This window comes from Kitasatospora sp. NPDC057738, assembly GCF_042798815.1.
Taxonomy (GTDB): Bacteria; Actinomycetota; Actinomycetes; order Streptomycetales; family Streptomycetaceae; genus Kitasatospora; species Kitasatospora lactacystinica.
In genome coordinates, this window is sequence record NZ_JBHVJT010000006.1 from 68,749 (window position 1) to 124,537 (window position 55,789).

Annotated in this window: 50 protein-coding genes, 1 pseudogene and 1 riboswitch; of the genes and pseudogenes, 25 read left to right on the top strand and 26 right to left on the bottom strand. The window is 73.8% G+C overall.

Annotated elements, in window-relative coordinates; all coding sequences use genetic code 11:
- Positions 1-282 precede the first annotated feature (282 nt).
- The 3 genes from tgmC to tgmA are packed head-to-tail and all read right to left on the bottom strand — an operon-like array spanning position 283 to position 2,644.
- Complete coding sequence (gene tgmC / locus ACFVGO_RS05015; protein ID WP_380553564.1) at positions 283-1,419, bottom strand: ATP-grasp peptide maturase system methyltransferase; 1,137 nt, start codon at positions 1,417-1,419, stop codon at positions 283-285.
- Complete coding sequence (gene tgmB, locus ACFVGO_RS05020; RefSeq protein WP_380630886.1) at positions 1,416-2,369, bottom strand: ATP-grasp ribosomal peptide maturase; 954 nt, start codon at positions 2,367-2,369, stop codon at positions 1,416-1,418. The genes tgmC and tgmB overlap by 4 nt, the downstream gene beginning before the upstream one ends.
- Positions 2,370-2,380: 11 nt before the next feature.
- The gene (gene tgmA / locus ACFVGO_RS05025; RefSeq protein WP_359898754.1) at positions 2,381-2,644 is read right to left on the bottom strand and encodes a putative ATP-grasp-modified RiPP; all 264 of its coding nucleotides are present in this window, start codon (positions 2,642-2,644) and stop codon (positions 2,381-2,383) included.
- 119 nt (positions 2,645-2,763) lie between these two features.
- Between tgmA and ACFVGO_RS05030 the strand changes: the two genes are divergently transcribed.
- Together ACFVGO_RS05030 and ACFVGO_RS05035 are read left to right on the top strand one after the other, a co-directional pair.
- Positions 2,764-3,888 (top strand): helix-turn-helix domain-containing protein, encoded by a 1,125-nt coding sequence (locus ACFVGO_RS05030; RefSeq protein WP_359898861.1) that lies wholly within the window; start codon positions 2,764-2,766, stop codon positions 3,886-3,888.
- 13 nt (positions 3,889-3,901) lie between these two features.
- Positions 3,902-4,483 (top strand): HD domain-containing protein, encoded by a 582-nt coding sequence (locus tag ACFVGO_RS05035; RefSeq protein ID WP_359898752.1) that lies wholly within the window; start codon positions 3,902-3,904, stop codon positions 4,481-4,483.
- Between the two features lie 436 nt (positions 4,484-4,919).
- Here the strand turns inward: ACFVGO_RS05035 and meaB are convergent, their stop codons facing one another.
- Genes meaB through mutA form a run of 3 tightly spaced genes read right to left on the bottom strand, consistent with a single transcriptional unit; the run spans position 4,920 to position 10,027 of the window.
- Complete coding sequence (gene meaB / locus ACFVGO_RS05040; protein ID WP_359898750.1) at positions 4,920-5,906, bottom strand: methylmalonyl Co-A mutase-associated GTPase MeaB; 987 nt, start codon at positions 5,904-5,906, stop codon at positions 4,920-4,922.
- A 12-nt stretch (positions 5,907-5,918) separates the two neighbouring features.
- Positions 5,919-8,132 (bottom strand): methylmalonyl-CoA mutase, encoded by a 2,214-nt coding sequence (gene scpA, locus ACFVGO_RS05045; protein WP_380630887.1) that lies wholly within the window; start codon positions 8,130-8,132, stop codon positions 5,919-5,921.
- Positions 8,129-10,027, bottom strand: a complete 1,899-nt coding sequence (gene mutA, locus ACFVGO_RS05050; RefSeq protein WP_380630888.1) for a methylmalonyl-CoA mutase small subunit — start codon at positions 10,025-10,027, stop codon at positions 8,129-8,131. The genes scpA and mutA overlap by 4 nt, the downstream gene beginning before the upstream one ends.
- Before the next feature lie 501 nt (positions 10,028-10,528).
- On the opposite strand from mutA, the gene ACFVGO_RS05055 reads away from it, so the two are divergent.
- Positions 10,529-11,614: an NlpC/P60 family protein gene (locus ACFVGO_RS05055; RefSeq protein WP_359898744.1), complete on the top strand. Its 1,086-nt coding sequence runs from the start codon at positions 10,529-10,531 to the stop codon at positions 11,612-11,614.
- A 155-nt stretch (positions 11,615-11,769) separates the two neighbouring features.
- Here the strand turns inward: ACFVGO_RS05055 and ACFVGO_RS05060 are convergent, their stop codons facing one another.
- Entirely contained in the window at positions 11,770-12,300 is a 531-nt protein-coding gene (locus ACFVGO_RS05060) for a MarR family winged helix-turn-helix transcriptional regulator (RefSeq protein ID WP_359898742.1), read from the bottom strand.
- A 55-nt stretch (positions 12,301-12,355) separates the two neighbouring features.
- On the opposite strand from ACFVGO_RS05060, the gene ACFVGO_RS05065 reads away from it, so the two are divergent.
- The 3 genes from ACFVGO_RS05065 (at position 12,356) to ACFVGO_RS05075 (ending at position 16,034) form a co-directional block, all read left to right on the top strand.
- Positions 12,356-13,432 carry an ABC transporter substrate-binding protein gene (locus ACFVGO_RS05065; protein ID WP_380630889.1) on the top strand — a complete coding sequence of 359 codons (1,077 nt, stop codon included), beginning with the start codon at positions 12,356-12,358 and terminating at the stop codon, positions 13,430-13,432.
- 116 nt (positions 13,433-13,548) lie between these two features.
- Complete coding sequence (locus tag ACFVGO_RS05070; protein ID WP_380630890.1) at positions 13,549-15,018, top strand: APC family permease; 1,470 nt, start codon at positions 13,549-13,551, stop codon at positions 15,016-15,018.
- Positions 15,015-16,034 carry an acetamidase/formamidase family protein gene (locus ACFVGO_RS05075; RefSeq protein WP_380630891.1) on the top strand — a complete coding sequence of 340 codons (1,020 nt, stop codon included), beginning with the start codon at positions 15,015-15,017 and terminating at the stop codon, positions 16,032-16,034. Before ACFVGO_RS05070 ends, ACFVGO_RS05075 begins: the two co-directional genes overlap by 4 nt.
- Before the next feature lie 250 nt (positions 16,035-16,284).
- On the opposite strand, the gene ACFVGO_RS05080 is transcribed toward ACFVGO_RS05075, so the two are convergent.
- The 4 genes from ACFVGO_RS05080 to ACFVGO_RS05095 all read right to left on the bottom strand — a co-directional run bounded on the left by ACFVGO_RS05080 (position 16,285) and on the right by ACFVGO_RS05095 (position 21,500).
- Positions 16,285-17,232, bottom strand: a complete 948-nt coding sequence (locus tag ACFVGO_RS05080) for a M56 family metallopeptidase (RefSeq protein WP_380630892.1) — start codon at positions 17,230-17,232, stop codon at positions 16,285-16,287.
- The gene (locus ACFVGO_RS05085; protein WP_359898734.1) at positions 17,229-17,600 is read right to left on the bottom strand and encodes a BlaI/MecI/CopY family transcriptional regulator; all 372 of its coding nucleotides are present in this window, start codon (positions 17,598-17,600) and stop codon (positions 17,229-17,231) included. Before ACFVGO_RS05085 ends, ACFVGO_RS05080 begins: the two co-directional genes overlap by 4 nt.
- Positions 17,601-17,961: 361 nt before the next feature.
- Positions 17,962-20,703: an FtsX-like permease family protein gene (locus tag ACFVGO_RS05090; RefSeq protein ID WP_380630893.1), complete on the bottom strand. Its 2,742-nt coding sequence runs from the start codon at positions 20,701-20,703 to the stop codon at positions 17,962-17,964.
- Positions 20,700-21,500 (bottom strand): ABC transporter ATP-binding protein, encoded by an 801-nt coding sequence (locus tag ACFVGO_RS05095; RefSeq protein ID WP_380349624.1) that lies wholly within the window; start codon positions 21,498-21,500, stop codon positions 20,700-20,702. Before ACFVGO_RS05095 ends, ACFVGO_RS05090 begins: the two co-directional genes overlap by 4 nt.
- 463 nt (positions 21,501-21,963) lie before the next feature.
- On the opposite strand from ACFVGO_RS05095, the gene ACFVGO_RS05100 reads away from it, so the two are divergent.
- The 3 genes from ACFVGO_RS05100 (at position 21,964) to ACFVGO_RS05110 (ending at position 24,025) form a co-directional block, all read left to right on the top strand.
- Positions 21,964-22,698 (top strand): MgtC/SapB family protein, encoded by a 735-nt coding sequence (locus ACFVGO_RS05100; RefSeq protein ID WP_359898728.1) that lies wholly within the window; start codon positions 21,964-21,966, stop codon positions 22,696-22,698.
- Between the two features lie 116 nt (positions 22,699-22,814).
- Positions 22,815-23,492: a YoaK family protein gene (locus ACFVGO_RS05105; RefSeq protein ID WP_359898726.1), complete on the top strand. Its 678-nt coding sequence runs from the start codon at positions 22,815-22,817 to the stop codon at positions 23,490-23,492.
- A gap of 98 nt (positions 23,493-23,590) precedes the next feature.
- Positions 23,591-24,025, top strand: a complete 435-nt coding sequence (locus ACFVGO_RS05110) for a hypothetical protein (protein ID WP_359898724.1) — start codon at positions 23,591-23,593, stop codon at positions 24,023-24,025.
- Positions 24,026-24,046: 21 nt separating this feature from the next.
- Here ACFVGO_RS05110 and ACFVGO_RS05115 read toward each other — a convergent pair whose 3' ends face one another.
- On the bottom strand, positions 24,047-24,703 hold the full coding sequence (locus ACFVGO_RS05115) for a DUF3592 domain-containing protein (RefSeq protein ID WP_359898722.1): 657 nt from the start codon (positions 24,701-24,703) through the stop codon (positions 24,047-24,049).
- Positions 24,704-25,110: 407 nt separating this feature from the next.
- Here ACFVGO_RS05115 and ACFVGO_RS05120 point away from each other — a divergent pair, with 407 nt between their 5' ends.
- Genes ACFVGO_RS05120 through ACFVGO_RS05130 form a run of 3 tightly spaced genes read left to right on the top strand, consistent with a single transcriptional unit; the run spans position 25,111 to position 28,555 of the window.
- Positions 25,111-25,635, top strand: a complete 525-nt coding sequence (locus ACFVGO_RS05120; protein WP_359898720.1) for a PadR family transcriptional regulator — start codon at positions 25,111-25,113, stop codon at positions 25,633-25,635.
- Complete coding sequence (locus ACFVGO_RS05125) at positions 25,632-26,324, top strand: ABC transporter ATP-binding protein (protein WP_380630894.1); 693 nt, start codon at positions 25,632-25,634, stop codon at positions 26,322-26,324. Before ACFVGO_RS05120 ends, ACFVGO_RS05125 begins: the two co-directional genes overlap by 4 nt.
- Entirely contained in the window at positions 26,321-28,555 is a 2,235-nt protein-coding gene (locus tag ACFVGO_RS05130; RefSeq protein ID WP_380349633.1) for an FtsX-like permease family protein, read from the top strand. Before ACFVGO_RS05125 ends, ACFVGO_RS05130 begins: the two co-directional genes overlap by 4 nt.
- A 35-nt stretch (positions 28,556-28,590) precedes the next feature.
- Here the strand turns inward: ACFVGO_RS05130 and ACFVGO_RS05135 are convergent, their stop codons facing one another.
- Both ACFVGO_RS05135 and ACFVGO_RS05140 read right to left on the bottom strand, forming a co-directional pair.
- Positions 28,591-29,052, bottom strand: a complete 462-nt coding sequence (locus ACFVGO_RS05135; protein WP_380349635.1) for an NUDIX hydrolase — start codon at positions 29,050-29,052, stop codon at positions 28,591-28,593.
- A 21-nt stretch (positions 29,053-29,073) separates the two neighbouring features.
- Positions 29,074-30,543 (bottom strand): SDR family NAD(P)-dependent oxidoreductase, encoded by a 1,470-nt coding sequence (locus tag ACFVGO_RS05140; RefSeq protein ID WP_359898860.1) that lies wholly within the window; start codon positions 30,541-30,543, stop codon positions 29,074-29,076.
- Between the two features lie 376 nt (positions 30,544-30,919).
- On the opposite strand from ACFVGO_RS05140, the gene ACFVGO_RS05145 reads away from it, so the two are divergent.
- Positions 30,920-32,359 (top strand): GuaB1 family IMP dehydrogenase-related protein, encoded by a 1,440-nt coding sequence (locus tag ACFVGO_RS05145; RefSeq protein WP_380349638.1) that lies wholly within the window; start codon positions 30,920-30,922, stop codon positions 32,357-32,359.
- A gap of 179 nt (positions 32,360-32,538) precedes the next feature.
- On the opposite strand, the pseudogene ACFVGO_RS05150 reads toward ACFVGO_RS05145, so the two are convergent.
- A pseudogene (locus tag ACFVGO_RS05150) lies at positions 32,539-33,252 on the bottom strand (DUF5995 family protein); the annotation flags it as partial.
- Between the two features lie 197 nt (positions 33,253-33,449).
- Between ACFVGO_RS05150 and ACFVGO_RS05155 the strand changes: the two are divergent.
- Positions 33,450-34,280, top strand: coding sequence for a poly-gamma-glutamate hydrolase family protein (locus tag ACFVGO_RS05155; protein ID WP_380349766.1), 831 nt, complete (start codon positions 33,450-33,452; stop codon positions 34,278-34,280).
- 98 nt (positions 34,281-34,378) lie between these two features.
- Here ACFVGO_RS05155 and ACFVGO_RS05160 read toward each other — a convergent pair whose 3' ends face one another.
- Both ACFVGO_RS05160 and ACFVGO_RS05165 read right to left on the bottom strand, forming a co-directional pair.
- Entirely contained in the window at positions 34,379-34,768 is a 390-nt protein-coding gene (locus tag ACFVGO_RS05160; RefSeq protein ID WP_380349641.1) for a DUF3224 domain-containing protein, read from the bottom strand.
- 144 nt (positions 34,769-34,912) lie between these two features.
- A complete protein-coding gene (locus ACFVGO_RS05165; protein ID WP_359898707.1) occupies positions 34,913-36,004 on the bottom strand; it encodes a PP2C family protein-serine/threonine phosphatase in 1,092 nt (363 codons plus the stop codon).
- Positions 36,005-36,267: 263 nt separating this feature from the next.
- Between ACFVGO_RS05165 and ACFVGO_RS05170 the strand changes: the two genes are divergently transcribed.
- On the top strand, positions 36,268-37,245 hold the full coding sequence (locus tag ACFVGO_RS05170; RefSeq protein ID WP_380630895.1) for a pseudouridine synthase: 978 nt from the start codon (positions 36,268-36,270) through the stop codon (positions 37,243-37,245).
- Positions 37,246-37,273: 28 nt separating this feature from the next.
- Here ACFVGO_RS05170 and ACFVGO_RS05175 read toward each other — a convergent pair whose 3' ends face one another.
- The 3 genes from ACFVGO_RS05175 to ACFVGO_RS05185 all read right to left on the bottom strand — a co-directional run bounded on the left by ACFVGO_RS05175 (position 37,274) and on the right by ACFVGO_RS05185 (position 43,272).
- Positions 37,274-37,678, bottom strand: a complete 405-nt coding sequence (locus tag ACFVGO_RS05175; RefSeq protein WP_359898703.1) for a nuclear transport factor 2 family protein — start codon at positions 37,676-37,678, stop codon at positions 37,274-37,276.
- A gap of 176 nt (positions 37,679-37,854) precedes the next feature.
- Complete coding sequence (locus tag ACFVGO_RS05180) at positions 37,855-41,538, bottom strand: SpoIIE family protein phosphatase (protein WP_359898701.1); 3,684 nt, start codon at positions 41,536-41,538, stop codon at positions 37,855-37,857.
- 249 nt (positions 41,539-41,787) lie between these two features.
- On the bottom strand, positions 41,788-43,272 hold the full coding sequence (locus ACFVGO_RS05185; protein ID WP_380349653.1) for an MFS transporter: 1,485 nt from the start codon (positions 43,270-43,272) through the stop codon (positions 41,788-41,790).
- Between the two features lie 121 nt (positions 43,273-43,393).
- Here ACFVGO_RS05185 and ACFVGO_RS05190 point away from each other — a divergent pair, with 121 nt between their 5' ends.
- Positions 43,394-43,939: a winged helix-turn-helix transcriptional regulator gene (locus ACFVGO_RS05190; RefSeq protein ID WP_380630896.1), complete on the top strand. Its 546-nt coding sequence runs from the start codon at positions 43,394-43,396 to the stop codon at positions 43,937-43,939.
- Positions 43,940-44,083: 144 nt separating this feature from the next.
- On the opposite strand, the gene ACFVGO_RS05195 is transcribed toward ACFVGO_RS05190, so the two are convergent.
- The 4 genes from ACFVGO_RS05195 to ACFVGO_RS05210 form a co-directional block, all read right to left on the bottom strand.
- A complete protein-coding gene (locus ACFVGO_RS05195) occupies positions 44,084-45,265 on the bottom strand; it encodes an alpha/beta hydrolase (RefSeq protein ID WP_359898696.1) in 1,182 nt (393 codons plus the stop codon).
- A gap of 160 nt (positions 45,266-45,425) precedes the next feature.
- On the bottom strand, positions 45,426-46,058 hold the full coding sequence (locus ACFVGO_RS05200) for a hypothetical protein (RefSeq protein ID WP_380349662.1): 633 nt from the start codon (positions 46,056-46,058) through the stop codon (positions 45,426-45,428).
- A 370-nt stretch (positions 46,059-46,428) separates the two neighbouring features.
- Positions 46,429-47,493 carry a serine hydrolase domain-containing protein gene (locus ACFVGO_RS05205; protein ID WP_380630897.1) on the bottom strand — a complete coding sequence of 355 codons (1,065 nt, stop codon included), beginning with the start codon at positions 47,491-47,493 and terminating at the stop codon, positions 46,429-46,431.
- A gap of 159 nt (positions 47,494-47,652) precedes the next feature.
- A complete protein-coding gene (locus tag ACFVGO_RS05210) occupies positions 47,653-48,066 on the bottom strand; it encodes an HIT family protein (protein ID WP_359898690.1) in 414 nt (137 codons plus the stop codon).
- Positions 48,067-48,247: 181 nt separating this feature from the next.
- On the opposite strand from ACFVGO_RS05210, the gene ACFVGO_RS05215 reads away from it, so the two are divergent.
- Complete coding sequence (locus ACFVGO_RS05215; RefSeq protein WP_359898688.1) at positions 48,248-48,436, top strand: DUF1508 domain-containing protein; 189 nt, start codon at positions 48,248-48,250, stop codon at positions 48,434-48,436.
- Between the two features lie 125 nt (positions 48,437-48,561).
- On the opposite strand, the gene ACFVGO_RS05220 is transcribed toward ACFVGO_RS05215, so the two are convergent.
- Positions 48,562-49,257, bottom strand: coding sequence for an MSMEG_1061 family FMN-dependent PPOX-type flavoprotein (locus ACFVGO_RS05220; RefSeq protein ID WP_359898686.1), 696 nt, complete (start codon positions 49,255-49,257; stop codon positions 48,562-48,564).
- A gap of 161 nt (positions 49,258-49,418) precedes the next feature.
- Between ACFVGO_RS05220 and ACFVGO_RS05225 the strand changes: the two genes are divergently transcribed.
- Positions 49,419-49,733 (top strand): antibiotic biosynthesis monooxygenase family protein, encoded by a 315-nt coding sequence (locus tag ACFVGO_RS05225; protein WP_359898684.1) that lies wholly within the window; start codon positions 49,419-49,421, stop codon positions 49,731-49,733.
- Between the two features lie 9 nt (positions 49,734-49,742).
- On the opposite strand, the gene ACFVGO_RS05230 is transcribed toward ACFVGO_RS05225, so the two are convergent.
- A complete protein-coding gene (locus tag ACFVGO_RS05230; RefSeq protein WP_359898682.1) occupies positions 49,743-49,991 on the bottom strand; it encodes an SCO4226 family nickel-binding protein in 249 nt (82 codons plus the stop codon).
- A 237-nt stretch (positions 49,992-50,228) separates the two neighbouring features.
- Positions 50,229-50,356: riboswitch (FMN riboswitch) on the top strand.
- A gap of 224 nt (positions 50,357-50,580) precedes the next feature.
- Here ACFVGO_RS05230 and ACFVGO_RS05235 point away from each other — a divergent pair.
- From ACFVGO_RS05235 to ACFVGO_RS05265, 7 genes are all read left to right on the top strand, one after another.
- Positions 50,581-51,291, top strand: coding sequence for a riboflavin synthase (locus tag ACFVGO_RS05235; protein ID WP_380630898.1), 711 nt, complete (start codon positions 50,581-50,583; stop codon positions 51,289-51,291).
- Between the two features lie 56 nt (positions 51,292-51,347).
- Positions 51,348-51,935, top strand: a complete 588-nt coding sequence (locus ACFVGO_RS05240; protein ID WP_359898858.1) for a nicotinamide mononucleotide transporter family protein — start codon at positions 51,348-51,350, stop codon at positions 51,933-51,935.
- A gap of 5 nt (positions 51,936-51,940) precedes the next feature.
- A complete protein-coding gene (locus ACFVGO_RS05245; protein ID WP_380630913.1) occupies positions 51,941-53,218 on the top strand; it encodes a bifunctional 3,4-dihydroxy-2-butanone-4-phosphate synthase/GTP cyclohydrolase II in 1,278 nt (425 codons plus the stop codon).
- 95 nt (positions 53,219-53,313) lie between these two features.
- Positions 53,314-53,787 (top strand): 6,7-dimethyl-8-ribityllumazine synthase, encoded by a 474-nt coding sequence (gene ribH, locus ACFVGO_RS05250; RefSeq protein WP_359898679.1) that lies wholly within the window; start codon positions 53,314-53,316, stop codon positions 53,785-53,787.
- A gap of 101 nt (positions 53,788-53,888) precedes the next feature.
- On the top strand, positions 53,889-54,161 hold the full coding sequence (locus ACFVGO_RS05255; RefSeq protein WP_280685086.1) for a phosphoribosyl-ATP diphosphatase: 273 nt from the start codon (positions 53,889-53,891) through the stop codon (positions 54,159-54,161).
- A gap of 56 nt (positions 54,162-54,217) precedes the next feature.
- Positions 54,218-55,066 carry an ATP phosphoribosyltransferase gene (gene hisG / locus ACFVGO_RS05260; RefSeq protein WP_359898677.1) on the top strand — a complete coding sequence of 283 codons (849 nt, stop codon included), beginning with the start codon at positions 54,218-54,220 and terminating at the stop codon, positions 55,064-55,066.
- A 144-nt stretch (positions 55,067-55,210) separates the two neighbouring features.
- On the top strand, positions 55,211-55,651 hold the full coding sequence (locus ACFVGO_RS05265) for a PH domain-containing protein (protein WP_359898675.1): 441 nt from the start codon (positions 55,211-55,213) through the stop codon (positions 55,649-55,651).
- The last annotated feature ends 138 nt before the right edge of the window (positions 55,652-55,789 follow it).

Sequence of the window (55,789 nt, forward strand, 5' to 3'; positions counted from 1 at the left end):
AGCACAACACCAATCCTCTTGGAGAACAAAAAAAAACAGCACTCGCTGCCCCCCCCCCCCCCCCCCCCCAGCCCCCCCCCCCTCCCTCCCCCCTCCCCCCCCACCCACCCCCGCTCACGGGGTACTGGTTGCTCCGGAATCCAGTGCCGGCGGGCGAGCAGAGGGGGCCGGGAGCAACCGGCCGGATGGGCTCTCGACCAGGATCCGCGTGGTTGACGCGAAGCGGTGATTGTTGAGGAGGGCCCGAACCTGTTGGCACTGTTCGGCTGTCGTCGACTCACCTTAGTGCTGAGGCTCGTTCGTCCAGCTGATCGTCTGTGCTTGCGGAGTCACGGTGATTTCGAAGTACTCCAGCGGTGGTGCGCCGTCGGTGTACCACTGCGAGAGGTACTTCTCGATGTCGTCCCACAGCCGGTCCGGGCCGCCCTGACGGACCATCCAGCCGCCCGTCGCCGGGGAGAGCACCGCCCACGATCCGGCTCCGACATCGATCAGGAGGTATTCGTCCAGGCCGTCGCGGTGCAGCATGAGCTTCTGAGCCCGGGGCGCGGCGATCTGGGCGACGAAGCGAGCCGTCCAGTCGTCCAGGGCCTCCGGCCCGTACGTGGCGTCCCGGGCAACACCCGAGTCCAGGTCCGGCAACAGCCCGAGGGGCGGCGGCTGGTGGGGCCGGGCGAACATGAAGGAGACCTCGCCCCCGAGGAACCGGCCGACAGCCGTCCCGTCCTCCTGGACCGTGAGCCGGGCCAGCTCCGAGGAGTGCATCCAGCCACCCACGGTGGCCAGAATCACGCCGCCAGGCTTGGTCTGCTCGATCCACTGCGTCGGGATGGTGTGTACCTCGCACGTCGCGATCAAGCGGTCGTACGGCGCATCGGCCGGGTGGCCTACGAGTCCATCGCCGACGACGAGGTTCGGCCAGTAGCCGAGCCCTCCGAGAGCCGCGCCGGCCCGCCCGGAGACGTCCGGGTCGACTTCGATGGAGGTCACCTGCTCGTCACCGAGGAGGTGCGTCAGTAGGGCGGTGGAGTAGCCAGTCCCGGTGCCGATTTCCAGGACTGACATGCCTTCCGACACCTGGAGGTCCTGAAGCATGCGGACCACGAGGCCCGGCATGGTGGAGGAGGACGTGGGCGCTTGCAGAAGGCGTCCGTCCAACTGGAACGGAAAGATCACACCGCTGAGTTGAGTCACCAGGCTGTCGTCCTCGTACACGCGCCGGATCAGTCCCGGCTCGTCGGTGAGCGAGGCGGACCGGTACCACCCGCCATCGTCGTGCTCGAACCACCCGCCCGCGAGGAACGCTTCACGTGGGACGGCCAGCATCGCCGCCTCCCATTCGGGGCTACAGATCACCCCCTCCTCCTTGAGCTGGGCGACGAGCTTCGCCCTCAGACCCTCGGACGGCACGTCGATCATGCGGCCTCTCCGTTCTCCAGAAGGTCGGCAATCGCGGTCGTGATCGGCAGCTGGGCCGCATGCTCAAGCCATGCCCACTGGCCATTGGGGTTGCATTCCAGGAACCACCACTCGCCATCGGCGGTCACCGCGAAGTCGAACGCGCCGAACTTCAGGCCGAATTCGCGGAGGAAGAGCAGCAGAGCCGACCGGACCGATTCAGGGCACTCAACCGCCTCGTAGGTGAGGTGACGGTACGCGCTGCGCCAGTCCACCACGCCCTCCGGGGCCCTGATCAGCGAGCAGAACACCCGATCGCCCACGACCACCGCCCTGACGTCGGAGACCTTGGCCACCTGCTCCTGGAACAAGTGGGTACAGCCGGTCACCCGGTTGTCGATGTCCACCGGGTCGACCACTGCTGCCCAGATACCCGCAGATTCACCGCCGACATGGTAGGGGCCGGCATGGAGGGGCTTGTAGATCGTAGGCCGACCGGATACGAACGACCTCGCCGTGACTGGATCATTGGTGATCAAGGTTTCGGGCACGGGTAGCCCGAACCGTGCTGCGACGGTAAGTTGTTCGGGCTTGTACTCGGCTCGGGCGATGGCCTGTGGATGGCTCAGGTAGAGGCATTCAGGCAGTGCCGCGAGCACGCCGCCCAGGCCTCGGCGCGTTTCGTTCGCCGCGAAGCGGTCGGCCTGATCTTCGGTGCCGGGAAGATGAGGACTCGGCCGGCGGTGGTAGAGCGCGCGCACCCTGCCGAGTTCGGCCGCTCGGTCGCCGGCGCGTAGCGTCCCCGTCAGCCCGCCGGCGCCGAATCGAGCCGCGAGGGTGGCGATTCCGGGGAGGTCCTTCCCGGGGTCCAGCCGCAGAACGGGCACCCGGCGCCGGTTCAGCTCCGCGATGACGAGATCGGCTGTCGGGTCCTCGTGCTCGGTGGAAACGAGCACCGGGTGTCCGTTCATGGTCCTGCCTCTCAGTCCTGCGAAGCGTCGTGGCCGGAGTCGCCGTCCACCTTGCCGTCCTTGCCCTGCTGGGTCGGCGGGTAGGTGTTCACGGACGTGCCGTGCTTACCGAGTTCGGCAGGGGTCATGCTCCCGTCCTCGCCGAACCACCGGCCGGTCTGGGTCTCCGGGTCCAGGCCCGCGTACTGCCACCGCGACGGCTCGCCGTTTCGCAAGGGCATCATGCGCCCGAAGCCCCAGGGGGCGATGGGTAGGAGATCGGTAATGATGCTCAACTTTCCTCCTGTGTATTGTCGTTGGGAGGATTTACCGCTCTGGCATGCAAGACGCTACAGAGTCGAGATCAGGCCGTGAAGTGACCGCCGGTACGGGTAGCCGGCGCGAATTCCCGAAGTTGGGGGCTTTCATGAGGTCGACCCCAGGTGCATCCCTGACTGGCGGTCAGGGAAGGCCTCCGTGCTCGCGCGCGGTCAGCATCGCTGGGTACGTCTTCCGGGTGATACGAGAGCAGCTCGGCTTTACCCAGGAGGAGTTCGCAGTGAATCTGACGGTCTCGGCAGACACGATCGCGGGGTGGGAGAGTGGGCGACGTCCGCTCACGGCCGTGCCTGTCGGTCAGGTGCTCATGCTTGGCCGTCGGCTTCTGCGCATGGGCACGGCACCCGTGCTCATCCAGACATTGGAGCGGGCGTTCGAGGCCGACATGCTCCTGGCCGACATGCTCACGGAGGAGACGTATGCTCGGGAGAGTCTGATCGGATCAGTGGTGATGCGACGGGACCTTGTCGAGATCCTGGCATGGCCTCTCAGTGGGTTGGCGCCGAAGGCAATTCACTCGCTTCCGAAGCCGCCACGTGCACGAAGGGGGCCGGTGCCGGTCGGGCCGGAACTCTCCGCAGAGGACCGCGCGCGGTTCTTCACGAACATCCGGCGTACCGCTGCCGAAGCTCGGGGAGCGGACCAATTCCTCGTCCGGCGCCAAGCGCTCTACCTTGCGGGGTACGACGATCGAACCGACACACGGGAGTGGGTCGCTCAGCAGCAGCTGAACGAGCAACCTGGCGACTGGCTGGCCCGCTGGCTCAACGCTCGCTCCGTAGCCATGGTGTCCGCTCGCCACGGGGACCGGGACCGCATCAACCACTTCATCGACACAGCCCTCGCCGATGAAGCCGGCGCGATCGCGAACCTCAACTACTGGGCGTACTGGATCGGCGAAGTCGCGTACCTCGAACTCTCCGACGACTTCATCGGTGCGCCGAAGCCGGGCCCATGGTCGGGTGACAAGCTCCTGGCACACCTTGCCGAGGGCCTCGCACCTCAGCATGGATACGTGGAGCTCAACGTCCACACCGTTTGGTCCCTGCTCCAGGTTCGACCGAACCTGCTGCGCTTCGGAACCGCGGCTAACGCCCTTCGCGAGCGGCTGCCCATGATGTTGGATAGCCAGGAGGTCTCGCGACGCGGGCGACGAGAACTCGAAAGCATTCACTATGCGATCCGCCTTGCCGAGGCGTGAGAGGAGCCGGACAGTGACGGAGGACCTGAACGCGGTGGCGAGGTTCCTGTTCGAAGCCGGGACGCTCAAGCAGACCAAGCGCACAGGCTGGTGGATGGCCGGTGTCCGCGACCCCGAGTCGGTCGCCGAGCACTCCTGGCGGACCGCCCTGATCGCCTCGGTCATCGCCAAGCTCGAAGGCGCCGATCCGGCGCAGGCCGCGTTCCTGGCGGTCTGGCACGATTCCCAGGAAGCGCGCACCGGGGACGTCAACCACCTGGGCAAGAAGTACGCGCCGAGTGCGGATCCGGTGGCGGTGACGGCCGACCAAGTCGATGGAATGCCGGACGTCCTGGCCTCGACCATTCGGGATCTCGTCGCGGAGTACGAGTCGAAGGAGTCGTTGGAGGCGGTCTGTGCCCGGGACGCGGACAAGCTGGAGTGCATGATCCAGGGTGTCGAGTACAAGGCGCAGGGTTATGCGAACGCGCAGCGATGGATCGACAACAGCCGTGGCCGGCTCACCACGAAGACCGCGAATGATCTCGCCGATGCCATCCTGGCTACTGATTCCCTGGACTGGCTGCGGGCCGTTCTTGGCGAGAAGCCGATGTGACACGGTTAGCAGCAGGGTCCCTCCGGCCAGACGATCTCGACCGGCACGCCACGACTCCGGGCGAGGGCGACGACGTCTGCCGTCTCGCCCTGGCCGCGAGCCGGCAGGCCGTCCCAGACGGCAAGGAGCTTGTGGACGTGGTGTACGCCACGGCGTGAGGGATCCATGTCGGACCTTCCGATCGACATCAGATCGGACGGCACGCCATGGCTGTGTCCCGTCCCGTCACTGGAACCGAAGCCGGTCTCCTCGGGCGTCACCGGGCGCCTGAGTCGACGTGAGCAGGCCTCCCGGACGACCTCCTGCACCTCGGCCCGGGGATCGTGCCGGAGGCCCAGTAGGAGATCGCGGACTTGTCGTTCGAGTACTCCGCAACCGACGAAGCGCCGTGCCCCATGCAGGGGTGGGGCACGGCGCTCAATCTCCACACTCTGGGTCAGCCGAAGAAGGCGTCCAGGATCTGCTGGGCGGCGAGCCCTGCCGGGAGGGTGCCGGCGCGGACCTGGGTCTCCAACTCGGGGGCCAGGCGTCGCACTTCGGGGTTCTCGTGGAGGCGGGCGTAGAGCTGGTCGTGCACCATCGCCCAGGTCCACTCGACCTGCTGCTCCCGCCGCTTCGCCGCCAGGGCGCCCGTCGCGTCCAGCACCTTGCGGTGCTGCTGCAGCCGCTCCCACAGCACGTCCAGTCCCGCGCCGTCGCGGCCGCTGCAGGTCAGCACGGGCGGGGTCCACGCCGCGTCCGGTGGCTGCAACAGCCTTAGCGCGCCCGCGAGTTCGCGGGCCGCCGCCTTCGCGTCCGTCTCGTGCGGGCCGTCGGCCTTGTTGACGGCGATGACGTCCGCCAGCTCCAGCACGCCCTTCTTGATGCCCTGGAGCTGGTCGCCGGTCCGTGCCAGGCTGAGCAGCAGGAAGGTGTCGACCATCCCCGCCACCGCCGTCTCGGACTGTCCGACGCCCACCGTCTCGATGAGGACGACGTCGTAGCCCGCCGCCTCCATCACCACCATGGACTCCCGGGTGGCCTTGGCGACCCCGCCGAGCGTCCCCGAGGTCGGGGACGGCCGGACGAATGCGGCGGGGTCGACGGCGAGGCGCTCCATCCGGGTCTTGTCGCCGAGGATGGAGCCGCCCGTCCGGCTGGACGTCGGGTCGACGGCGAGGACCGCGACCCGGTGCCCCTGGCCCGTGAGCATGGTGCCGAAGGTGTCGATGAAGGTCGACTTGCCGACACCGGGCACCCCGGTGATGCCCACCCGGACGGCGCCGCCCGCGTGCGGCAGCAGCCGCTGGAGCAGCTGCTGCGCGAGCACGCGGTGGTCGGGCCGGGAGGACTCGACGAGGGTGACGGCGCGCGCGATCCAGGCGCGCGAGCCGTCCAGGACTCCCGTCACGTAGCTGTCGAGGTCGATCGTCCGCGGAGGCATGGGATCAGGCGATCACAGCTCGTGGCCGAGATCGGCCGCCAGGGACCTCAGCAGGTCGTACGCCGCGTCCGGGATGACCGTTCCCGGCGGGAAGACCGCCGCCGCGCCGGCCTCGTACAGGGCGTCGAAGTCCTGCGGCGGGATGACCCCGCCCACCACGATGGTGATGTCCTCCCGTCCCGCCGCGGCGAGTTCGGCGCGCAGCGCGGGCACCAGGGTCAGGTGCCCGGCGGCCAGCGACGACACGCCGACGATGTGGACGTCCGCCTCGACGGCCTGGCGGGCGACCTCGGCCGGGGTCTGGAACAGCGGGCCGACGTCCACCGTGAAGCCGAGGTCGGCGAAGGCGGTGGCGATCACCTTCTGGCCGCGGTCGTGGCCGTCCTGGCCCATCTTGGCGACCAGGATGCGCGGTCGGCGGCCCTCGGCCTGCTCGAACCGCTCGACCAGGTCGCGGGTGCGCTGGAGGGAGGCCGACGGGCCCGCTTCGTCTCGGTACACACCCGAGATGGTACGGATCTGGCCGGAGTGGCGGCCGTACACCTTCTCCAGGGCGTCCGAGATCTCGCCGACGGTGGCCTTGGCGCGGGCCGCGTTGACGGCCAGGTGCAGCAGGTTGCCGTCCAGTGAGCCGCCGCGCTGCGGCCCGGCCTCGGCGGACGCCGTCAGCGCGCGCAGCGCATCCTGGCACGCGGTCTCGTCGCGCTCCTCGCGCAGCCGGCGCAGCTTCTCGATCTGGCGGGCGCGCACCGAGGAGTTGTCGACCTTGAGCACGTCGATCTGCTCGTCGTTCTCCACCCGGTACTTGTTGACGCCGATCACCGGCTGGCGGCCGGAGTCGATCCGCGCCTGGGTGCGGGCGGCGGCCTCCTCGACGCGCAGCTTGGGGATGCCCGCGTCGATGGCCTTGGCCATGCCGCCGGCCGCCTCGACCTCCTGGATGTGCTCCCAGGCTCTCGCGGCGAGGTCGTGGGTCAGCTTCTCGACGTACGCGGAGCCGCCCCACGGGTCGATCACCCGGCAGGTGCCCGACTCCTGCTGGAGCAGCAGCTGGGTGTTGCGGGCGATGCGGGCGGAGAAGTCGGTGGGCAGCGCGAGTGCCTCGTCCAGGGCGTTGGTGTGCAGCGACTGGGTGTGGCCCTGGGTCGCCGCCATCGCCTCCACGCAGGTGCGGGTGACGTTGTTGAACACGTCCTGGGCGGTGAGCGACCAGCCCGAGGTCTGCGAATGGGTGCGCAGTGAAAGGGACTTGGGGTTCTTCGGGTCGAACTGCTTGACCAGCTTGGCCCACAGCAGCCGGGCCGCGCGGAGCTTGGCGACCTCCATGAAGAAGTTCATGCCGATCGCCCAGAAGAACGACAGCCGCGGCGCGAAGGCGTCCACGTCCAGGCCCACGTCCAGGCCCGCGCGCAGGTACTCCACGCCGTCGGCGAGGGTGTAGGCGAGCTCCAGGTCGGCCGTCGCACCGGCCTCCTGGATGTGGTAGCCGGAGATGGAGATCGAGTTGTACCGGGGCATCTTCTGCGAGGTGTACGCGAAGATGTCCGAGATGATCCGCATCGACGGCTGCGGCGGGTAGATGTAGGTGTTGCGGACCATGAACTCCTTGAGGATGTCGTTCTGGATGGTCCCCGCGAGCTTCTCGGGCGGTACGCCCTGCTCCTCGGCCGCGACGATGTACAGCGCGAGGACCGGCAGCACGGCGCCGTTCATGGTCATCGACACGGACATCTTGTCCAGCGGGATGCCGTCGAACAGCTGGCGCATGTCGTAGATCGAGTCGATGGCGACGCCCGCCATGCCGACGTCGCCGGTGACGCGCGGGTGGTCGCTGTCGTAGCCGCGGTGGGTCGGCAGGTCGAAGGCGACCGACAGGCCCTTCTGGCCGGCCGCGAGGTTGCGGCGGTAGAAGGCGTTGGACTCCTCGGCGGTGGAGAAGCCCGCGTACTGGCGGACGGTCCAGGGCTGGTTGACGTACATGGTCGGGTAGGGCCCGCGCAGGTACGGGGCGATGCCCGGGTAGGTCTCCAGGAAGTCCAGGCCGGCCAGGTCGGCGCCGGTGTACAGCGGCTTGACGCCGATGCCCTCGGGGGTGTCCCAGAGCAGCTCGTCGACGTCCTTGCCGGTGGACTGCCGCCAGGCGGCCTGCCACTGGTCGTCACTGACGGCGCCGTCGGCGGTGCCCGCGCCGCCGTCCAGCCCGATGCCGGTGAAGTCGGGGATCATCGGGCCGCCACCTTGGTCTCGTCGGTGCCGTCCGCACCGGTGATCTGGTCGAGGAGGGAGGTCAGGACGGCAATCGCGTCGCCCCCCGCGAAGATGAACTCGTCCACTCCGGAGGGGAGTTCGCCGAGCCGTCCGGCGAGCAGCACCCGCCTGGCGCCGGCCGCCTTCAGCGCCTCGGCCACGGGCGAGGCGTGCTCGGCGTACAGCGCGTCGCTGGAGCAGAGGCAGGCGACGGTGGCGCCGGAGGCCCGGAACGCCTCGGCGAAGGCCGCCGGGTCGACGGACTCGGCCGAGGCCGTCGCGATGCCGCCCGCCTGGAACAGGTTGGCGGCGAAGGTGGTGCGCGCGGTGTGCGCGGAGGCGTTGCCGATCGAGGCGAGGAAGAGGGCCGGGCGGGCGCCGTCGACGGCGACCCGGGCGTCCGAGCGGTCCCGCAGCGCCTCGTAGGCCTCGGCGCGGCGCACTCGCGGCAGCCCGCCGCCGGGCGCGGCCGGGGCCGGTTCGCGGACCAGCGGCTGCTCGTCCAGGTGCGGGAACTCGCTGACGCCGGTGATCGGTTCGCGCCGCTTGGCGAGCCGCACGGACCGCTCCGCCCAGGTCGCGGCGATCCGCTCGCCGATGAGGCCGGACTCCAGGGCGGCGTGCAGGCCGCCGGCCCGCTCGATCTCCTGGAACCAGGCCCAGGCGGCCCGCGCGAGCTCATCGGTCAGCTGCTCGACGTACCAGGAGCCGCCGGCCGGGTCGATCACCCGGGCCAGGTGGGACTCCTCCAGCAGGATCGCCTGGGTGTTGCGGGCGATCCGGCGGGCGAAGGCGTCCGGCAGGCCGAGCGCGCTGTCGAAGGGCAGCACGGTGACGGAGTCGGCGCCGCCGACCCCGGCGGCCAGGCAGGCGATGGTGGTGCGCAGCATGTTCACCCACGGGTCGCGGGCGGTCATCATCACCAGGGAGGTGACGGCGTGCTGACGCTGAGCCGAGGCCGCCGCGCCGGCCCCCGAGACCTCGGCGACCCGGGCCCAGAGGCGGCGCGCGGCACGGAACTTGGCGATGCCGAGGAACTGGTCGCCGTCCGCGGCGTAGCGGAACTCCAGCTGGCCGAGCGCGTCGTCGACGGAGAGTCCGGCGGCGGTCAGCGCGCGCAGGTAGGCGACGCCGGTGGCCAGGGAGCAGCCCAGCTCCTGGGCGGGGGAGGCGCCGGCCTCGTGGTACGGGAGGGCGTCCACGGTGAGCGCGCGCAGGCCGGGGTACCCGGCGGCGCAGCGGGCGGCCAGCGTCGTGGCCTCGGCGAGCAGCGTCCCGGTGCGGGCGCTCTGACCGGTGCGGGCCTGGAGGCCGAGCGGGTCGGCGCCGAGGTTGCCGGCGGCGGCGCCGGGGGAGACCTCGCGCTCCTCGTACAGCCGGAACAACTGCTCGGCGGCGTCGGTGAATTCGGGTCCGGCGTCGAGCGCCACGGCGGCCAGGTCCAGGTACACCCCGGTCAGTGCCTCGGGCAGGGCGTCCACCGGGAGGCCCGCGCCGCCGAGTTCCAGCCAGAGCGAGCTCACGCCGTGCTCCAGGTCGGCCAGCACGGCGTCGTTGGTGCGCCGGCGGTCCGGGTCGGCGTGCCGCTGGCGGACGTCCCACCCGGCCACGGCGGAGCCCTGCGGCCGGCTGCCGCGCACGAACGGCGGGAAGCCCGGGTAGCCCGGGGCGGCGGCGGTGTCCTCGGCGGTGTACAGCGGGTGGGCGCTCAGCCCGTCCTGGAGCCGGGTGGTGAGCGCCTGCTCGGCGGCGGGGCCGTCCTCGGGCTCGGCACCGGACTTGCGCAGCACGCCCTGGACGAGCTGCTGCCACTGCTCACGGTGCGCGGCCGGGAACTCGGCTGCGAGGGGGAGCCCTTCGGGCGGGACCTTCATGTGCGCAGGTTAGCGCCCGTTCGCAGGCCCGCAGGAGGGGGATTCCGTGTGACCTTTCCCTCGGTCGGGCCGATCTCGGGCACTCGCCGCGACGGGGAGTGTCATGGGGTGTCGGCGCAGGTGACACCAGGGGCGGGAGGGGGTGTCGTGACGGGTGGCAACCGGGGAGCGACCGGGGAGGCGGAGGGGAGCGGAGGGGTGGCGGCGACGGTCGGTGGCCGCGGGCGGGGCGGTTCCGGGCCGTCGCCGGCGAGCGGCGGCGTCCGAGGTCAACGCCGATGGCACGGAACGCGATCGATGTCCCGTCATGCCGTCAAATCGTCATGATCAGGGGGATTGCGGAACCCGGGCCCTCATCTATTAAGTTACTTCGAAGAAGGTGGGCGGGGCAGCACCCCCCCGTTGCTCGCCCTGCCCGCCTTCGCTGTCCCCGGTCCCGGCCGAGCCGTCCCCCGCCCCGTCCGGACCGTCCCCAGATTCCCCCGAAGGAGGGCGACCGTCATGGGAAAGCGTCGCAAGCCCAACCCGCCGAGCCGGGCCCGCATGGCGGTCCTCACCACGGCCATGGCGGCCGGCGGCGCGGTCCTCGCCTCCGGCACCGCCCACGCCGAGCCGACCCCGAGCCTCGCCTCCGTCAAGGAACAGGTCGACCAGCTCAACGAGGACGCCGAGCAGGCGATCGAGAAGTTCAACGGCTTCCAGGAGAAGCAGCAGAAGCTCCAGGGCGAGGCCAACCTGATCCAGGAGAAGGTCGCCCGCGGCCAGGAGGCGATGAACGAGCTGCGGACCCGGCTCGGCGCGGTCGCCGCCGACCAGTACCGCAGCAACGGCATAGACGCGTCGGTCCAGTTGATGCTCGACTCCGACCCGTCCGCCTACCTGGAGCGCGCCGCGGTGCAGAGCCAGGTCTCCGAATCCCAGGCGAACCTGCTCAAGCAGGCCCAGGACGAGCAGCGCAAGCTCGACCAGGACCGCGCCGAGGCCACCGCCACCCTGGCCGCGCTCGACTCGGTCGGCACGCAGCTGGCGGAGCAGAAGAAGGACATCCAGGGCAAGCTGGCCCAGGCCCAGGCGATGCTGAACAAGCTCAGCGCCGAGGACCGCGCCAAGATCAACGCCCAGCAGAACGCCGAGAAGGCCAAGGCCGAGGCCCAGCAGGCCGCCACCGCGGCCGCCAAGGACCGCGCCTCCCGCTCCGCCGACCGCCCGGACATGAACGCCCCGGTGCCGGCGGCCAGCGGCCGGGCCGCGACCATCATCGCCTTCGCCCAGGCACAGCTCGGCAAGCCCTACGGCTGGAGCATGACCGGCCCCAACAGCTTCGACTGCTCCGGCCTCACCGGCGCCGCCTACCGCGCGGCGGGCGTCAAGCTCTCCCGGATCTCCCAGGACCAGTGGAACGACGGCCCGCACGTCGACCGGGCCAACCTCCAGCCCGGCGACCTGGTCTTCTTCTACGACGACATCCACCACGTCGGCCTGTACATCGGCGACGGCAAGATGATCCACGCCCCGCGCACGGGCAAGAACATCGAGGTCCTGCCGATCTCCGCGATGCCGTACAAGGGCGCCGTCCGCCCGGCCTGACCGCGCGCCACCACCGGCCCGTTCCCGCTTCGGCGGGGGCGGGCCGTCGTCGTTGCGCGGGCATCGGTCCTCGGGTTCAAGGGGTCGTCGTGGCCGCGCCGGTCGGGGACGGGCCGCCGCCGTCGTGGCGGTGTGCCGGTCGGGGGACGGGCCGGTCAGAGCGCGGCGAGCCGCTGCAGCAGGTGCGCCGGGTCGGTGAGGCCGCAGGTCCGGCGGACGGCGGCGTCGTGGGCGTCGGCGAGGGCGTCGAGGCGGGTCAGCCGGGTGCGGCCCTGGCGGGAGAGGTGGGCGGTGATCCGGCGGCGGTCCTGGTCGTCCTGGCGCCGGTAGACCCAGCCGGAGTCGCACAGCGAGTCCACCAGCCGGCTCAGGCTCGCCTGCGGGATCAGCAGGGCCTGGGCCAGCTCTCCCATCGCGTGTCCCCGGCCGTCCGCGAGGGCGCGCAGCAGCCGCCACTGGTCGACGGTGCAGTCCTCCTCGGCCAGGGCGGCGGCGAGGCCGCCGGAGAGCCGGCGGTGGGCCAGTGTCACCAGCTCGACCAGCAGCGGCTCGGGGGCGGCGGGACGGTCGCCCGAGGTCTCACTCGTGGACGCGCCCGCGGACTCACCCGGGGACCGGTTCGCGGCCGGGCCGACGGGATCGCCGGGACGGGCGTCGATCCCCGGCGCGGCACCAGCTGCGGTCATCGGACGCTCCCTCTCCGGCCTTTCCCGATATCGGCGGTACGACGATACTCGCACCGTGAGCGTCGAGGTGAGCTTGATCGATCCGCTCGACGCGCTGCACTCGGTACGGGAGCGGGCGGCGCTTCGAGTGGGTCTCGTCGTGCCGCAGTCCGGCCCGCTCGGTCTCACCGGCCCGTCCGTGCTGGACGGGGCGCTGCTCGCCGCGCACGAGGTCAACGCGGCCGGCGGTGTCCGGGGCCGTCCGCTGGAGCTGGTGCTGGTGGACGGCGGCGGAGCGCCGGGCCGGGTCGCCGGCGAGGTGCGGCGGCTGCTGGACGCCGGGGTGCTGGACGCGCTCGCCGGGTGCCACACCAGCGATGTGCACCGGGCGGTGGAGAGCGTCGCCGCGGGCCGCACCGCGTACGTCTTCACCCCGCCGCACGAGGGCGGCTCCCGGCTGCCCGGCGTGCTCTGCACCGGCATCGACCCGTACCGTCAACTCGGCTCCGCAGTGCAAGAAGTGACTGTTCGTCACAGGATCCGCCGCTGGGCGCTGATCGGCAACGACTACATCTGGCCGCGCGCCGTCCACCGGGCCGCCGAGGGTCTCGCGGCGCGGGCCGGTGCCCGGGTGGTGCTGGAGCGGCGGGTCCCGTTCGGGGCGGTCGAGGAGATGCTCGACCCGCTGCTGGACGCGCTGCGCGCCGCCCGCGCGGACGCCCTGCTGCTCAGCCTGATCGGGCGCGACCTGGTGCACTTCAACCGGGCGCTGCGGCGCAGCGGGCTGGACCGCACGCTGGTGCGGCTCTCCGGCGCCCTGGAGGAGAACGGCCTGCTCGCGCTCGGCGGCGACGACACCGGGACGCTCTACGCCGCGATGCCCTCCTTCGCGACGCTGGCGGAGGAGTGCCGGCAGAGCCTCGCCGAGCGGCACCGGGCGCTGTGCGGCCCGTGGGCGCCGGTCCTGGACGCCTACGCGGTGGGGCTGTACGAGGGTCTGCACCTGCTCGCCGACCTGGCGGCCCGCGGGGCGCTGGCCCCGGACGGTCTGCTGGCGGCGGCCGGCCGGCTGCTGCGCCGCGAGGGTGCGGGCCGGGCGCGGATCCACCTCGCCCGGGCCGAGGGCCTCGGCTTCGCGGTGCTGCCGCACTGACTGCGGGTGCCTCCTTCCCGTCAGGTGGAATGCCGCGGCAAAACCCTTCCATCTGGAAATAGTTGCCTCTACAGTCTCCCCACACACCCGCAGGGTCGTCACGGAGAGAGAGCACCATGGCCGACACACCCGCGCCCCAGGGCATCGAGAGCTACGGCTACCAGCAGGAACTGCGCCGTTCGCTCGGCTTCACCGACCTGCTCGTCTACGGGCTGGTGTTCATGGTGCCGATCGCACCGTTCGGCATCTTCGGCGGCGTCTTCCAGGGCTCCGGCGGCATGGTCGCCCTGGCCTACGTCCTCGGCATGGTGGCGATGATGTTCACCGCCCTGTCGTACGCCCAGATGTCCCGGGCCTTCCCGATGGCCGGCTCGGTGTACACCTACGCGGGCCGCGGCATCGCCGCCCCGGTCGGCTTCCTGTCCGGCTGGATGATCCTGCTCGACTACGTGCTGGTGCCCGGACTGCTCTACCTGATCGCCGGCGTGGCCATGAACTCGCTGGTGCCGTCCGTCCCGGTCTGGCTCTGGCTGATCGGCTTCGTGCTGCTCAACACCGTGGTCAACTACCTCGGCATCGAGACCACCAACCGGGTCAACAAGGCGATGCTGATCGGCGAACTCGTCGTGCTGGCCCTGTTCGTGGTGGTCGGGGTCATCGCCCTGGCCAACGGCAAGGGCCGGGGCTTCGACTTCACCCCGCTGTACGACCCGCACACCTTCTCGTGGAGCCTGGCCTTCGGGGCGGTCTCGATCGCGGTGCTCAGCTTCCTGGGCTTCGACGGCATCTCCACCCTCTCGGAGGAGAACCGCGACTCCGCCAAGGCCATCGGCCGGTCCATGGTCGCCGCACTGCTGCTCGCGGGCACACTGTTCATCGTGCAGACCTGGGTCGCCTCGCTGCTGGTCGCCGACCCCGACGCGCTGATCCGGGACGGCGACCCGAACGGCACCGCCTTCTACGACGCGGCCCGCACCGCCGCCGGCGGCTGGCTCGCCACGCTGACCGCCGCCTCCACCGCCGTGGCCTGGGGCTTCGCCAACTCGCTGGTCGCCCAGGCGGCCACCTCCCGGCTGCTGTACGCGATGGCCCGCGACCGCCAACTGCCCGCCTTCCTGGCCCGGATCCACCCCACCCGCCGGGTGCCTGTCAACGCGACCCTGCTGACCGCCGGGATCTCGCTGGTGCTCGGCCTCTTCATGGCCTCGCGCGAGGACGGCATCACCCTGCTCAGCACCCTGGTCAACTTCGGGGCGCTGACCACCTTCCTGGTCCTGCACGTCGCCGTGGTCGTCCACTACCTCGTCCGCAGGCGCAGCAAGGACTACTGGCGGCACCTGATCGCCCCGGCGCTCGGCTTCGCGATCCTCGCGTACGTGGTCGTCAACGCCAACATCGCGGCCCAGCGGCTCGGCTTCGTCTGGCTGCTCGTCGGCGGGATCGTGCTCGCCGGGCTGACGGCGACCGGGCGCAAGCCCCGGCTGGCCGTCGCCGAGGCCGATTCCGCCACCGACGATTCCGCCACCGACGGTGCTGCCGCCACCGCCGCCGCCCCGAACGCCGCCACCGCCAAGGAGAAGAAGTGAGCCTGCCCGAGATCGTCCGGCTGAACCCGACCCCGGAGGACTACGCCTACACCTTCGGCGGCCGCGCCCCGCTGGTCACCGTCCGGCCCGGCACCGTCATCGAGCTGACCACCGAGGACTGCTTCGGCGGCAAGGTGCGCGGCACCGGCGACCTGCCCAGCCAGGTGTGCGTCTTCCCCTACCTCAACCCGGTCACCGGCCCGATCGCGGTGGCCGGCGCCGAGCCCGGGGACGTCCTCGCGGTGCACTTCGTGGAGATCACCCCGGCCCGGGAGTACGGCATCTCCAGCACCTTCCCGCACTTCGGCGCGCTGACCGCGACCCACTCCACCGCGATGCTCCACCCGCCCCTGGAGGAACGGGTCTGGGTCTACGACCTGGACGTCAAGTCGGGCGTCTGCCGGTTCCGGGCCCGCACCGGCGACTTCACGGTGGACCTGCCGCTCGACCCGATGCACGGCACGGTCGGCGTCGCCCCGGCGGCCGGCGAGGTGCTGGCCTCCATCACCCCGGGCGCGCACGGCGGCAACCTGGACACCCCCGAGATGCGGGCCGGCACCACCGCCTACTTCCGGGTCAACGCCGAGGGCGGCCTGCTCGCCATCGGCGACGGCCACGCCCGTCAGGGCGAGGGCGAGGTCTGCGGCACGGCGGTGGAGGCGGCGATGCGCACCACCGTGATCGTCGACCTGATCAAGGGCGGCGGCCCGGCCTGGCCCCGGCTGGAGAACGACGACTTCCTGATCAGCACCGGCTCGGCCCGTCCACTGGAGGACGCGTTCCGGATCAGCCAGCACGACCTGGTCGGCTGGACCGGCGAACTGCTCGGCCTCGACCGGCTCGACGCCTACCAGCTGGTCAGTCAGGCCGGGCTGGCTCCGGCGGCGAACGTCTGCGACACCAACTACACGATGGTCGCCAAGCTGCCGAAGAACCTGCTCGGCCGGGCCCGCGCCTACGACGGGTTGCACGACCGCCTGCGCGAGACCGCCGGGGCGTACCTGCGGCACCGGTAGCGGCGCCCCGCCGGTCCGGGCCCGCGGAACCGGACGCATCGGCCCGGACGTACTGGCCCGGACGTACTGGTCCGGATGTGCCGGTCCGGATGTACCGGTCCGGACGTGCGGGCCCGGACGCACGACTCCGACCCGCGGGTTCGCCCGCGCGGGTCAAAGTCCCGGCAAATCCCACGGACCCCCACCACCCCCACCCGGGGCCCGTCGGCACCCCCACGCCGACGGGCCCGCGGGGGAGCCCCGGGATGTCTCAGGGGTGCGGCGCGCAGACCAGCAGGTACGGGAGCAGCGGTAGCACCGACACCCCGAACCGCCAGACCGGCCGGCGCCGTCCGCTCCCCGGCCGGGCCAGCCGCCGGACCCGGGCGAGCACCCCGGTGGACGCCACCCCCAGGGCCCCGCCGGCCCCGTTCCCGTTCCCGGCCCCAGCGGCCGGATCCGGGCCGCTGGTCGCCAACGCGCAGAGGGCGGACGCAAGTTCGTCGCGCGAAGCCCGCTCCAGCGCCGCGTCGTCCGCCGCCATCTCCAGCAGCAGCGCCACCTCGGAGCGCCCCAGCCGGGCCAGCGGCAGCGGCCCGAGCAGCAGCGCGAAGGTGTCGGCCGGCAGCCGGAACAGGTGGTGGCGGCCGCGGATGTGCCCGTGCTCGTGCGCGACGGCCGCCGCGAGCTGCCGCTCGTCCAGCAGCCGCAACGCCCCGCGCGACAGCACCACCCGGGAGCGGCGCCCGGGCAGGCAGTAGACGGTCGGTCGGCCGTGCTCCAGCACCAGCGCGTCCCAGCGCCGGTCCGGTACGCCGACCACGTCCAGTACCGCCCGATGCCGTCGCCGGTCCCGTCCGGTGCGCAGACCGACGGCCGTCACCAGCGCGGCGAACAGGGCCCCGCCGACGGTGAGCAGCCACCAGTCGTGGGTGTGCGGCAGACCCGGCCCGGCCGGTTCGCCGTGCGGGGGGTGCCCGAACAGGCCGAGCAGGTCGAGCAACCCGAGCAGCCCGAGCAGTCCGGCCGGCCGGTGGGCGAAGGGCTCCACCGCGTGGTGCGCGGTGAGCAGCAGGGCCACCGTGAACGAGGCCATCAGGGCGAGCCAGAGCGCCGCGCCCGCCGCCGGACGGGCCTGGAGCCGGACGGAGCCGGCCAGCCGGCGGGGCAGCAGGACGCCGGTCACCAGCAGGTGGAGGCAGAGCACCGCGAGGGTCACTCAGGGCCCCGGGACTTCACCTGTTCGAGGGCGGCGAGCAGGGCCGAGGCCTCGTCCCCGCTGATCCGGTCGACGAAGTGGAGCAGTGCGCCCGCCCGGTCGGGGGTGGTCTCCAGCGCCTGGTGCATCAGCCGGGCGGTGTACTCCTCGCGGGTGCAGGTGGGTTCGTACACCCAGGCGCGGCCGACCTTGTCGCGGCGCAGCCAGCCCTTGGTGTGCAGGATGTCCGCGACCGTGGTGACGGTGGTGTACGCGACCGCCCGTTCCCGCTGGAGGTCGTCCACCACCTCGCGCACCGTGGCGGGCCGGCCCCAGGACCAGAACCGGTCCATGATCTCGGCCTCCAGATCGCCGAAGCCCCGTAGCACCGCCCTCTTCTCCCTCGCCGAGCCGACCACCGGCGCCTTTCGCCCGCCGGAACGCGGCCCATGGTACGGCGAGCGCCGGGGGGGGGGCAAACAGAGGAAGAGGGGGGGGGAGAGGGGGGGCGCAGGGGGAGGCTAACAGGGCCCAGGAGGGGATGGGAACGGAAAAGGAGGGCACGGGGACGGCCCAGGAGGGCAAGGTAGGATCACGCGCTCTCTGCGGGGGGGGGGAGGCGGACGGCCCCCTCCTTCCCGCCGCGGGTGGTGCCCAGGTGGTGGTCGGCGGGTGTGCAAGCCGTGTCGGAAGCCGCCCGCCAGGGCTGGAATCGTCGGACACACCCCAGGACGGCCACCCGCCCGGGACTCAGGACAGCCGCCGCCCGAGCGGGATGCGGGAGCGGGTGAACAGCGCCGCGAGCAGCCCCGCGACCACCGGCAGCAGCAGCACGATCAGCAGCAGTTCGCCCCAGGGCGCGGTGATCAGCGCCGGCTTGGCCCCGAACCCGCCAGCCCGGGACTTCAGCAGCCCCACCGCCGGCACGAAGCCGTTGACCGCGCCGAGCAGTGCGCCCAGCAGGGCGATCAGCGTGCACTGGAGGCCCGCCATGCTCCGCCGGATCCGCGGCGGCGCGCCGACCGCGGCCAGGGTGGCCTGGTCCTGCCGGGAGTCGGCGGCCGCCAGGCCGGTGGCGATCCCGGCCGCGCCGAGCACGACCAGTCCGGCGAAGCCGGTGAGCGCCAGGGTGAGCGCGTCGCTCTTCGGCTGGTAGCCGCGTTCCACCTCCAGCGTGGAGAAGCGGTCCAGCCGGGCGGCGGCCGCCTCGGCCCGTTGCTGCGCCTTGCGGTCGGGCGGGGTGGCGGGCAGCCAGACCGAGCCGGTCGGCCGGGCGGCGAGCCCGAGTCCGGGCAGCGCGGAGGGCAGTGCCAGGCCCTGGGCGAAGTCGGCGGCGGCCGGGTTGTCCACCAGCACCGCGTCGACCGGGACCTCCTGCAGGTCCGGCTTGGGTATCTCGCCGGGCTGCAGCGGAGCGCCGCCCCCGCCGCGCAGGATCATCACGGCCTTGCCGTCGGCGCCCACCAGGGCCCGGTCGAAGACCAGCAGCTTCCCTGCGGCCAGCGCCTGTTCGGCAGCCGGGTCATGGATGCCGAACAGGTTGTGCAGCACGGTCGCGTCACCGGTGGCGAGGTGCGGCGGTGCGCCCAGGCCGCGCCGCTCCGGCGGGCCCTTGAGCTGGACGGTGCTGGCGCAGTTGTCGCAGAAGCGGTACTCAACCTGGCCGAGGTCGCCGCGCGGGCCGAGCCCGGACAGCTGCTTCTCCAGCTCGGCGCGCTCCTCGGCGAGCCTGGGCCCCTCGACGTGGCTGGTCAACTGGACGGCGCCGTAAGGGGCCTGGGGCCGGTAGTCGCGCCGGTTCTCGGCGTCGGTGCTGGTGGTGTAGACGCCGATGGCGACGGCCCCGGCCACCGCGGCCATCACCGCGGCCACCGCCGGAGCGGTGCGCGAGCGGTGCCGGGCGGAGTCGCGCAGAGCCAGCCGGGGGCCGAGCGGCAGCCGGCCGGCGGCCCGGCCGATCAGCGCGATCAGCATCGGGGTGCACAGCAGCAGGCCGAGTTCGGCGATCACCGAGCCGCCGAGCACGGTGAGGGTACGGGTGTCGTAGCCGCCGACGCCCGGCTGGTCGCGCTGCACCGAGGCCGCGCCGTACATCGCGAGCACCGCGCCGAGGGCGAGCAGTGCGACGCCGGACACGGTGACCAGGCGGTTGGGTCCGCGGACGGTGTCCCGGCCGGTCAGCCCGGCGGTGACGCTGCGCCGGGCGGCCTGCAGCGCGGGCAGCGCGGCCGCGAGCAGCGCGGTGACCAGGCCGATCCCGGCGATGGCGATCAGGTCCAGCGGCGGTACGGCGAAGTGGCCGAAGCGCGCGCCGCCGATCTGCTCGATCCACGGCCGCAGCACGGCGACCACCGCGGTGCCGAGCACCACGCCGACCACCGCTCCGGCCGCGCCGAGGACCAGGCCGCCGCCGAGCACCACCGCACCGACGTGGGCACGGCTCCCGCCGGCCGCGCCGAGCAGGGCGAGCTGGCGGCGCGAGCGGCGGGCGCCGACGGCGAACGCGGGCCCGGCGAGCAGGGCGACCTCCAGCAGGGCCAGGCCGGTGACGGTGGCGACGACCATCCTGGTGTTGTTGGCGGCCGTCGGGTCGCTGTAGCGGTGGGCGTCCCGGTAGTAGGGGACGGCCTGCTCCGGCGGCGGGGAGAGCGCCACCGAGCGTGCCGTGAGCGTGTAGCCGTGGGCGTTGAACCGCTGCACCTCGGACCAGCCGAGCGGGGCGCCGGCCGGCAGCCGGACCAGCCAGGCGGACCGGGCGGCCGAGGGCTTCTGCGCCGTGGGTCCGGCGGCGGCCAGCGCGGTGTTCAGCGGGTCGACCAACTCGCCGGGCCGGGCGACGAGTTCGACCCGTCCCAGCTCGCCCGGGTGCTCCACGACACCGGTGATGGTGAAGGTGGTGCCCTCCAGGCCCTGGACGGTGGTGGTGGCGCCGGGCCGGAGCCCGGAGCGGTCCAGGAAGGCCCGGGTGACGGCCACCTCGTGCGGGGCACTCGGCGCGGGGCCCTCGACCAGGTCGAGCCGGCCGCGCCAGACCGGGTCGCCGAGATCGGCCTCGGTGGTGAGGGTGCGGACCAGGCCCTCGGGCGAGGTCGCGCCGGCCTCCGGACCGGGCCGGGCCGGGGTGAGCACGCTGCCGGGCGGCAGCAGGGAGGCGACCAGGGCGGCCGGGTCGGTGCTCGCGCCCTTCGCCTGCTCGGCCGTCGGCTGCTCCCCGGGGCGGGGCTGGACGGAGAAGGCGCCGTCCTCGGCGATCGGGGCCTGCTCGACCGTCTGGCCCGGGTCGAGCGAGGTGACCAGGGCGTCCGCGCCGCCCACCACCCGCTCGACCCGTTCGGCCGGGGTCAGCTGCCCGCTGCGGTGGACCACGTCGGCGCCGGTGACGCCGAGGACGGGCAGTGCGATCATGGCGGCGATCAGCGCGCTGCGGCCCTTGGCCCGCAGGGCGTCGCGGCGGGCGATGCGCAGGGCGACCCGCCAGGCTCCGATCCTCACGGTGCCACCTCGCCGAGCACGCCGGTCGGGTGCACCGCGGCGAGGCGGGCGGAGGACCGGCGGCCGGGGGTCTCCGAGGCGACCGCGCCGTCCCGCAGGTGGACCACCCGGTCCGCCCAACTGGCGTGGGCCGCTTCGTGGGTGACCATCATGGCGGCGGCGCCGGCGTCGCAGCGGGCGCGCAGGACGGCGAGCACCGCCTCGCCGGTGGCCGAGTCGAGGGCGCCGGTCGGCTCGTCGGCGAGCACCAGCCGGCGTTCGCCGATCAGGGCCCGGGCGATGGCGACGCGCTGCTGCTGGCCGCCGGACATGTCGTCCGGGAAGCGGTCGGCGAGTTCCCCGATGCCCAGCTCCTCCAGGGCGGCCAGCGCCTCGCGGCGGGCTCGGCGTCCCGGGACGCCGTCGAGTTCGCGCGGCAGGGAGATGTTCTCGGCGGCGGTCAGGGCCGGGATCAGGTTGTAGTCCTGGAAGACGTACCCGATCGAGCGCCGCCGCAGGTCGGCGAGCCTGCCGCGGCCGAGGCCGCCGAGCGCGACCCCCTCCACCAGCACCTCGCCGTCGCTGGGCTGGTCCAGCCCGCCGGCCAGGGTCAGCAGGGTCGACTTCCCGGAGCCGGACGGGCCCATCACGGCGACGAACTCGCCCGGGTGGACGGCCAGGTCGATGCCGCGCAGGGCGTGCACCTCGGCGGCGCCCCGCCCGTGGACGCGGGTGACGCCCGCCAGGCGCAGGACGGGTGCGGGCCGGGTCGGATCGGTGTGGGACACACTTCCCCCTCGTGAGCTGCTCAACTGCATATGTCGGTGAACTATATATGCCGGAGGACGTGCTGCGCGGCGGGGTGGTTCCCGGAGGTTTCCGGATGGTTCTCCGGCGGGGGCGATCGGGGTCGGTCAAACTTCTACAAAGCTGTCGAGGATGTGGGCGAAAACCCGGCCCGGGTCGTTCGGGGGCGGTCTATGCTCGGGGCGGCTCGCGGCTCGCGGTTCACCGCTCGGGGGTCCGTGCCGTGTCGTGTCGCCGAGCGCGTCACCCGACGCGCGGTCAGCCCCGTGTGCGGCAACCGGCGGGGGGTCGGTACGACCGCCCTGCGCGCCTACCCGTCGGCCGCGGGGGCGATGGCCATCATCGAGGTCGTCAAGACCGCGCGCCGAACCGTCGGCGGTGCCGACCGCACGTCACCGCCCGCCCCGCACGGACGGTCGGTGGGCGGCGGCTCGCCACCCGTCCGTCCCCTCCTCCCGTGAAGGAGGTGCCGTCGTGCACACCCTGACCACCGTCGACTTCCTCGTCCGGCTCGCCACCGGCGTCGCCTGCGGCGCGCTGATCGGCGTCGAGCGCCAGTGGCGGGCCCGGATGGCCGGCCTGCGCACCAACGCCCTGGTCGCCGCCGGCGCCACCCTCTTCGTGCTCTACAGCGAGGCCGTCGTCGACACCGGCAGCCCCACCAGGGTCGCGTCGTACGTCGTCTCCGGCATCGGCTTCCTCGGCGGTGGCGTCATCCTGCGCGACGGCGCCGGCGTGCGCGGCCTCAACACCGCGGCCACGCTGTGGTGTTCGGCCGCCGTCGGGGTGCTGGCCGCCGCCGGCAAACTGCAGCTGGCCGTCCTCGGCACGCTCGCCGTGCTCGCCGTCCACCTGGTGCTGCGCCCGGCCGGGCGACTGCTCGACCGGGCCCCGCAGTCCGGCAGCGACCCGGACTCCACCAGCCGCGCCACCATCCACCTGGAGTGCGACCGCAAGTCCGAGACCCACATCCGGGCCCTGCTGCTCCAGGCCCTCGCCGCCTCCGGACTCGCCCCGACCGGTCTGCGGGCCCGCCGCACCGACAGCGGGGACGCCACCAGCCTGCGGGCCACCGTCGCGATCACCGGGTCGGTCGCCCCGGCGCTCGAACAGGTCGTCACCCGGCTGTCGTTGGAGCCGGGCGTGCGCGACCTGCACTGGCACCTGGAGGACGAACCGGAGGACCCCGGCAACCCGGCGCTCGCCTGAGGCCGTAGCGCCGAACACCGTAGAGCTGTCGCCGTGCCGCCGTGCCGCCGTGGCGCCGAAGGCCCGGCACACCCCGGAACCGCCGCCCGACCCCACCCGAACCGACTGGAGGCCCGATGCCGACCCCCGACCCCGAGCACGGGCCGCTGGTTCCGATGCTGCTGGTGCTGACCGTGGTCACCGGAGTGGTGGACGCGGTCAGCTACCTCGAACTCGGCCACGTCTTCGTCGCCAACATGACCGGCAACGTGGTGTTCCTCGGCTTCGCCCTGGCCGGTGCGGCCAACCTCTCCGCCACCGCCTCGCTGGCCGCCCTCGCCGCGTTCCTGCTCGGCGCGCTGGCCGGCGGTCACCTCGCCCGTCGCCTGCCCGGTCACCGCGGCCACCTGCTGACCGTCGCCGTCGCCGTCCAGTCGGCGCTGGTCGCGGCGGCCACCGTGCTGGCGGCCGTGGCCGGCCACACCGGCGACCCGGCCCGCTACACCCTGATCGGGCTGCTCGGCTTCGCCATGGGCGGCCAGAACGCGGTGGTCCGCGCCCTGAAGGTGCCCGACCTGACCACCACCGTGCTCACCATGACCATCACCGCCCTGGCCGCCGACCGCACCGGCCCCCGCCGCCTCGCCTCCGCCGTCTGGATGTTCGCCGGCGCCCTCCTCGGCGCCGTCCTCGTCCTCCGTGCGAACGTCCCGCTCGCCCTCGCCCTGGCCCTCGCGCTGCTCCTCGCCGTCGCCGCCCTCACCCACCGCGCGGCCGGGTCCACCCCCGCCCCGGCCTGGACCCGCCCCCGCTGACCGGGCGGCGACGGCCCCCCGGAGCCGCGGTCCTCCCGGTACGCTGTCGTCCCGGCAGGCCGCGGCCTGCGGATCGTCGTGAGGGACAGGGGAGTTGCATGGGCGCCAGCGCCTGGTCGTACGCGGTTCCCCACCGGGAGGACCTCCAGGCCGCCCTGGACGCGCTGAGGGAGAAGGTCTTCAGCGAGGACGAGTCCTACCGGGAGGAGGGGCTCGGATCGCTCGCGGAGCTCATGGTCTCCGGCCGGCTCGACGAGCAGGGAGCCCACTCCGTGCTCGACGTGGTCACCGTGGTCCACTGCGCCGTCGACGAGGAGGACCACGGCGACGTCCGGGTGGTGGAGGGTGCCGAGGTCGTGGAGCTGTTCGGCACCGGCCGGCCTTCGCTGGACATCGTCCGCGCCGCCGAGGAGAAGGGCGTGGGTGACATCGACTTCCCGCCCTCCTTCCGGGGCTCGGGCTGCTGCACGGTCACCTACGGGCCGGACGGCGCTCCTGACGGCCTCTACTTCTGGGGCGTCACCGGCGACTGACGGGCCGGGCCCCGGGCCCGGTCAGTCCTCGCTGCGGTGGCCGGCGCGGCCGCTCCAGCGGGGTTCGAGGCGGGCCCAGCCGGTGCTCCAGGCGGTCTCGGCGCGGCGGTCGAGGGCGTGCAGGCGCAGCCGGAGGGCGAGCGCGAGCAGGGCCAGGAGAGCGAGGAGGGCTCCGGCGCCCGTGCAGGCGGCGGAGACCGCGAGGGCCGCGCGGTCGGCCGGGGGAGCGGAGACGGCGCCGGCCGGGTCGACCCAGACGGGGACGTGGCTGCCGGTGACGGCGGAGTGCGGGGCCTGGACGGTGCCGACGTGCCGGGTACCGTCGGGGGCGGTCCAGGCCGCGTCGGCGTCGATCCGGTTGCTGTAGCCGCCGGCGAAGCGGCTGCCGGCGGCGGTGGCGCGGTCCGGGACGCCGCGGACCACGGCGTCGACCTGCTGCAGCCGTGCGCGGTCGGTGTCGGCCAGGTGGGCGGTGGAGCGGTAGAGCAGCAGGGAGCCGCCCGCGGCGAGGGCGAGCGCGAGCACCGCGCCGAGCAGGGCGGACAGCCAGGCGCGGGCCCGGGAGCGGTCGAGGGGGCGGACGAGCGGCTCGTGCCGGGCACCGAGGGCCCGCCGCAGCTGTCGGCCGGCGCGTCGGGGGAGCGACGCGGGCCGGGCCGGACGGGGTGTGCTGGACACGGTGAGGGCTCCTCAGGGACGCGGGGGCGCGGGGTGGTTCCCGCCCCAATGTCCCCCCGGCGGGCCTCCGCGCACAAGACTCGTGCGCGCCCGGAGGATCGCCAGGGCCGCTCGGCCCCGCGGTCGGGACGTTCGACCCTCGGCATTCGCCGGGCGGTCCGGGCAGGCTGGGGAGCGGCGGCGCCCTCCCGGTGCTTGGGCGCGGCCGTGGCCCGGTTCGGCCGTGGGGGCGCCGGGTCGAGGTAGGGGGCAGGGGGTGGTCGTGGGGTCACCCCCTGCCTGTGCCGTGCCCGGCACCTGCCCGCTCTCCGCCCCTGCCCCGCAGGGAAGCTGACGACGTCCCAGGTCATGGCTGTATTCTGCCCGGATATACACTCGGGGTATACGCCGGGTGTATGTTTCCCTCCATGAGTGTTCCTTTGACCCTCCTGGGGCTGCTGGAGCGTGAGCCCAGCCACGGCTACGACCTCAAGCGCGACTACGACTCCCTCTTCGGCCGCGGCAAGCCCCTTCCGTACGGTCAGGTCTACGCGACCCTCGGCCGACTGGCCCGCGACGGCAAGGTGATGGCCGGCGAGGCGGAGCCCGGCGACGGGCCCGAGCGCAAGCGGTACGTCATCACCGAGACCGGGGCGACCGAGTTCGAGACCTGGCTGCGGGAACCGGTCGCACCCGAGCCCAACCTCCAGTCCGTGCTGTTCACCAAGGTGGTGCTGGCCCTGATGCTGGGCCGCGACGCCGAGCACTACCTGGACACCCAGCGCGCCGCCCACCTGCGCCGGATGCGCGAACTCACCGAACTGCGCCGCACCGGCGCCCTGGTGGACGCCCTGCTCGCCGACCACGGCCTGTTCCACCTGGAGGCCGACCTGCGCTGGATCGACCTCACCGCCGCCCGCCTGGACGCGCTCGCCGCGGAGGTGAACGCGTGACCGCCGTGATCGAGGCCCGGGACATCGCCCTCGCCTTCGGGGAGACCCCCGCCCTGCGCGGGGCCAGCCTGTCCGTCCAGGCCGGCGAGGTGCTCGCCATCATGGGCCCCAGCGGCTCCGGCAAGTCGACGTTACTGCATTGCCTGGCCGGCATCCTGGTGCCCGACGCGGGGGAGGTGCTGTTCGACGGGCAGCGCCTGGACACCATGCCGGAGGCCCGGCGCAGCGCCCTGCGCCGGGACAGGTTCGGCTTCGTCTTCCAGTTCGGCCAGCTGGTAGCGGAGTTGACGGCCGAGGAGAACGTCGCGCTGCCGCTGCTGCTGAACGGCGTGCGCCGCTCCGCCGCGCTGGCCCAGGCCCGCCCCTGGTTCGCCCGGCTCGGCCTGGACGGCCTGGAGGAGCGCCGCTCCGGCGAGCTGTCGGGCGGTCAGGCGCAACGGGTCGCGCTGGCCCGCGGGCTGGTGGCCCGCCCGCAGGTGCTGTTCGCCGACGAGCCGACCGGCGCGCTGGACTCGCTGACCGGCGAGCAGGTGATGGAGCTGATGGTCGCCTCGGCCAAGGAGCAGGGCACAACCGTCGTCCTGGTCACCCACGAGGCCCGGGTCGCCGCGTACGCGGACCGCGAGGCGGTCGTCCGCGACGGCAGGGCCCGTACGCTCTCGGCCGGAGCCGGAACGGTGGCCCCGTGATCGCCTTCTCGCTCCGACTGGCCGTCAGCGGCGGCCGGGAGGCGGTGGCCCGGCTGCTGATGATCGCGGCGGCGGTCGCGGTCGGGGTCGGGCTGCTGCTGTCGACCTGCTCCGGAGTCAACGCGATCGGCCGCGCCAACGCGCGGCAGCTCTGGATGAACACGGGCGTCAAGGACGCGACCGCGGCCACCACGGCGGACCCGCTCTGGTGGGGCGCCCGGGCGGACTACTACCGCGGGAGGACCGTCTTCCGGGCCGATGTCGCCCCGACCGGTCCCACCTCGCCGCTGCCGCCCGGCCTGAGCCGGCTGCCCGCGCCCGGCGAGTACTACGCCTCGCCCGCACTGGAGAAGCTGCTGCGCGACACCCCGGCCGTCGAACTGGCCGACCGCTTCCCGGGGCGGCTGGTCGGCACCGTCGCCGACGCCGGGCTGCCCTCCCCGGACAGCCTCGTGGTGGTCGTCGGCCGCACGGTGGACGAGGTCAGGGCGCGGCCGAGGCCCACCACCGTCACGAGCATCGCCACCGCGATGCCCGCCGACTGCTCCCGCGACTGCTACGGCGCGGGCGTGCACGGCGACGCGCTCCTGCTGGTCCTCACCGTGGTCGCGGCGGCGCTGATCTTCCCGGTGCTGATCTTCATCGGCACCGCGACCCGGCTGTCCGCCGCCACCCGCGAGCAGCGCTACGCCGCGATGCGCCTGGTGGGGGCGACGCCCGGCCAGGTGTCGGTGATCTCGGCGGTGGAGTCCACGGTGGCGGCGGTGCTCGGCACGGCCGTCGGCTTCGGCCTGTACGTCGCGCTGAAACCGCTGGTGGCCGACGTGCCGTTCACCGGCGACCGCTTCTTCGCCTCCGACCTGAGCCTGACCCTGCCGCAGGTGGCCGGGGTGGTGCTGGGCGTGCCGACGGCGGCCGCGCTCGCCGCCCGGTTCGCGCTGCGCCGGGTCACCATCTCGCCGCTCGGGGTCTCCCGCCGGGTCACCCCGAAGCCGCCGAGCGCGTGGCGGCTGGCGCCGCTGGTGGCCGGTCTCGCCGAGCTCGGCTACTTCGTCGGCGACCATCCGAAGACCACCAACGGGCAGTCGTTGGCGTACCTCAGCGGCTTCGTCCTGGTCATGCTCGGCCTGGTGATCGCCGGTCCGTGGCTCACCATGGCGACCGCCCGGGCGGTGGCCCGGCGGACCAGCCGACCGGCCTCGCTGATCGCGATGCGCCGCCTGTCGGACGACCCGAGGGCGGGCTTCCGCTCGGTCGCCGGCCTGGTGCTGGCGCTGTTCGTGACCACCGGGACCCTGGCCATCATGAGCACCATCAACGCCAACCAGGGCATGCTGGACGGCGCCCCCGAGGTGCGCAAGGCGATCGTGGCCACCCCGTTCGGCAACCGGGAGGACGCGACCCCGCTGCCCTCGGTGCCCGATCGCGTGCTGGCGCAGGCCCGGGCCGTCCCCGGGTTCCGGGGGATCGCCCTGGTGCACGACAACCCGGCCGGGATCGGCGCGTACCAGCGGGGCGAGCGACGGATGGTGCCCAGCCTGGTGAACTGCTCGGAACTCGCGCAGATCCCCGTGGTCGGCCACTGCGCGCCCGGAGCCGCCGTCGCGGCCGTCGACCCGTTCCAGTTCGTCGACCTGCTGGACGCCTCCCAGCACGAGTGGCCGGCCGCGCAGATCCCCGCGGCGGAGGTGGCCGAACTTCCGGTGCGGATGCTCTACGCCACCACCGACGGGGCCGAGGCGGCCAAGGAGCAGCTGCGGACGCTGTTCATGAAGGAGTTCCCGACCTACGAGCCGCGGTTGGCCGAGGACTGGGCCTCCGGCGGGCAGAAGAAGCTCCAGGGCTGGCGGCAGCTGGCGAACGTGGTGCTGCTGACCACCCTGCCGGTCGCCGGGTGCAGCCTCGCGGTGAGCGTGGTCGCCGGACTGTCCGACCGCAGGAGGCCGTTCGCGATGCTGCGGCTGACCGGCGCACCGCTGCGGCTGCTGCGCCGGGTGGTCGGGCTGGAGAGCGCGCTGCCGCTGCTGGTGGTCTCGGCGCTCGCGATCGGTACCGGCTTCGCCGCGGCGGCGATGTTCCTCACGGCGCAGATGGGCTACGACCTGGTGTCGCCGGACCTGACGTACTACGGACTGACCGGCTTCGGCATCGTCGCCTCGCTCGGCATCATCGCCTCCACCCTGCCGCTGCTGAAGCGGATCACCGGGCCGGAGGCGGCCCGCAACGGCTGACCGCCCCGGCCCGGGGGCTGCCCCGCCGCCCGCCCTCAGCGGGCGACGGGGTAGCCGTGCGTCCCGGCCCGCACCCGCGGGGACAGCCCCGGCAGCCAGCTGCCGAGGACCAGCGCGGACGGGTAGAACATCGGCTCCGGCAGCGCGTCCACCGGGAAGCGCTCCCAGCCGGCGCAGGCGTGCGGCTCGGTGACCACGGCCTCGGCCAGGCTGGGCGGCGCCAGCACGGCCGCGGTCAGCCGGGGCCGGCCGAGCTCGTGGTCGAGGTGGACGGCGAGCACCCGCATCTCCTCGGCGGGCAGCACGATGCCGGTCTCCTCGGCGAGTTCGCGGGCCGCGGTCCGCTCGAAGGACTCGCCGAGGTCGACCTTGCCGCCGGGCAGGCTCCAGGTGGGCGGCTCGTCGGCGGTGGTCCGGCGGCCGATCAGCACCCGGCCGTCCCCGGTGGGCACGATGATCCCCGCGCCGAGCAGCGGTGCGGTCGGTGCTGTGCTCAACTCGCCATCTCCTTCAGCAGGTCACCAGTTGGCGCGGTCGTAGTCCTTGAGGAAGCAGCCGTACAGGTCCTCGCCGGCCTCGCCGCGCACGATCGGGTCGTACACCCGCGCCGCGCCGTCGACCAGGTCGAGCGGGGCGTGGAAGCCCTCGTCGGCGAGCCGCATCTTGTCCGGGTGCGGGCGCTCGTCGGTGATCCAGCCGGTGTCCACGGCGGTCATCAGGATGCCGTCGGACTGGAACATCTCCTCCGCGCTGGTGCGGGTGAGCATGTTGAGCGCGGCCTTGGCCATGTTGGTGTGCGGGTGGCCGGCGCCCTTGTAGCCGCGCGCGAACACGCCCTCCATCGCGGAGACGTTGACCACGTACTTGCGGCGGGACGAGGAGGCGGCCATCGCCGGGCGCAGCCGGCTGATCAGGATGAACGGCGCGGTGGAGTTGCAGAGCTGGACCTCCAGCAGCTCCATCGGGCCGACCTCCGAGACGGTCTGCACCCAGCTGTTGGTGTCCGCGAGGTCGGGCACCAGGCCGCCGGCGTCGATCGCGGTGCCGGCCGCGATCCGGGCGGGCGTGGCGGAGCCGGTGACCAGGGCCAGCGAGGTGACGTCCTCGGCGGTGATCCGCTCCACGTCGCCGCCCGCCTGGTGGGGGAGTGCGGGCAGGTCGACGCTGCCGCTGCCGAAGCGGCCGATGGTGGTGGCCTGCGGCAGCTCGCCGGCCGGCAGCGGCGCGGACTCCGCGTTCACCAGCTCGCGGTAGGACTCCGGCGGGCGGCGCACGGTCTGCGCGGCGTTGTTGATCAGGATGTCCAGCGGGCCGTCGGCGGCGACCTCGTCGGCCAGCGCCAGCACCTGGGCCGGGTCGCGCAGGTCGATGCCGACGATCTTGAGGCGGTGGATCCACTCGGCGCTGTCCGGCATCGCCTTGAAGCGGCGGATCGCGTCGTTCGGGAAGCGGGTGGTGATGGTGGTGTGGGCGCCGTCGCGCAGCAGCATCAGCGCGATGTACATCCCGATCTTGGCGCGGCCGCCGGTGAGCAGCGCGCGCTTGCCGGTGAGGTCGGCGCGGGCGTCCCGGCGGGCGCGGTTCTTGACCGCGCAGCTCTGGCAGAGGTTGTGGTAGAAGGCGTCGACCTCGACGTACCGCTGCTTGCAGGTGTAGCAGGAGCGCGGGCGCTCCAGGATGCCGGCGATCTCGGTGGTGGTGACGGTGGTCAGGCCGAAGGCGCCGGCCGTCTCGTCGTCGATCCGGCTCGGCGCACCGGTGGCGGTGCGGGCGGTGACCTCGCGGTCGTTGGCGGTCTTGCGGGCCCGGGTCTCCTGGCGGCGACGCTGCTTCAGGGTGCGGAATATGCCGCCGACGGCCTGGCGGACGGTGATCGCGTCCGGGTGGTCCACGTGCAGCTCGTCGAGCTCGGCGATCACCTCCAGGCAGAGCTTCAGCCGCTCGGGGTCGAGGCCGGGACCGTAGTCGATCTCCTCGGCGTCCCCGATCCCGTCCGGCGCGAGGTCCGGCCGCGCGATGTCCGTCTGTTCGATGTCCGTCTGCCCGATGCTCACGCCTGCTGCCGCTTTCCCGTTCGCCACGCCCACACGCGTGAAGCCATGCCCGTTACCGCGTGAATGCTACGGGAGCGGTCCGGACCGGGGCGAAAACCGGACGTCGGAGGGGGTCTTTGGATGATCCTCCATGTCTACGCGCGGAGCATTGATCACGGTTTGTGGACAGCCCCAGCAAAGCTCCTCGAACTGGCTTTTGACCCCGCCCTCACGGAGAATCGAATGCTGGGTGCCGGGCGCCCGAGTGCGCTCCGGCGGCATCGCCGCAACCGCACCCGAGGTGTATCCCCCAGCCAGAGAGCCCTTCTTCATGCGCTTCCTGAACGACCTCAAGCCCTCGTACGACCTGACGTACGACGACGTCTTCATGGTCCCCAGCCGTTCCGCCGTGGGCTCCCGGCAGGGCGTGGACCTCTCCTCGAACGACGGCACCGGCACCACCATCCCGCTGGTCGTGGCCAACATGACCGCCATCGCCGGCCGCCGGATGGCCGAGACCGTCGCCCGCCGCGGCGGCCTGGTCGCCATCCCGCAGGACATCCCCACCGAGGTCATCGCCGAGGTCGTCTCCTGGGTCAAGCAGCGCCACCTGGTCTTCGACACCCCCATCACGCTCGCCCCGGGCGCCACCGTGGCCGAGGCCATCTCGCTGCTGCCCAAGCGCGCCCACGGCGCCCTCGTGGTGGTCGAGGACGGCAGGCCGGTCGGCGTGGTCACCGAGTCCGACTGCCAGGGCGTGGACCGCTTCACCAGCCTGGCCGACATCATGTCCCGCGAGCTGCTGGTGCTGGACGAGGGCATCGACCCGCGGACCGCCTTCGACAGGCTCACCGAGGCGCACCGCAAGCTCGCCCCGGTCGTGGACGGCGAGGGCCGGCTGGTCGGCCTCCTCACCCGCAAGGGCGCGCTGCGCGCCACCCTCTACACCCCGGCCGTGGACGCGGCCGGCAAGCTGCGGATCGCCGCCACCGTCGGCATCAACGGCGACGTCGCGGGCAAGGCCGAGGCGCTGATCGAGGCCGGCGCCGACGTGCTGGTGGTCGACACCGCGCACGGCCACCAGGAGTCCATGATCAGCGCGCTGCGCGCGGTGCGCGGACTGGACCCGCAGGTCCCGATCGTGGCCGGCAACGTGGTCTCCGCCGTCGGTGTCCGCGACCTGGTCGAGGCGGGCGCCGACATCCTCAAGGTCGGCGTCGGCCCCGGCGCCATGTGCACCACCCGGATGATGACCGGCGTCGGCCGGCCGCAGTTCTCCGCCGTCCTGGAGTGCGCCGCCGAGGCGCGCCGGCTCGGCAAGCACGTCTGGGCGGACGGCGGCGTGCGCCACCCGCGCGACGTCGCGATGGCGCTGGCCGCCGGCGCCTCCAACGTGATGATCGGCTCCTGGTTCGCCGGGACCTACGAGTCCCCGGGCGACCTCCAGACCGCGGCCGACGGCCGCCAGTACAAGGAGAGCTTCGGCATGGCCTCGGCCCGTGCGGTGAGCAACCGCACCGCCCAGGACTCCTCGTACGACCGCGCCCGCAAGGCGCTGTTCGAGGAGGGCATCTCGCACTCCCGGATGTTCCTCGACCCGGCCCGCCCGGGCGTCGAGGACCTGATCGACTCGATCATCGCGGGCGTCCGCAGCTCCTGCACCTACGCGGGCGCCGCCAGCCTGGAGGAGTTCCACGAGAAGGCGATCGTGGGCGTCCAGAGCGCGGCCGGCTACGCCGAGGGCAAGCCGCTGCACTCCAGCTGGGCCTGATCGCCGCCGGCGCCCGCCGCGCCCGCGTCCGTACCGCCGGCCGTCCGGTTCCTCGCCTCGGGGAGCCGGGCGGCCGCGGCCGTCACGGGGGCCTGCCGCCCGGTGCCCGGCACGCCGTCCGGCCCGGTGCTCGGCACGCCGTCCGGCCCGGCGCCCGACCCGGGTGGGAGCAGTGCTCCGAGCGGGAGCAGCAGGGCGCGGCCGAGCAGTCCGACCGAACCGTCCAGCGCGGCGGCGAAGGCCCGGGCCGCGCCCGGCAGGTACCGCAGCTCCCACAGCGCCTCCACGGCGCTCCAGGCGCCCTCCCGGGCGGCCCCGACCGACCAGACACCGAGCAGGTGGGGGAGCGGCTCGGCGAGCTCCAGCAGATCGGGCCCGGGCATCAGCTGCTCCCGGACGGCCGTCTCCACCTCGGCCAGCACCCGGTTGATCCGGTGGTAGTCCTCCTCGACGGCGGCGGGCTCGCAGCCCCGGCGGCGGCAGGTGTCCACGACGGCCAGCGGCAGGTCGTGCTGGATGTGGGCGTTCATCCCGGCCAGTGCGAACTGCAGCGGGTGCACTCCCGGGTGGGCGCGCAGCGCGAACAGCGGCCGCCAGCAGGCGGGCGGCTCCCGTCCGGCCGCGTCGGCGGCCACGGCCCGCAGGTAGTACCCGGCGAACACCACGTCCAGCTCGGCCGTCGCCCGCGGGTCGACGAAGCACCCGCGGTCCAGCCGGTCGCGGACCGCCTGCGTCACGGTGAGGTAGATCCGGTTGAAGACCGCCACCCCGTCGGCCGGGGGCAGCCCCGCCCCGATCCGCCGCAGCCGGTCGATCACCCGCCCGACCGCGGCCGTCCTCGTGGCCGCCCGCGCCCCCGCTGCCGTCGTACGATCCACCGTCGTGCCGGGCATGCGCCACCCTCCGATGCCGATCGTGCACTGATCGCATCATCGTGACAGCGCGGGCGGGTGCCCGGTGGACGCAGCACGAGCCCGTCGAGCCGGTGTCACACGATCAGGCTGATTCCGTCCGCGGCACGGCACGTATTCGGTCATGACGTTGCAGGGGCTTTGCCGATCCCCCACCTCCTGCCATCATCCCTGCCGTGATCAACCGACGAACCCTCATCGCCGCGTTCGCCGCGGCCCCGGCCCTCGGCACCCTCGGTGCCGTCGTGGGAAGCACCCCCGCGAGCGCCGCCGCCGACCTGTACCCCTCCAACACGGCCCTCTACGCCAGCCCGACCGTGGTCGAGGGCGTGGACTACGGCCGCCGCTACCGCCGGCACCTGATGGACGACCAGAGCCTGCAGGGCCGCACGTCCGTCGTCCGGACGACCGTCATCGCCCCGCACGGCGGCGGCATCGAGGTCGGCACCTCCGAACTCTGCCTGGCCGTCGCCGGCTACCACCCGGCCGATCTCGCGCCGACGCCGGCCGCCGGGCCGACGCACGACTTCTGGATGTTCGAGGGCCTGCGCTCCTCCAACAACAGCGAGCTGCACGTCACCTCGACCCACTGCGACGACGGCGTGGCCCGGGCGATGTGCGGCGGCAGCCTCAACGTGGTGTCGCTGCACGGCTGCACCGCCGCCCAGGCCGGCCTGGAGGCCGGTGCCCAGGCCGTGCTGGTCGGCGGCCTGAACGCCACCCTCCGCCAGTACCTGATGGAGGAGTTCGCGGCGGCGGGCATCCGGGCGGTGACCGCCTCCGGCGAGGAGGAGATCGCGGGCATCTCCCCGGAGAACATCTGCAACCGCAGCCTGCTCGGGATGGGCGCCCAGCTGGAGATGACCACCGAGCTGCGGGCCGCGATGTTCGCCCCGGGCAAGAACACCCGCGCCGACCGGGCGACCAACACCCTGCCGCTGTTCTGGAGCTTTGCGACCGCGGTCCGGGCCGCGATCCGGCGGCTGGAAGCGGGCCAGCCCGTCCTCTGACGGGCCGACAGCCGGACAGTCGGACAGCTGGGCAGCTGGGCAGCCGGCCGCGGCGCGCGCGGCCGGCGTCAGCCCGGCTCGTACGCCAGGACGTGGCGTCAGCCCAGCTCGTACTCCAGGACGTAGGTGTGGGTGCCGGACCCGTCGACGGCCAGCCGGAACTCCCCGGTGATCCCGGCCAGCTCGCCCGCGCCCGTGCCCGGCACCACGCGTATCGTCGTGCCGGTGGCGTCCCAGGCCGTGTGCTGGAGCACGAACGAGCCCGCGCGCCCGTCCAGTTCACCCGTCACGTGCTCCACCGCGACGTACGAGGCCGGGCTGCCGGAGGGGCCCGTGACGGAGAGCATCCGCACCTCGCTCGCCCCGCTCAGCCCGCCCGTGAAGGTCTTGGCGATCCGGACCCGCCCGAAGGCCGCGCCCTCCCGCTCCTCCGTCTCCACCGGCTCGAACGCGGTGAGCTCGAACGACCCGCTCGCCCTGTTCCCCATGGCACCGTCCCCTCGTCGACCGTCCACTGCTGGGCGGTCGGCTCCCCGCCGACCGCGAACCGAGCCTTGCACACCCCTCTGACAATCGCGTCCGGGCCGCTCGCCGGAGCCGCCGGAGCAGCCGGAGCCGCCGGAGCGGCCCGGTCACGGCTCCCAGCGGATCGCCAGCACCGCCGCGTCGTCGGCCAGCCCGGTGGCCCCGACCCAGTCGCCGACGTCCTCCAGCACGGCGTCCAGCAGGTCCGCCGGCGAGCCGCCGTGCAGGCCGGGCAGCCGCTCCGCGATCGGGTAGAACCGGCCCCCGGCGTCCCGGGCCTCGGACACCCCGTCGGTGTGCAGGAGCAGGACGTCACCCGGCTCCGGCTCGAAGCGCCGGTCCGGGTACCCGCCGCCGGTGAGCCCGAGCAGCCCCAGCGGCGGCGCCGGGAACGGCGGCTCCAGCTCGCTCACCCGGCCCGCCCGGCGCAGCAGCGGGGGCGGGTGGCCGCAGTTCACCAGCCGCACCGGCCCCCGGTCCGCCGCCACGTCGAGCAGCAGCGCGGTGGCGAACCGCCCCTCGTCCGACGGACGGGCGGCGAGCGCCGCGTCCAGCCGCTCGGCGAGCCGGCCGGGATCGGGTTCGGTCCGGGCGGCCTCCCGGAACACCCCGAGGACGTCCGCCGCCGTCTCCACCGCCGGCAGCCCGTGCCCCTGGACGTCCGCGAGCAGGATGCGCACCCCGAAGCGGGTCTCCACCACGGCGTACAGGTCCCCGCCGATCCGCGCCTCGGCGGCCGCCGCCACGTACCGCACCGCCACGCGCAACGGCCCGATCCGCTCCGGCGGCGGGCGCAGCAGGGCCCGCTGCGCCGCCTCGGCCACCGTCCGGACCTGGAACAGCTCCCGTTCGCGGGCCGCCACCAGGACGACACTGGCGGCGCTGGCCAGGGTCGAGGCCAGGACGGTGACCGGCACGCTGATCCGGACCGAGAGCGGCAGCTGCGCGTTGGCCGACTCCAGCAGCCCGACGGTGAGCAGCGCCACCGCACCGACCAGCAGCGGTACCCGGGCCCGCCGGGTGGTCGCGCCGGCCAGCACCGGGGCCACCGCGAGCAGCGGGGCCAGGGTGGTTCCGGGCCCGATCGCCAGTGCGGCCACGACGGCGGCGACCAGCAGCAGGAGCGCGCCGTAGAGCAGCAGCCGGGTCCGCCTCGGCAGGTGCAGCGGCGGCACCCCGTCCGGGCCGTCGGCGGTCACGCGTCCTCCAGTGGTGCCGGTCGGTCGCTCCGGCGGGTCGATCCCGGGGGTGGTCCGGCCGGTCGGTCTGCTGATCGGTCGGTCGGTCGGTCGGGGCGGGTCCGGCCGGGTCGGTCCGGCCGCACCCCGGTCCGCCGGCCGCCCGGCGTACGGTCGGAGGCCCCCGGCGGAACGAGGGCCTCCGGTCCACTGTCCCCGCCCGGACCCGGGTCAGCACCTCGGCCGCGGGCCGCGCGCCGGCGCGCACTACGCTGGGCCGGGAGATGAGACGCAAGAGCCGCCGACCGGCCTCCCCCCTTCCGCAGCGCCACGGCGTGGACCCGGTGCACCTCCGGCTGCCGCTCGAAGGCCCCTGGCCGACGGTGCGGGACCACCTGGTGGACCGGCTGCCCGCCGTCCCGGCCGAGCGGATCGACGCGGCCCTGCGGGACGGCGAGATCGTCGGCGAGCACGGCCCCGTCGCCCCGGCGGAGCCGTTCCGGCCCGGCGCCCACCTCTGGTTCCACCGGGACCGGCCCGAGGAGGTGCGCGTCCCCTTCGAGCTGGTCGTGCTGCACCGCGACGAGCACCTGGTGGTCGTCGACAAGCCGCACTTCCTGGCCACCACCCCGCGCGGCCGGCACGTGGCCGAGACGGCGCTGTCCCGGCTGCGGCACAGCCTCGACCTGCCCGCGCTCAGCCCCGCCCACCGCCTGGACCGGCTCACCGCTGGCCTGGCCATGTTCGTCGTCCGCCCGGAGGACCGCGGCGCCTACCAGACGCTGTTCCGGGACCGCCTGGTGCGCAAGGAGTACCGGGCGATCGCCGCGTACGACCCGGAGCTGAGCCTGCCGCGCACCGTGCGCAGCCACATCGTCAAGGAGCGCGGGGTGATCGCCGCGCGGGAGATCGACGCCCCGCCGAACAGCGAGAGCCGGATCGACCTGCTGGAGCGCCGCGACGGCCTGGCCCGCTACCGGCTGCGGCCGCTGAGCGGGCGCACCCACCAGCTGCGGCTGCACATGTGCGGCCTCGGACTGCCGATCCTCGGCGACCCGGTCTACCCGGTGGTGCTGCCCGAGCCGGCCCCGGACGACTTCCGCGGCCCGCTGCAGCTGCTCGCGTCGACCGTCGAGTTCACCGACCCGCTGACCGGCCGCGAGCGCCGTTTCGAGACCCGCCGCACGCTGGCCGCCTGGACCGACCCCCACGGCTGGGCCGACGGCGCCGCGACCGGGTCCCAGGACGTTCACAGGCCCTGAGGGGCGGTCCGCGCGGAGCGGGCCGCGGTCAGGCCAGCAGCGTCCGGGCCACGTGGTCGGTGTCCAGGTACTCGCGGACGGCGGTGATCAGGCCGTCCGTCACGGTGAACACCCCCAGGCAGTGGTTCTCGTACGCGGCGCCGTTGGCGGCCGTGCCGACGGTGGTCCACTCGGCCACCGCCTGCGGGCCGTCGGCGAGGACGTGGGTGAGGGTGATGACCGGCAGGCCGTCGGCGGCGAACAGGGCACCGACCCGGCCGAGGAAGTCCCCGAAGATCTCCTGCTTGCCGTGCCAGGTGCGGGAGAGCGGGAGGCCGCCCGGGTAGCTCCAGGTGGCGTCCTCGGCGAACAGGGCGATCGCGGCCTCGCGGTCGCCCGCCGCGAGGAGGGTGACGTAGTCGGTGACGACGGTGCGGGCGTCGGGGTGCTGCACGGTGGGCTCCTGCGGTTCGTCCGGGCGGGGCCGTCCCGCTCGTGGCACCAGACAACCGCCGGGGCGGCCCGCCGGGCCAACAACCGCGGGCGACGGCCCGACAACCGTCCGTTGTCCATGCGGGCGGGGCGGCCGCCCGGGCGGGTGGGCGGTTGCTCGCGCGGGTGGGCGGCCGTTCAGGCGGGCGGGGCGGTCCCCGGGGGCAGCTCCAGCTCGAACCAGACCACCTTGCCGTCCTTGGTCCGGCGGCTGCCCCAGCGGTGCGCGAGCTCGTTGACCAGGTGGATGCCCCGGCCGCCCTCGTCCTCGGTGCGGGCACGGCGGATCCGCGGTACCTCGGACTCCTGGTCGGCGACCTCGACGGTGAGCACCCGGTTGCAGTACAGCCGCAGCTGGGTGGGCGATCCGGCGTGCACCAGGGCGTTGGTGATCAGCTCGCTGGTGAGCAGTTCGGCCCAGTCGGCGAGCGCGTCGAGCCCCCAGGCGGTCAGCGTCTCGCGGGTGAAGCGGCGCGAGTGGGCGACCATGGCGTGGTCCCCGGTGAGCGGGAGGGTGGCGATCCGGTCGGCTCCCCGCGGCCGGACCTGCGCCATGATGACGGCGATGTCGTCCTCGCCGGTGGTCTCGGTGAGCCGGCTCAGGACGGCCTCGCAGGTCTGCTCCAGCGAGTCGCGCCGGTCGGCGACGGTCCGGCAGAGCAACTCCAGCCCCTCGTCCAGGTCCTGGCCCCGGCGCTCGACCAGGCCGTCCGTGTAGAGCGTGAGGATGCCCTCCTCGGGGAGGGTGAACTCGGCGTTCTCGAAGGCGACTCCGCCCACCCCGAGCGGAATGCCGGACGGCAGCTCGACCAGGTGCGCCCGCCCCTCGGTGTCGGCGACCACGGGCGGCAGGTGCCCGGCGCTGGCCGCGGTGCAGTGGCGGTCCACCGGGTCGTACACCACGCAGACGCAGGTGGCGAACTGGCCCTCGCCGACCGTCGCGGTTGCCTCGTCCAGCCGGTACAGCACCCGCGCCGGGTCCAGGTCCAGGGTGATCAACGTCCTTGCCACCGTGCGGAGCTGGCCCATCGTGGCGGCGGCCCGGATGCCGTGGCCCATCACGTCGCCGACGATCAGCGCGACCCGCCCGGAGGACAGCGGCACCACGTCGAACCAGTCGCCGCCGACCTCGCTGACCACGCTGCTCGGCAGGTAGCGGTAGGCGAGGTCCAGCCCGAGGGTGCGGTGCACCTCCTGCGGCAGCAGACTGCGCTGGAGGGTGAGCGCGGTGTCCCGCTCGCGGCGGTAGAGCCGGGCGTTGTCGATCGCCAGCGCGGTGCGGGCGGCCAGCTCCTCGGCCAGCGAGCGGTCCTCCGGGCCGAACGGTGCCGGGTTGCGGGTGCGGACGAACTCCGCGCCGCCCAGCACGTGTCCGCGCGCCACCAGCGGCACCATCAGGTACGAGTGCACCCCGGCGTCCAGGCTCGGCTGCACCCGGTCGGGCGAGGCGACGATCCGGCTCAGCTCCTCCTCGGTCACCTCGGCGACCAGGATCGAGCGCCGGGTGCGCAGGCTCTGCGCGTACAGGCCGGCCGACTGCGAGGTCTCGCCCACCTCGTCGGCGGCCTCGTGCATGGCGCCGTCCGAGCCGGTGTCGCCGACCGCGACCGCCCGCATCAGCACCGGTCCCTCCGCCGGGACGGCCCCGGGCTCCTCGCCGCTGAGCACCGCCTCGCGCAGGTCCACGGTGACGAAGTCGGCGAAGCGCGGGATCACCACCTCCACCAACTCCCGGGCCGTGCGGTACAGATCGAGCGTGGTGCCGATCCGGTTGCTGGCCTCGTTCAGCAGCGACAGCCGCTGCTGGGCGGCCCACGCCTCGTCCAGCGCCCGCTGCCGGGCGGCGGCCGCGTCGCGCTCGCGGGTGAACAGCAGCGCGTTGTCGATCGAGACGGCCGCCCGCAGCGCCAACTCCCCGGCCAGCGCCACGTCGGCCTCCTCGTACGGGCGCTCGACCAGGGTGCGGTAGAAGCCCGCCACGCCGACCGGCGTGCCGCGCGCGATCAGCGGGACCGCCATGAACGACTGCACGTTCTGCTCCCGGACGGCGGCCCGGCGCACCGGGTCCTCGGCGAACCAGGCCATGCCCTCCTCGTCCATCCGCGGCACCAGCACCGGCTTGCGGTGCGCCAGGCACCACGCGTACGGCGAACCGGGCAGGAAGCGGTGCAGGTTGCCGGTGCGGTCGATCGGGGCCAGGGTCGAGCCGCGCACCGAGTGGAAGGCCATCCGCCGCAGCAGCGCCGAACCGTCCACCGGGGCGGTCGCCTCGCGCTCGCCGCGGACCAGTTCCTCCAGCACCTCCACCACCACCGTGTCGGCCAGCCTCGGCGTCGCCACCTCGGCCAGCTCCTGGGCGGTCTGGGCGAGATCGAGCGTGGTGCCGATCCGGGTGGAGGCCACGTTGACCAGCGCCAGGCGCTCCTGCGCGGCCTTGGCCTCGCGCAGCGCCTGCTGCCTCGCCAGCACCGTCCGGTGCTGGCGCAGGTACAGCCGGGCGTTGTCGATCGCGACGGCGGCGCGCGAGGCCAGCTCGTCGCCGAGCGTGATGTCGGCCGCCGCGAAGGACTCCCGCGAGCCGCGCCGCGAGTACACCACCATGCCGAGCGTCGTGCCGCGCGCCACCAGGGGGGTGATCCGCACCGAGCGCGGGCGGTCGCCGAAGAAGGCCTGGCGGCGGGTCTCGTTGAGGCGCTCGCTCAGCGCCGGCAGCTCCCAGGACGGCACCACCACCGTGCGCCCGCCGGTCAGCGCCCGGGCGTACGGGGAGTCCGGCGGCAGCTCGTACACGGCGTCCAGCGGCAGCGCCTCGGCCGGGTACTGGTTGTCGGCGGAGGCGATCGCCAGGCGCCGTACCAGCAAGGGGGCGTCCGGCGGGGACGGCTCGACGCTCCGGCCGGCCACCAGTTCCTCCAGCCCGAACACCGCGCTGATGTCGGCGACCCTGGGGACCATCGCGTCGACCAGTTCCCGGGCGGTCTGCCGCAGGTCCAGCGTGGTGCCGATCGAGGCGGTCGCGTCGACGAGCAGGGACAGCCGCTCCTGGGCGCGGGCCGCCCGGGCGTCGGCGTGGAACCGCTCGGTGATGTCGATGACGGTCGCGCACACCCCGAGCACCCGGCCGCCGCGGTCCCTCAGCCGGAAGTAGGAGGCCGACCAGGCGTGGTCGTGGCTCGGGTCGCCCGGGGTGCGGCCGTGCGCGAGGTCGTCCACCACCGGCTCGCCGCTCTCCAGCACCCGGCGCATCACCGCCTCGGACTCGGGGCCGTTGATCCTGGGCAGCACCTCGGTGAGCCGTCGGCCCAGCGGGCCTTCGACGCTCAGGCCGTTGGCGTCCGCCAGCGCCTCGTTCAGCCGGACGAAGCGCAGGTCGGTGTCGAACACCGCCATGCCCACCGGGGACTGGGTGAAGAACCCGTCGAGGAGGGCCAGGTCGGCCTGGAGCCGGTGCAGCGTGGTCACCTCGGAGGCGACCGCCAGCACCATCGGGGCGCCGCCGGGGCCGAGGATCGGATGGGTGCGGAACTCCAGGTCCACCAGGTGCCCGTCACGGTGCCGGACCGGGAAGACCCCGGACCAGGGCCGGCCCGCCAGGATCTGCCGGAACAGCTGGAGCACCTCCGGCCGGTGCTCGTCGGAGGTCAGTAGGGTCGCCGCCCGGGCACCCACCGCCTCCCGCGCCGGGTGTCCGAGCAGTGCCTCCGCGTCACTGCTCCAGTGCAGGATGCGTCCGTCGGCGTCGATCAGCGCAGTGGCGATCGGCACCATCAGCAGGGCGTCCTGCCGAGGCTGCCCCGCGCGCTGCGCGTAGTGGTCCACCATGGCCAGAGAACCGTCCCAGAAACCGTCCGGAGATCGTTCCCACCAGCAACTGCCATCTTCGCACGCGCTCCCGGGCGGCCGCTCACCGTGGCAGCGGGCGCCCGGGGCGCTCCGGGAGGACGTCCGGCCACGGTCCGGGGTCGGCGTCCGGCGACCGGCCCGGGTGGCGCCCGGGCGGGGCGCCGGTGGGAGCCCGGTCCGGTGGGTGGTCCGGTGGGTGGGACGTCGGGCGGGCCGACGTCCGGTGCGTCACCGCAGGGCCGTGCGCCGGCGGGCCGGCCGTGCGGTGTCCGTCCCCGCGCCCGAGCGGGCTTCGGCGGCGCGGGCGGCGAGGGCGAGCAGCGCGCCGGCCAGGCAGAGGGCGGCCGCGACCAGGACGGCCCGGTCGGCGCCCGCCGCCAGGGCGCGGGCCGCCGCCCCGGGGCCGGGCGAGCCGGGCCGGGCGGATCCGGCGACAGCGACCGTGACCGCCACGCCGAGGGCCGAACCCAGGTAGCGGGAGGTGTTGTTGGCGCCGGAGCCCATCGCCGCCCGGTGCGCCGGGACGCTGCCGATCGCCAGCCGGGCCAGGGCCGCGTTGAGCACCCCGCTGCCGACGCCCGCGACCGCGAGCCCCGGCACCAGCCGCAGCCAGGACGAGCCGGGCGCGAGCCCGTACAGTCCCAGCTCGCCCGCGCCGCAGACCAGCAGGCCGAGGGAGACCTGGGCGGTGGCGGACAGCCGGGCGGCCAGGCGGCGGGCCTGGAGCGCGGAGACCACCGACAGGCCCGACCACAGGGCCAGCACACCGGCCGCGGCCGGACCGGACAGGCCGAGCACGCCCTGGAGCAGGCTGGGCAGGCAGCTCATGAAGCCGACCAGCGACAGCCCGGTGAACAGCGCCCCGCCGGTGGCCGCGACGAAGCCGGGATCGCGGAACAGGGCGAGGTCCAGCATCGGTTCCCGAACCCTCGCCTCGACCACCGCGAACGCCGCCAGCAGCAGCACCCCGCCGGTCAGCAGCGCCACCGCGGTGGGCCGCCCCCAGCCGTCGCGGCCCTCGGCCAGTCCGGCGATCAGGCAGGAGGTGCCGGCGGCGAGGGTGAGCACCCCGTACGGGTCGAGCGCTCGCGGCCGCTCGGCCCGCGACTCGGTGAGGACGGCGACGGCGAAGCCGGCCACCACGGCCGAGCCCGCCGCGATGCCGCCGCCGACCGCGCGCCACCCGGCCCACTGCTGGACCAGCGCGCCGTACACCGGCCCGACCGCGATGCCGAGGCCGACCGCCGCGCCCCAGACGCCGAGTGCCCGGATCCGGTCGGGCCCGGGCGGGTGGGCGTGGCCGATCAGGCCGAGTGCGGGGGCCAGGACGGCCGCCGAGGCGACGCCGAGGAGCACCCGGGAGGCCAGGTAGACGGCGCCGCCGGGGGCGAGTGCGGCCAGTGCCTCGGCGGCCGTGAACAGCAGCACGCCGAAGGTGAAGACCCGCTTGCGGCCGTGGTCGTCGGCGGCGCTTCCGGCGGTGAGCAGCAGCGCGGAGATGCCGACCAGGGTGCCGGTGAGGATCCAGGTGCGGCCGGCGGCGCCCAGGTGGACGGCCTGGGCGGTGGCGGCGAGCGAGGCGGTGGGGGCGGTGTACGCGACGGTGGTCAGGGCGGTCGCCGCCGCGGTGGTCGCCAGCGTGGCGGCGGGCCGGAGGAGCGGGCCCGGGGCGGCGGGTGAGGCGGGTGAGGAGCCAGGTGGTGCGGGGGACATGGGTGTTCCCTCCGGGGGCCGGACCTATTGGTCTGGTGAATGAACCTTCATCTCGGGCGGCACGCTACCATCATCAGTCTGTTCATTGAACTCTCAATGGGGGTGGACTAGGCTGACGCCCATGGCCCTGGGAACCGACTACGAGCTGCAGGAGTGCGCACTGGCCCGCGCCCTGGAGGTGGTCGGCGAGCGCTGGAGCCTGCTGATCGTGCGCGACGCGTTCTACGGGGTGCAGCGTTTCAACGACTTCCTCGCCCACCTCGGCATCCCGCGCGCCGTCCTCACCTCGCGCCTCAACGCCCTGGTCGCGGCCGGGGTGCTGCGCAAGGAGCCGTACCAGCGGGCGCCGCTGCGCCACGGCTACCTGCTCACCGGGACCGGCCTCGAACTCTGGGGCCCGCTCTACCAGCTGAGCCGCTGGGGTGGCCGGCACGCCACCGACGGCGGCTCGTACCACCTCTTCGCGCACGCCGACTGCGGCACCGACCTCGACCTGGCCGGCGTCTGTCCCGCCTGCGGCGGCGGGCCCGTCCCGCCGACCGCGGTCGTCATGCGCCCCAACCCCGCCCGCGCCGGCTCCCACCGGGAGGACCCGGTTTCCCGCGCCCTGGTCCGCCCCCACCCGCTGCTCGAACCGATCGCCTCGGCGGCGTCCCCGACCGGCTGATCCGCCGGCCCGCACGCCGACGGGGCCCGCACGCCGACGGGGCCCGCACACCGACGGGGCCGCACGCCGACGGGGCCGCCGGCGTCGTGCCGACGGCCCCGCCCGGGCCGCTGTCACCCGGGAGCCAACGACCGGGGACAGCCCTCAGGGGGTGAAGCGCACCTCAGGGTTGGCGGCGCTCGGCCCGTCGAGCAGCGGCTGCGGGACGCCCTTCAGCTGGAGGTCGAAGAAGGCCCCGACGTACTGCCGGGTGAGCGCGAGGGCGCGCCCGCTCCCGAGGGTGGTGTACGGGCCCTTGGGGAGGCCGAGTCCCTCGAAGAAGACCGGGAGGTCGGTGAAGCTGCCGTGGTCGGAGCCGTCGACGGTCAGCAGGCGCTTCCACCCGTCCAGCCGGGCCCAGCTCGTGACCCAGGACGGGTCCTCGGCGCCGTCGGCCAGCGGGTGGCCGATCATCATGAACGGCTTGCCGCCGAGGCCGGACTCGGGCACCAGGTAGTGCATGGTGCCGTCCAGGTTGACCCCGGCCCGGATCCGGTCGTCGGTGAGCAGGGCGGGGACGGTGGAGGCGCCACCGGCGGAGTGCCCGGCCATGCCGATCCGGTCGCGGTCGATCAGCCGGGCGTAGCGCCAGGCCGGGTGCGGGCGGTCGGTCAGCCGGTCGATGACGAAGGAGACGTCCTTCGCCCGGCCCGCCTCAAGGCGTGCCGCGGCCGCGTCACCGACGACGATGCCGCAGGCCGTGCAGGGGAGCGTCCGCCCGTCGGGGAAGGTGGTCCCGGTGTTCTCGTAGGTGTGGTCGATCACCGCGACGACGTAGCCGTGGCTGGTCAGGTCCTCGGCGAGGCCGCTGAGCGTGGCGCGCGGCATGGTGAAGCCGGGCGACAGGACCACCAGCGGGTAGTGGCCGCCCTGCGGGCGAGCCCCGGACTCCGACCACGTCCGGGTTCCGGACACCGCCTCGGTCGGGATGGTGTTGCCCGCCACCTTTCCGTCCAGCAGCGCCCGGGCGGCCGCGGGCGTCATGTACGGGGCGGGGGTGCCCGTCCCGGCGTGCGCGGGGTAGTACATCGAGACCATCAGCTGACGCGGACCGGAGGCGGGCACCCACGGGTCCGGACGGTTCCGGTCCACCAGGTGCAGGACCTCCTGCCCGACCGCGTAGGGCCCGGTCGGGCGGGGGAGTTCGATCCGGGCGGCGGCGGTGTCGGCGGCTGTGGTGCCGGAGTTGACGGGCGGCGCGGCCAGGGCCGGCGCGGCGGCGGCGACGGACAGCGGAAGTGCGAGCAGCAGGGCCGCCGCGGCGGCGGTCGTACGGAGTCGGCTCATGCCAGCGACGGTAGGTCGTGGGCAAGGGAACTGACGTCCACTCAGCGGCGTACTGATCCCTTCCGGGGAGGGCTGCCGGCGCCCCTTAGGGGTGGGCGCCGGAAGGGCGGGCGGGTGCCCGCCCGGCGGCGGTCAACCCGCGGCGGTAAACCGACCGGGGTCAACCGGCGGCGGCCGCCCGGAGGTCCTCCAGGAAGTCCGCGGCCGCACGGGCGTTGGGCACCGCGAGGGCCAGCGGGAGACCGGCCGAGTGGGTCCGGATCTCCAACTCGCCGAGACCGGACGCCCGGGCCGAGCGCACCTCCGCCCACCGGTGGGCCTCCGTCGCGGCGAGCGGGTGCGGCGGCCGGTGCACCAGCCCGCCGGCCGTCACCGTCAGCCGCCCCCGGACGAAGCGCACGCTCCCCTCGGTGCGCAGCGTCTCGTGCAGCGCGGCCCGGAACCCGGGGGAGAGGCGCTCCTCCAGCTCCCGGAACAACGCGCCCAGGCCGCGCAGGTGCGCCAGCTCCAGCGGCTCGTCCGCGCCCGCCGGCCATATTCGCCCGTGCTCGGGCACCCCGCGCGGCCCGCCGGGGGAGTACTCGGTGGCCTCCACGGCGCCCCAGGGCAGCGACGTCTCCCCGCCCTCGGCCGGGACCAGCACCAGCCCGCCCTCGTGGACCCGGACGGAGCGCAGCCCGGGCGCGGGGCGCAGCCGCTCGTACCCGCTCACCGCCACCACCGCGGCGGCGGCCAGCACGGGCGAGGGCCACCACCCGCCGAGTGCCACGCAGACCGCCACGGAGACGACCACCCCGCAGGAGTGCAACCACACCCGCGCCGGCCAGGACAGCGGCCGGCACCTCCGGTGCACCCGCACCACCGGGCCGAGCCGACCCGCACCACCGCTCGTCCCGGTGGTGCGGGAAGCGCCGGTCGCACCGGCCGAACCGGAAGCGCCGGCCGACCGCACGCGCGTCGGCGACCACGTCACCGCCATGGCGACCCCCTCTCACTCGGCGGAATCCCCCGTCGGAACCGCGACCGCCGGATCCCAGCATCAACCGCTCGTCGCCGCTGGCGACAGTGCCGATCGGCACCTTTTGGCCCGAATCGGCCCCGCCATCATCGCGCCCCGGCCGGGGCCGCCCACCAGCGGGGGTGCGAACGGGGCGGGCCCGCCCTCACCCCGCCGCCGCGAACCCGTTCTGCAGCCCGCGCAGCAGCGCCGTGCCCGCCGGATCGGCCGACCGGCGGGTGTTGACCAGCACCACCACGCCCACCTGCTTCTCCGGGTCGAAGGCGACGAAGGAGCGGAAGCCGCCCGTGCCCCCGTTGTGCCAGATCTGGAGGTGCCCGCCCTGCTGGGCGCGCAGCCGGTGCCCGAGCCAGCCCAGGTGCGTCCAGGCGAACGGGTTGACCCGGTGGCGGGTGTCCCGGGTGAGGGCGATCGCCGGCGACAGCGGCGCGTCCGGCTCGCGCGCGGCGGCCAGTTGGGCCCGCAGGAACACCGCCAGGTCGGCGGCGGTCGAGCGGAGCCCGCCCATGCCGGGCACGGCCGCGAAGGTCCAGGGCGGCACCGGCCGGCCGCCCGGCGTGTGACCGTGCGCCAGGCGTGCGGACCGTTCCCCGTCCGGCCGCAGACCGGTGTCCGCCAGGCCCAGCGGCGCACCGACCTCGCGCGCCACCAACTCCTCGTACCCGAGGCCGGAGCGCTGCGCGAGGGCCAGGCCGAGCAGGCCCGCACCGAGGTTGGAGTAGCGGAATCCACGCCCGGGCGCGGACCGCAGTCGTGTCCGCGCGAGCCCGTCGAGCACCCGCTCGGCGGTGCAACCGGCGTACGGATCGGGCATGTTGGGGGACAGCAGCGACTGCAGCGCCATGCCCCGGGGCAGTCGGGGGAGCCCCGAGGTGTGGGTGGCGAGGTGCCGCAGGGTGATCGGGTCCAGGCCCTTGGCCGGGACGACGGCACGACCGCCCGAGGGCCCGGTGAGCACCTCGGCGAGCGGGTCGTCCAGCCGGACCGCACCGTCGAGGGCCAGCCGCGCGAGCACGAGCGAGGTGAACACCTTGGTGACGGAACCTATCTCGAACAGGGTGCGCGGCCCGGGCACCCCACCACCCGGACCGGTCCGCCCGGCGCCGCGGATCTCCACGTCACCACCGGCCAGCCCGGCGACCACCGCGCCGACGTGGCGGCCCGCGAGCCGGTCGGCCGTCTGCTGCACGAGGCAGGCGAGTTCGTTCATGGTCGCGAGCCTAGACACCCTCACCGGCCGGATCGTCCGCCCGGAAAACGATATCGACCCCCGCCGGTGCTCCCGCGGACGTATCCCCGCCGGTGTTCCCGCAGGCGCACGCCCGGCAGTGGCCCGCACGCCGGCGACGTCCTCGACCCGCCGCGCCGCTCAGTCCTCCAGCGCCTCCCGCAGCCGGCCCGCGACCTCCGCCGCCCCCGCCTCGTCCGGATACCGCCGCCGCGGCCAGAAGAACCCGCGCAGCCCGTCCTTCGGATTGCGCGGCACCACGTGGACGTGCAGGTGCGGCACCGACTGGCTGATCCGGTTGTTCGCCGCGACGAAGCTGCCCGCCGCGCCCAGCCCGCGTTCGACGGCCGACGCCACCCGCTGCACCCGCAGGAAGAACGGTCCCACCTCCGCGGCCGGCAGGTCGGCCAGGGTCGGGTGGTGGGCGCGCGGCACGACCAGCACGTGCCCGGGGAACAGCGGCCGGCGGTCCAGGAAGGCCACCGCGGTCTCGTCGTCCAGCACCCGGTGCGCCGGCTCCTCGCCCGCCACCACCGCACAGAAGACGCAGTCCATCCGTCCATTCAAACCACCGGCGGCCGCCCCGGCACTCCCGCCGGCCCCCGTGGATCCGGCTTCACCCGTCCGGCTCCCGCCCGGGTGCGGCCGCCCCGGCGCCGGGCGCACGGTGGCGCCGGGGCAGGACGGCGGGCGCATCGAGCGTTCCGCGAGGAGGCCCCGCGAGGAGGTGGCCCGGATGCCGGGCAAGTTCGAGGTCTATCAGGACGCCGGCGGCAAGTACCGGTTCCGGCTCAAGGCGGGCAACGGCGAGATCGTCGCCACCGGCCAGGGCTACGCCAGCAAGGACGCCGCCCACAAGGGCGTCGAGGCGGTCCGGCGGGCCGCCGACGGCGCGGCCGTGGAGGACCTGCCCAGGGCGGCCTGAGCGCGCGCCGCCCGGCGACCGGTCCGCCCCGGGGCCGGTCGCCGGGCGTCCCGCTGCGGAGCGGGGTCCGTACGGAGCGGGGTCCGTACCGAGCGAGTCCGTGCGGCCCCGGCACCTCACTCGTATCACTCGTACCGGTACAGCAGCGCCTCCCGCTCGTACTGCTCGATCATCTCCACGGTCAGCGACTCGTCCCGCAGGTGCGAGAGCGTGACCTCCGCCGAACTCGGCTGCGCGTCCTTGGCGAGCCAGTTCTCCGGCTTCCACGCGGAGGAGCGCAGGAAGGCCTTCGGGCAGTGCCCGTACACCTCCTCGACGGCGACCACGATCGCGCTGCGCGGCGGCTTGCCGACGGCGGTCAGCTGCCGGAGCAGCTCCGGGTCGGTCGAGACGCAGGCCCGCCCGTTGACCCGCAGCGTGGCGTCCCGGCCCGGGACGACGAAGAGCAGCCCGACCCGGCCGGTCTCCAGGATGTTGTGCAGGGTGTCCAAGCGCTTGTTGCCGGTGGCGTCCGGAATGGCCAGGGTGTACGGGTCGAGCACCGAGACCAGCCCGGCCGGCCCGCCGCGCGGGGAGACGTCGCAGCGTCCGGCGGCGTCGGTGCTGGCCACGAACACCAGCGGGGAGCAGGCGATCAGGCGCTGGGCGACCTCGTGCAGGCGGTCGACCTGCTTGCGGCGGGCCTGGTCGCCGGGCTGCTCGTAGATCTCCCGCAGCTGGGCGGGATCGCTGAGCGCGCCCGCGTGGAGGGCGTCGAACAGGCCGCCCGGCCGGTCCGGCGCGGAGGTTGACGAAACGGCAGATTCCGGTGTGGTCGTCATACCGGGAATGTAGCCGAGGCCGCTCGGCGCACCCCGCCCCCGCACTCCCGCGGCCCTCCGTGAAATTCCGCCCTCGCCCCTCCCCACCAGCGGTTCCACGCTCATAATGGGGGCCAGGGAGCACTGGGACAAGGCCCGCCGGGCAGCCGGAGGTGGTGGTCGTGATCGTCAGAATCTGGGCCGGGCAGGTCCTCGCCGATCGACTCGATGAGTTCTGCGCGCACCTGGCCGCCCAGGTGATCCCGCAGCTCGGTCGGACCGAGGGCTGCCTCGGCGGCGAGCTGCTGCGCTCGGTGTCCGAGGACCGGCACCGGGTGCTGGTGCTGAGCCGCTGGCGCGACGAGGAGGCCCTGCGCGGGTACGCGGGGCCGATGTGGCGGATCCGGCCGGTCTGGTCGGAGGGTGAGCTGAGCTACCTCGCCCACCCGCCGGAGGTCACCCACTTCTTGCAGATTGCCGCACCGGCCACGCTCTGAGCCGGGCTCTCACACCGACAGCGGCACCGAATGGATCTCGTCCGCCGGGTGCCCGGAGCGGTCGTGGACCCGCTGCACGGCCTCCTTGGAGGGTGCGTCGGAGAGGCAGTACACCGTGCCCGATTCCGGGTCCGCCCAGGCCTGCTGGAAGTGGACGCCCTCCTCGCCCTGGATCGCCAGGTCGGCCATGTGGGCCTGTTTGAGCTGCGCCTCCGTGATGCCGGTCATCCCGTGGTGGACGTCCATGAACTTCGCCATCGCCCTCGCCTCCGTAGCTTCGACGTGTCATCGGCAGGGCCCCGACTACCAGCCTCGCCCCCGCCGTCCGCCTGCGCCACCAGACCGCCGGGCCCGCGCCCGCGGACCGGCTCGCGCGAGCGGCGGACGGCACCCCGCCGCGCATTCCCGGCACGCCCGTGAAACAGACCACAGGCACGGGGCCTCCCTGCCGTTGCGCCGACCGTGGCACAATGACGGCATCAAGCAGTGACGTTCAGCGCACTCCGGGGTCGGTGAAAATCCGAACCGGCGGTTACAGTCCGCGACCCGTCCGCAGCCAGCGGCCGGTTGACCAGGTGAAATTCCTGGACCGACGGTTAAAGTCCGGATGGGAGGCGTGCGCGGGCGGACGAAGAGCAGTACCCGTGGGTCCAGTGGCGGAGAACCGTCCTCCGGGCCCCGGTCAGGTGAACGACGGGAGCGGTGTCTCCCGTGCCGGGCGAGCGATCTCCCGGCGGTCTCGGCATCCCCGGCGACGGGTGGTGTCCCGGGTCCGTACGCCGGTGCCCGTCCGTGTCATCTCCCATGCCGCCCCGGAGTCCGCGCCCCAAGCGCGAGGAGAACCCGGGTGTTCACCGGCATCATCGAAGAGCTCGGCGAGGTCGTGTCGATCCAGGAGATCGGCGACTCCTCGCGGATCCGCCTGCGCGGCCCGGTGGTCTGTACGGGTGCCCGGCACGGCGACTCCATCGCGGTCAACGGCGTTTGCCTGACCGTCGTCGACGGCCCGGCGGAACTGGCCGCCGGAACCGGTGAGTTCAGCGCCGACGTGATGGCCGAGACGCTGCACCGCTCCAGCCTCGGCGAACTGGCGCCCGGCTCCCGGGTCAACCTGGAGCGCGCCATGGCGCTCGGCGACCGGCTGGGCGGTCACCTCGTCCAGGGCCATGTCGACGCCACCGGGCGGCTGTTGAGCCGCGAGCCCGGCGAGCGCGACGCGGCGGGCGACCTGCGCTGGGAGGTGCTGCGGTTCTCGCTGCCCGGGACCATCTCCCGCTACCTGGTGGAGAAGGGCTCGATCACGGTCGACGGCGTCAGCCTCACCGTGGTGGAGGCCGCGCAGGACAGCTTCACCGTCAGCCTCATCCCGGCCACCCTCGCGCTCACCACGCTCGGCGCCAAGGGCGTCGGGGAGAGCGTCAACCTGGAGGTGGACGTGCTGGCGAAGTACGTCGAGCGGCTCCTGGAGTCCCGCACCCTCCCGAACCTGCCGAACCTGTCCGACCTGTCCAACCCGTCCGGCCGGCCGGTCGACGGAACCCCGGGGGAGTCCAAGTGAGCTGGCTCAGCGGCGAGGCGTTCACCGTCCTCGGCGAACACGTCAAGTGGGCCGACATGTTCGGCAACATCCTCGGCCTCGGCGGGCTCGCGCTCGGCTGGCGCCGCTCGGTCTGGAGCTGGCCGGTCCAGCTGCTGTCCGGCGCCGTGCTGATCGCGGCCTACTTCGGCGGCCACGTCCCCGGCCTGATCGGCAAGCAGCTGATCGTGATCGCCACCGCCGCCTGGGGCTGGGCGCAGTGGCGTCGGGGCCGCCGCGACGGCGGCACGATCGCCGTACGGTTCGCGAGTTGGCCCGAGCGGCTCGTGCTGGCGGCGGGCACCGCGGCCGGCACCGTCGCGCTCGCCCTGCTCTTCACGTCCTTCCCCAGCCTGTCCTGGAGCCCCTGGTCGGACGCCTACATCTTCGTCGGCACGCTGGCCGCGATGGTCGCCCAGGCCCGCGGCTGGGTGGAGTTCTGGTTCGCCTGGATCGCGGTCGACGCGGTCGGCGTGCCGTTCGCCTTCAACAGCGGCTACACCTTCTCCGGCCTCACCTACTCCGTCTACTTCGTCCTGGTGCTGCTCGGCCTGCGTTCCTGGTGGCTGAGCACCCGTGAGCCGCGCGCCAAGTCCGCCACCGTCCCGCAGGGAGCCACGGTATGACCGAGATGACCGAGAACCAGTCCAGCAACGGCGCCACCGGGTCCGAGCCCGAACTCGTCCTCGACCCGGTCGAGCGGGCGATCGCCGACATCGCCCTCGGCCGCGCCGTGATCGTGGTCGACGACGAGGACCGCGAGAACGAGGGCGACATCGTCTTCGCCGCGTCCGCCGCGACCCCCGAGCTGATGGCCTTCACCGTCCGCTACAGCTCCGGCGTGATCTGCGCCCCGATGACCGGCGAGGAGCTGGACCGCCTCAAGCTCCCGCCGATGACCCAGGTCAACGAGGACCGCAAGGGCACCGCGTACACCGTCTCGGTGGACGCCCGCGAGGGGGTCGACACCGGCATCTCCGCCGCCGACCGCGCCCGCACCGTACGGCTGCTCTCCTCCTCCGGCGCCCAGCCCGGCGACCTCACCCGCCCCGGGCACGTCTTCCCGCTGCGCGCCGTCGAGGGCGGCGTGCTGGTCCGCCCCGGGCACACCGAGGCCGCCGTCGACCTGGCCCGGCTGGCCGGGCTGCCGCCGGCCGGCGCGATCGCCGAGGTGGTCAACGACGACGGCAGCATGGCCCGGCTGCCCGAGCTGGTCGCCTTCGCCCGCGAGCACGGCCTCGCGATCATCTCCATCGAGGACCTGATCGCCTACCGCCGCCGTACCGAGCTGCACGTCGACCGGGCCGCCGTCACCGCCCTGCCCACCGCGTACGGGGAGTTCACCGCCGTCGGCTACCGGGGCACCATCGACGGCGTCGAGCACCTCGCGCTGGTGGCCGGCGGTCTGGACGCGCAGGGCCGGCTGCCGGACGACGAGGACGTCCTGGTGCGGGTCCACTCCGAGTGCCTGACCGGTGACGTCTTCGGCTCGCTGCGCTGCGACTGCGGACCGCAGCTGCAGGCCTCGCTGCAGCGGGTCGCCGCGGCCGGGCGCGGCGTGGTGCTGTACCTGCGCGGCCACGAGGGGCGGGGGATCGGCCTGGCCCACAAGCTGCGCGCGTACGAGCTGCAGGAGCGGGGGCGGGACACCGTCGACGCCAACCTGGACCTCGGCCTGCCCGCCGACGCCCGGGACTACAGCATCGCGGCGCAGATGCTGGTGGACCTCGGCGTCCGCTCGCTCACCCTGCTCACCAACAACCCGCAGAAGCTGACCGCGCTCACCGAGCACGGGCTCAAGGTCAAGGGGCGCGAAGCGGTCGAGATCGCGCCCGGCGAGCACAACCTGCGCTACCTGCGCACCAAGCGCGACCGGATGGGCCACGAGCTGCCCGGCCTCGATTCCTGACCCCGGCCCCGGGCCCTGACCACCCGCACCCGCACGACAGCCACCCGCACGACAGCCACCCGCACCCGCACGACAGACAGAACGGACGAAGAGACATGAGCGGCCACGGAGCCCCCGAGCTGACCATCGACGGCGCCGCCGACCTCAAGGTCGCCGTCGTCGCCGCCCAGTGGCACGACACGGTGATGAACGGCCTGCTGGACGGCGCCCACCGCGCGCTCAAGGAGCTGGGCGTCACCGAGCCGACCGTGCTGCGGGTGCCCGGCACCTTCGAGCTGCCGGTCGCCGCCAAGCGCCTCGCCGAGCGCGGCTACGACGCCGTGGTGGCCCTCGGCGTGGTGATCCGCGGTGGCACCCCGCACTTCGACTACGTCTGCCAGGCGGCCACCGTCGGTCTCACCCAGGTCAGCGTCGACACCGGCGTCCCGGTCGGCTTCGGCGTGCTGACCTGCGACAACGAGGAGCAGGCGATCGACCGCGCGGGCCTGCCCGGCTCCGCCGAGGACAAGGGCCACGAGGCCGTCACCGCCGCCGTCGCCACCGCCGCGGTCCTGCGCGCGGCGCTCTGACGACGAACCGCCCGGTCCCGGAGCACGGACGTCCACTGGACTGTCCACGCTCCGGGACCGTTTACCGTCCGTCCGCCCGCACGCCGTAAGGTGGCCCCATCATGGCTTCGAAGACATTCGAGGAGCTCTTCGCCGAGCTCCAGCAGAAGGCCGCCACCGGCGACCCCTCGTCCTCCCGTACCGCGCAGCTCGTCCAGCAGGGCGTCCATGCGATCGGCAAGAAGGTCGTCGAGGAGGCCGCCGAGGTCTGGATGGCCGCCGAGTTCCAGTCGGACGAGCAGACGGCGGAGGAGGTCTCGCAGCTCCTCTACCACGTTCAGGTGATGATGATCGCCCGCGGACTGACGCTCGACGACGTCTACAAGTACCTCTAGACACCCCGCTCCCCAGAGCACACCCATCCTCCCAACAGGTAAGGAAGCAACCTCCCATGCTGCGCATCGCCGTCCCCAACAAGGGTTCTCTCTCGGGTCCCGCGGCGGAGATGCTCCATGAGGCCGGCTACCGCCAGCGGAAGGACCCCAAGGAGCTCGTCCTCGTCGACCCGAACAACGAGGTGGAGTTCTTCTTCCTCCGCCCGCGGGACATCGCCGTCTACGTCGGCTCCGGCCGCCTCGACGTCGGCATCACCGGGCGTGACCTGCTGCTGGACTCGCACTCCAACGCGGAGGAGGTGCTCGCCCTCGGCTTCTCCGGGTCGACCTTCCGCTTCGCCCGCCCCGAGGGCGTGGACGTCGAGGACGTCAAGGGCCTGGAGGGCCTGCGGATCGCCACCTCCTACACCGGCCTGGTCGAGCAGCACCTCGCCGACCACGGCGTGAAGGCGACGGTCACCAAGCTGGACGGCGCGGTCGAGACCGCGGTGCAGCTGGGCGTCGCCGACGTGATCGCCGACGTGGTGGAGACCGGCACCAGCCTGCGCAACGCCGGCCTGGAGGTGTTCGGCGAGCCGATCCTGGTCTCCGACGCCGTGGTGATCCGGCCCAAGGGCGCGGGCGAGGACACGCGGGTGGAGCAGTTCCTGCGCCGCCTTCAGGGCGTGCTGGTGGCCCGCCGCTACGTGCTGATGGACTACGACATCCGCGCCGAGAACGTCGGCTCCGCCGTCGCGCTCACCCCGGGCCTGGAGTCGCCGACCGTCTCCCCGCTGCACACCGAGGGCTGGGTCGCGGTCCGTTCGATGGTGCTCCGCAAGGAGGCCCAGCAGATCATGGACGACCTGTGGGGCATCGGCGCCCGGGCCATCCTGGTCACCAACATCCACGCCTGCCGCCTCTGACCCGGGGGCCCGCCGCCCCCGAACCGCGCGTCCGGGTGACCTGCCCGCCGGCCCGCGGGTAAAGAACGGTTCAATGGGGCGGGGACGCCGACCGCGTCCCCGCCCCTCGTGCTGCCGCAACCAGAACCACCCCGGAGACCCCACGTGTCCACGCCGCCCGTCCAGTTCCCCGTCACCTGGGCGCCGCGCCGCACCCGCGCCGTGCTGCTGCCGGTCTGCGTGCTGCTGGTGGCGCTGTTCTCCGCGATGGCCGTGCTGCTCCCGGAGAACTGGCAGCTCAACGACCGGATCATGATGATGGCCAGCGGCGTCCTGTTCGCCGGCGTCGGCCTGATGCTGGCCCGCCCCCGGGTGAGCGCCGACGCGGAGGGCGTGACGGTGGTCAACTTCGTCCGCCGCCGCCGGCTCGCCTGGGCCGAGATCGTCCGGGTCAACTTCCGCCAGGGCGACCCGTGGGCCACCCTCGACCTCGCCGACGGCACCTCGCTCGCCGCGGTCGGCATCCAGTCCGGCGTCGGCAAGGACCGGGCGATCGCGGACGCCCGCGCGCTGCGCGACCTGGTCGAGCAGCACGCCCGGGTCTGAAGCCGGACCCGCCCCCACCGGGGGTTCTCCGTTCCCGGCGGGCCGAACAGGCTCCTTACCCCCATCCGGGTATGGTCTACGCTGGTAAAAGCAGGGCAAACTTCGCCCTGCCCGAAATCGAGTGCCCGAACCCGACCA

What these genes read in the sequence shown, in the direction of transcription:
- tgmC (WP_380553564.1), bottom strand. Translation starts at nt 1,419, where the DNA reads ATGATCGACGTGCCGTCCGAGGGTCTGAGGGCGAAGCTCGTCGCCCAG.
- tgmB (WP_380630886.1), bottom strand. Translation starts at nt 2,369, where the DNA reads ATGAACGGACACCCGGTGCTCGTTTCCACCGAGCACGAGGACCCGACA.
- meaB (WP_359898750.1), bottom strand. Translation starts at nt 5,906, where the DNA reads ATGCCTCCGCGGACGATCGACCTCGACAGCTACGTGACGGGAGTCCTG.
- scpA (WP_380630887.1), bottom strand. Translation starts at nt 8,132, where the DNA reads ATGATCCCCGACTTCACCGGCATCGGGCTGGACGGCGGCGCGGGCACC.
- mutA (WP_380630888.1), bottom strand. Translation starts at nt 10,027, where the DNA reads ATGAAGGTCCCGCCCGAAGGGCTCCCCCTCGCAGCCGAGTTCCCGGCC.
- ACFVGO_RS05055 (WP_359898744.1), top strand. Translation starts at nt 10,529, where the DNA reads ATGGGAAAGCGTCGCAAGCCCAACCCGCCGAGCCGGGCCCGCATGGCG.
- ACFVGO_RS05060 (WP_359898742.1), bottom strand. Translation starts at nt 12,300, where the DNA reads ATGACCGCAGCTGGTGCCGCGCCGGGGATCGACGCCCGTCCCGGCGAT.
- ACFVGO_RS05070 (WP_380630890.1), top strand. Translation starts at nt 13,549, where the DNA reads ATGGCCGACACACCCGCGCCCCAGGGCATCGAGAGCTACGGCTACCAG.
- ACFVGO_RS05095 (WP_380349624.1), bottom strand. Translation starts at nt 21,500, where the DNA reads ATGCAGTTGAGCAGCTCACGAGGGGGAAGTGTGTCCCACACCGATCCG.
- ACFVGO_RS05105 (WP_359898726.1), top strand. Translation starts at nt 22,815, where the DNA reads ATGCCGACCCCCGACCCCGAGCACGGGCCGCTGGTTCCGATGCTGCTG.
- ACFVGO_RS05110 (WP_359898724.1), top strand. Translation starts at nt 23,591, where the DNA reads ATGGGCGCCAGCGCCTGGTCGTACGCGGTTCCCCACCGGGAGGACCTC.
- ACFVGO_RS05120 (WP_359898720.1), top strand. Translation starts at nt 25,111, where the DNA reads ATGAGTGTTCCTTTGACCCTCCTGGGGCTGCTGGAGCGTGAGCCCAGC.
- ACFVGO_RS05145 (WP_380349638.1), top strand. Translation starts at nt 30,920, where the DNA reads ATGCGCTTCCTGAACGACCTCAAGCCCTCGTACGACCTGACGTACGAC.
- ACFVGO_RS05160 (WP_380349641.1), bottom strand. Translation starts at nt 34,768, where the DNA reads ATGGGGAACAGGGCGAGCGGGTCGTTCGAGCTCACCGCGTTCGAGCCG.
- ACFVGO_RS05170 (WP_380630895.1), top strand. Translation starts at nt 36,268, where the DNA reads ATGAGACGCAAGAGCCGCCGACCGGCCTCCCCCCTTCCGCAGCGCCAC.
- ACFVGO_RS05180 (WP_359898701.1), bottom strand. Translation starts at nt 41,538, where the DNA reads ATGGTGGACCACTACGCGCAGCGCGCGGGGCAGCCTCGGCAGGACGCC.
- ACFVGO_RS05185 (WP_380349653.1), bottom strand. Translation starts at nt 43,272, where the DNA reads ATGTCCCCCGCACCACCTGGCTCCTCACCCGCCTCACCCGCCGCCCCG.
- ACFVGO_RS05190 (WP_380630896.1), top strand. Translation starts at nt 43,394, where the DNA reads ATGGCCCTGGGAACCGACTACGAGCTGCAGGAGTGCGCACTGGCCCGC.
- ACFVGO_RS05195 (WP_359898696.1), bottom strand. Translation starts at nt 45,265, where the DNA reads ATGAGCCGACTCCGTACGACCGCCGCCGCGGCGGCCCTGCTGCTCGCA.
- ACFVGO_RS05205 (WP_380630897.1), bottom strand. Translation starts at nt 47,493, where the DNA reads ATGAACGAACTCGCCTGCCTCGTGCAGCAGACGGCCGACCGGCTCGCG.
- ACFVGO_RS05210 (WP_359898690.1), bottom strand. Translation starts at nt 48,066, where the DNA reads ATGGACTGCGTCTTCTGTGCGGTGGTGGCGGGCGAGGAGCCGGCGCAC.
- ACFVGO_RS05215 (WP_359898688.1), top strand. Translation starts at nt 48,248, where the DNA reads ATGCCGGGCAAGTTCGAGGTCTATCAGGACGCCGGCGGCAAGTACCGG.
- ACFVGO_RS05220 (WP_359898686.1), bottom strand. Translation starts at nt 49,257, where the DNA reads ATGACGACCACACCGGAATCTGCCGTTTCGTCAACCTCCGCGCCGGAC.
- ACFVGO_RS05230 (WP_359898682.1), bottom strand. Translation starts at nt 49,991, where the DNA reads ATGGCGAAGTTCATGGACGTCCACCACGGGATGACCGGCATCACGGAG.
- ACFVGO_RS05240 (WP_359898858.1), top strand. Translation starts at nt 51,348, where the DNA reads ATGTTCGGCAACATCCTCGGCCTCGGCGGGCTCGCGCTCGGCTGGCGC.
- ACFVGO_RS05245 (WP_380630913.1), top strand. Translation starts at nt 51,941, where the DNA reads ATGACCGAGAACCAGTCCAGCAACGGCGCCACCGGGTCCGAGCCCGAA.
- ribH (WP_359898679.1), top strand. Translation starts at nt 53,314, where the DNA reads ATGAGCGGCCACGGAGCCCCCGAGCTGACCATCGACGGCGCCGCCGAC.
- ACFVGO_RS05255 (WP_280685086.1), top strand. Translation starts at nt 53,889, where the DNA reads ATGGCTTCGAAGACATTCGAGGAGCTCTTCGCCGAGCTCCAGCAGAAG.
- hisG (WP_359898677.1), top strand. Translation starts at nt 54,218, where the DNA reads ATGCTGCGCATCGCCGTCCCCAACAAGGGTTCTCTCTCGGGTCCCGCG.